Genomic DNA, 55,197 nt, shown 5'->3' on the forward strand with positions numbered 1-55,197 from the left:
CCCCCGCCCCGTCCCCCGCCTCCGCCCACGTCATCAAGCCCGGCTGGTTCACCGTCAACGTCTTCAACCGGTCCGTCGCCTGGCTGACCCGCCGGGGCATCAGCGTCTGGGGCTCCCGGGTCCTCGCCGTGAAGGGCCGCAAGAGCGGCGCCTGGCGGACCACCCCCGTCAACGTGCTCACCCTCGACGGCGAGCGCTACCTCGTCGCCCCCCGCGGCCACGTCCAGTGGACCCGCAACATGCGGGCGGTCGGCGGCGGCGAACTGCACCTCGGCAAGCACGTCGAGCCGTTCACCGCGACCGAGGTCGGCGACGACGCCAAGGTGGCCGTGCTGCGTGCCTACCTCAAGCGCTGGAAGGCCGAGGTCGGCGTCTTCTTCGCCGGCGTCGGCCCGGACTCCACCGACGACGAACTGCGCGCCATCGCGCCCAAGCACCCGGTCTTCCGCATCAACGCCGACGCCGACGGCGCCCGGAACGCGTGAGGGTGGGCACGGACCACCGGTCCGTGCCCACCCTCACGCTCCACTCTCCCGACCCCGGCCTCCCGGACGGCGCCCGGGTCAGGACGCCTCGGGCTCCCGCCGTCCGGTGGACACCCCGTCGCCGTCCGTCCCCTCCGGGACGACGTCCTCGTCCCTGCGGCTCACGCCCCGGCCCGCCGGGCCGACGCCCGACTCGGTGTCCATGCGCCGGTCGAGCACCTCGAGGGCGCGCCGGGCCAGACCGTTCGACCGGACCATGCCGGCCAGCGTCGCCGAGCCCCGGGTGATGTCCGCGAACGCCTTCCAGGCCGGCCGTACCCCGGTGATCACCGCGTGCAGCAGCCCCGGCCGGCGCTCGAAGACGGCGAGCATCCGTCGCCCGACCGCCATCTCCACCCCGAGGCCCGCCTTGATCGCGAAGGCGTAGTTCAGCGCCTGGCGCCGGGCGTCCACCGCGTCGCCGGCCTCCGCCACCCGCACCGCCCACTCGCCGGCGAGCCGGCCGGAGCGGAGCGCGTACGAGATGCCCTCGCGGGTCCACGGCTCCAGCAGGCCCGCCGCGTCGCCGCAGACCAGGACCCGGCCGCGGGAGAGCGGCGAGTCGTCGGTGCGGCAGCGGGTCAGATGGCCCGAGGAGATGCCGGGCTCGAAGCCGGCGAGGCCGAGCCGGGCGACGAAGTCCTCCAGGTAGCGCTTGGTCGCCGCGCCCTCGCCGCGCGCCGAGATGACGCCGACCGTGAGCGTGTCGCCCTTCGGGAAGACCCAGCCGTAACTGCCGGGCATCGGGCCCCAGTCGATGAGGATGCGGCCCTTCCAGTCCTCCGCCACCGACGGCGGCACCGGGATCTCCGCCTCCAGGCCCAGGTCGACCTGGCCCAGCTTCACCCCGACGTGCGCCCCTATCCGGCTGGCGCTGCCGTCCGCGCCGACCACGGCGCGCGCGAGCACCGTCTCGCCGTCGGCGAGCACCACCGCGACCGTGCGCCGGTCCGGCACGGCCGGTCCGTGCTGCTCCACCCTGGTCACGGTCGCGCCGGTGCGGAGCTGCGCGCCGGCCTTCTGCGCGTGCTCCACGAGCTGGGCGTCGAACTCGGGCCGGTTGATCAGCCCGAAGAGCATCCGGCGGGAGCGGCGGGTGCGGGCGAACCGGCCCTCGAGCGAGAAGGTGACCGCGTGCACCCGGTCCTGGAGCGGCAGTTCGAAGCCCGGCGGCAGCGCGTCCCGGGAGGGGCCGATGATGCCGCCGCCGCAGGTCTTGTACCGGGGCAGCTCGGACTTCTCCAGGAGCAGCACCCGGCGGCCGGCGACCGCCGCCGCGTACGCCGCCGACGCGCCCGCCGGACCGGCGCCGACGACCACCACGTCCCACACGTCCGGCCGTTCCGGGCCGGGTCCGGGGTCGAGGCCGGGCTCCGGACCGGTCTCCCCGAGCGGCTCGGTGTGCTCCGGACCGGCGTTCTCTGCGTGCTCGCTGCTCACGTGTGCTTCTGCTCCTGATCCGACCGGCGTCTGCTTCCCGCATCCTACGGCTCGGTAGGTCACAGCCCGGTCGTAGGATCGACGGTGCGAACGCCGTACCACCCGATACGCCGTTCGCTCTCTCTCGCACCAACGTCGCACCCACGAGGAGCGTGCCCATGACCCCGAATCCGATCGCCGAGACCGTCCGGTCCCTGATGCCCCGGGCCAAGTCCGAGCTGGCGGAACTGGTCGCCTTCGAGTCGGTCGCGGACGAGGCCGTGGCGCCCCGCAGCGAGTGCGAGGCGGCGGCGAACTGGGTCGCCGACGCGCTGCGCGCCGAGGACTTCCACGACGTGGCGCTGCTCGACACCCCGGACGGTTCCCAGGCCGTGTACGGCGTGCTGCCCGGCCCGGCCGGCGCGCCGACGGTCCTGCTCTACGCCCACTACGACGTCCAGCCGAAGCTGGACGAGTCGGCGTGGCTGACCCCGCCGTTCCAGCTCACCGAGCGCGAGGACGGCCGCTGGTACGGGCGCGGCGCCGCCGACTGCAAGGGCGGCTTCATCCTCCACCTGCTGGCGCTGCGGGCCCTCAAGGCCAACGGCGGCGTGCCGGTGACCGTCAAGATGATCGTCGAGGGCTCGGAGGAGCAGGGCACCGGCGGTCTGGAGCGGTACGCCGAGGAGCACCCCGAGCTGCTCATCGCGGACACCATCGTGATCGGCGACGCGGGCAACTTCCGGGTCGGCCTGCCGACGGTGACGGCGACCCTGCGCGGCATGACGATGATCCGGGTCCAGGTCGACACCCTGGAGGGCAACCTCCACTCGGGCCAGTTCGGCGGTGCCGCGCCCGACGCGCTCGCCGCGCTCATCCGGGTCCTGGACTCGCTGCGGGCCGAGGACGGCTCGACGGTGATCGACGGTCTGCCGGCCGACGCGGTGTGGGAGGGCCTGCAGTACCCGGAGGAGCAGTTCCGGGCCGACGCCAAGGTGCTGCCGGGTGTGGACCTGCCCGGCGCGGGCACGGTCGCCGACCGCATCTGGGCCCGTCCGGCCGTCACCGTCATCGGCATCGACTGCCACCCGGTGGCGGGGGCGACCCCGTCGATCCCGCGGACCGCCCGCGCGCAGATCAGCCTGCGGGTGCCGCCGGGCCAGGACGCGGCCGAGGCGACCAAGCTGCTCTTCGCCCACATCGAGAAGCACACGCCGTGGAACGCGCGCGTGACCCTGGAGCAGGTCGGCCAGGGCCAGCCGTTCCAGGCGGACACCGCCAGCCCGGCGTACGCGTCGATGGCGGAGGCGATGCGGATCGCGTACCCGGGCCAGGAGATGCAGGCGGCCGGCATGGGCGGCTCGATCCCGCTGTGCAACACGCTCGCCTCGCTCTACCCCCAGGCCGAGATCCTGCTCATCGGTCTGAGCGAGCCGGAGGCGCAGATCCACGCGGTCAACGAGTCGGTCTCGCCGGAGGAGCTGGAGCGGCTCTCCGTCGCCGAGGCGCTGTTCCTCGTCAACTACGCGGCGAGCCGCGGGGTCTGACGTCCGGACGACCGCCGGAGCCGGCCCCGGGCCCGCTCCGGCGGTTCAGCGTCGGGCGAACCTCGCGGAGAGCGTAGAACGCCCCGGCGGGGCCGTCCCGGCGCCTACGTTCGGCGCATGGAACCCCTGAGGATCACGCCCCGGCTGCACCTGCTCGACTATTCGATCGGGCAGGCGTACCTGTGGCGGGACGACACGGACCTGACCCTCGTGGACGCCGGCTGGGCCGGGGCGGCGGACCGCACGACGACGGCGATCCGGGCGGCCGGCCTGGACCCGGACCGGCTGGCCCGGATCGTCGTGACCCACGGCCACCGCGACCACGTGGGCGCGGCGCAGGAGCTGGCCGACCGGCACGGCGCCGAGATCGTCGCCCACCGGCTGGACGCCCCCTACGTCCGCGGCGGGCTGCCGATGCCCCTGCCCGACCTGCTGGAGTGGGAGCGCCCCCTCTGGGACCACGGCCTCACCTGCCCGGAGGCGCCGCCGACCCGGGTGGACCGGGAGGTCGGGGACGGCGACGACCTGGGCTTCGGGGACGGCGCGGTCGCCGTCCACACCCCCGGCCACACCCCCGGTTCGATGGCCGTCCACCTCCCCCGGCACGGGGTGCTCTTCGCCGGCGACACCGTGGCGTCGGTGCGCGGGGTGACCTTCGGCGTGTTCCACGTGGACCGCGCGCGGGCCCTGGAGTCGATGCGGCGGCTGGCGGAGCTGCGGCCGTCGGTGCTGTGCTGCGGGCACGGGCCCGTGGTGACCGAGGACACCGCGGAGCAGCTGTCGGCGGCCGCGGCGGCCGGGGCCGTGGTGCTCTGACGGGGGCGGTCAGCCGACCGGTACGCCGGCCTCCAGGTTGAGCACCGTGCCGCGTTCCCGCGCGCGCAGGGCCCAGCGGAGGCGGTCGTACCGGACCGGCGGGAGGAGGTCGGCGGCCTCCTCCTCGGTGACGAAGCGCCAGGCCCGCAGTTCGGCGCCGGGGAGCCGGAGCCGGGCGGTGTCGCGGGCGGCGAGCCGGCCGCCGTCGAAGAGCAGCCGGAGACCGCCGTAGCCGGGCGGCTGGGGCCGTTCCCAGTCGACGAGGAGCAGCCGGGGGACGGCGTCGAGCTCCAGACCGATCTCCTCGGCGACCTCGCGCATGCCGGCGCGGGCGGGCGGTTCGCCGGACTCGACGACGCCGCCGGGGAACTCCCAGCCGGGCTTGTAGGTGGGGTCGACGAGCAGGAAGCGGTCCTCCTCGTCGAAGAGGAGGACGCCGGCGGCCAGCGTCTCGCGGGTCGGTTCGGGCGTCTGGACGATGCCGCAGGGCGCGGCGTGCCCTCCCTGGACCGCGTCGGCGACGGCCCGGGCGGTCTCGGCGACGGTGAGCGCCGAGGTGTCGACGGTGTGGGCGTCGGCGCCGAGCCAGCCGGCGGCGGCCTCCCGGTAGGCGGGGACGTGGTCGTGGCACCAGCGGCGCACGTCGGCGTCGACGTCCGGGTCGCCGTACTCCGCGCGTCCGTCGATACGTCTCCGCAGGATCGTTTCCTCCGGTGCCAGGAGCACATGCCGGACGTCGATGCGGCGGGCGGCGAGGCCGCCGAAGATCTCGTCCCGGTACTCCTGCCGCAGCAGGGTCATCGGGACCACGAGCACCCCGCCGACCTCGGCGTGCAGGGCGGCGGCGGTGTCCACGACGAGCCGGCGCCAGATGGGCAGGTCCTGGTAGTCGTCCACCTCGGCGAGGCGCTTGGCGGGCAGCAGGCGGCGCAGCTGCGCGCCGGTCGCCTCGGGGTCGTACAGCGTGCTGTGCGGGATCAGGCCGACCAGTTCGCGCGCGGTGCTGGACTTCCCCGCGCCGAAAGCACCGTTGATCCAGACGATCACGTTTCCCCCCTCATCGACGGCCCCCTGTGGCTTGCCCGCAACACCCTGCCACGAAAACCACGAACACATGTCCGGGCCGAGGCGTAACGCTTCCGGCCCGGAGGTCGTTGAACATGCGAGCACGAGGGGGTGCGGAGATGGACCGTACGGTTCTGGAGCGGTTTCCGGCGGGCGGGCCCCGGGGGCACTGGCCCGCGGAGGAGTACGCGGGCGCGCGCCGCGAGGAGGGTGTGCCGGCCCGGGTGGTGATGGACCTGGCGTCCGACGCCTTCCTGGTCGTGGTGGAGCAGCGGACCCCACAGCGGGCGGAAGAGGAGGCGGCGGCGCCCGAGCGGGCTTCCCCGGTACGGGAGTGAGCGCGGCGCCCGGGGCCGCTCAGCCCCCGTCGGCGGTGGCGCGGGCCGCGGCGGCGGCGCCGAGGAGCCCCGCGTCCGTGCCGGTGGCGGCGGGGACGACCGTGAGACCCCGGGCGAAGGAGAGCGTGGCGTAGTCGCCGAGGGCGCGCCGGAGCGGGGCGAAGAGGACGTCGCCGGCTGCGGCCACTCCCCCGCCGACGACCGCGATGTCGACCTCCACCAGGTGCGCGGTGGCGGCGATGCCGGCCGCGAGGGCGCGGGCGGCCCGCTCGAAGGCGGCGACGGCGACCGGATGCCCGGCGCGCGCCGCCTCGGCCACCGCGACGGCGGAGGTGTCGCCGTCGGGGCCGGGCCGCCAGCCCTGGTCGAGGGCGTGGCGGGCGAGGTGCGGGCCGGCGGCGATGCGTTCGACACAGCCGCGGCCGCCGCAGGCACAGGGGTCGCCGTCGAGGTCCACGCTGAGGTGGCCGATGTGACCGGCGTTGCCGGTGGGGCCCGGGTGGAGACGGCCGTCGAGGACGAGGCCGCCGCCGACGCCGGTGGAGACGACCAGGCAGAGGGCGTTGGCGTGGCCGCGGGCGGCGCCGAGCCAGTGTTCGGCGGCGGTCATGGCGACGCCGTCGCCGACGAGGGTGACCGGTCGGCCGCCGGTGATCCGCCGGACCCGTTCGACCAGCGGGAAGTCGCGCCAGCCGGGGACGTTCACCGGGCTGACCGTGCCCCGGGCTGCGTCCACCGGCCCCGCGCTGCCGATGCCGACGGCCTGGGCGGCGTCCCAGAACGGGGAGGCGGCGAGGGCGTCGAGCACCTGAGCGACCGCCCCGAGCACCGTCTCCGCGTCCTCCCGCGCCGGGGTCTCCCGCCGGGACCTGGCCAGGATCCGTCCCCCGGCGTCGACCAGCGCCCCGGCGATCTTGGTGCCGCCGATGTCGAGCGCGACGACGGGGCCGGAGGCGGAGGCGGGCAGGGGGTGCGGGACGGAGGCCGGGACGGCGCCCGGACCGGTGGCGGCGGGGGTGGCGGCGGAGGGCATGCCCGTAGGCTCTCACGGGTCTGACAACGTTTTCCACGTTCTATGCTCGGTCGCGCGGGCGCACGATCCGCCGGTCGCGCCCCCCGGCACCCCTACGGAGGACTTCCGCACCGTGGCCGAGACCAGCCGCCCCCAGCCCCGCTACGGCAACAGGCCCACGATGAAGGACGTCGCCGCGCGGGCGGGCGTCGGCCTCAAGACCGTCTCGCGGGTGGTGAACGGCGAGCCGGGGGTCACGCCGGAGACCGAGCGGCGGGTGCGGGAGGCCGTCGACGCGCTCGGCTTCCGCCGCAACGACGGCGCGCGGGTGCTGCGGAAGGGGCGCACGGCGACCATCGGGCTCGTCCTGGAGGACCTGGCCGACCCGTTCTACGGGCAGCTCGGCCGGGCCGTCGAGGAGGTCGCCCGGGCGCACGGCACCCTGCTGATCAACGGCTCCAGCGCGGCGGACCCCGAGCGGGAGCGGGAGCTGGCGCTGGCGCTGTGCGCGCGCCGGGTGGACGGCCTGATCGTGATCCCGGCCGGGGACGACCACCGGTATCTGGAGCCGGAGATCCGGGCCGGCGTGGCCACCGTCTTCGCGGACCGGCCCGCGGGTCTCCTGGACGCGGACGCGGTCCTCTCGGACGGTTTCGGCGGGGCCCGGGAGGGGGTGGCGCATCTGATCGCCCACGGGCACCGGCGGATCGGCTTCGTCGGCGACCGGCCGCGAATCCACACCGCGGCGGAGCGGCTGCGCGGCTACCGGGCCGCGATGGAGGACGCGGCGCTGCCGGTCGACGAGCGGTGGGTGGCGCCGGGGCCGACGGATCCGGAGCGGGTGGCGGCGGCGCTCGCCGGGATGCTGTCCGGGCCGGAGCCGGTGACCGCGGTCTTCGCGGGCAACAACCGGGTCACCGTCACCGCCGTGCGGGTGCTCGCCGGGCGCACCGCCCGGGCGGGCGGACCGCCGGTGGCGCTGGTCGGCTTCGACGACGTCGAGCTGGGCGACGTCCTGGGCGTGACGGTGGTCGCGCAGGATCCGGCGGGGCTCGGCAGGGCGGCCGCCCAGCAGCTGTTCCGGCGTCTGGACGGGGCCGCCGAGGCGCCCCGCCGGACGGTCATCGGGACCCGGCTCCTCGCCCGGGGTTCGGGCGAGGTCCCTCCGCCGGCCGGCTGAGCGGGCGGCCTGCGGTCAGCGGCCGGCGCCGGCCGTGAGGTCGCCGCGGCGCGGGGCGGCGAACCGCTCCAGGGCCGCGCGGGTCATCCCGGTCAGGGCGTCGACCTCGGCGGTGTCGAGGGCGCCGCACTGGAGGCCGCGCAACAGGTAGGAGGAGAGGGCCTTGGCGGTGGCGGGCTCGTCCATGACGTCGCCGCCGGCGTGGTTGGCGTAGGCGGAGAGACGCTTGGCGGCGGTCTCGAAGCCCTCGCGGTAGAAGGCGAAGACGGCGGCGTAGCGGGTCGGGATGTGGCCCGGGTGCATGTCCCAGCCCTGGTAGTAGGCGCGGGCCAGGGCGCGGCGGGTGAGGCCGTAGTGCAGCTTCCACGCCTCGTGGACGTGGGCGGTGGAGCCGACCGGGAGGACGTTGGTGGAGCCGTCGGAGACGCGTACGCCGGTGCCGGCGGCGGCGACCTGCATGATCGCCTTGGCGTGGTCGGCGGCCGGGTGGTCGCTGGCCTGGTAGGCGGCGGAGACGCCGAGGCAGGCGCTGTAGTCGAAGGTGCCGTAGTGCAGGCCGGTGGCGCGGCCCTCGGCGGCGTCGATCATGCGGGCGACGGCGGCGGTGCCGTCGGCGGCGAGGATGGACTGGCTGGTCTCGATCTGGATCTCGAAGCCGAGCCGGCCGGCGTCGAGGCCGTGGGCCTTCTCGAAGGCTTCGAGAAGCCGGACGAAGGCGGTGACCTGCTCGGGGTAGGTGACCTTCGGGAGGGTGAGGACCAGGCCGTCGGGCAGGCCGCCGTGCTCCAGGAGGCCGGTGAGGAAGACGTCGGCGGTGCGGATGCCGCGGTCGCGGACGGCGGCCTCCATGCACTTCATCCGGATGCCCATGTACGGGGCGGCCGTACCGGTCGCGTACGCCTCCGAGATCAGGCGGGCGGCACGCGCCGCGTCCTGGTCCTCGTCGGCGCCCGCGTAGCCGTCCTCGAAGTCGACCCGCAGGTCCTCGATGGGCTCGCGCTCCAGCTTGGCGCGCACGCGCGCGTACACGTCCTCGGCGAGGTCGTCGGAGAGGCCGAGGACGGCGGCGAAGGAGGCGGCGTCCGGGGCGTGCTCGTCCAGGGCGGCGAGGGCCTGGTCGCCCCAGGAGCGGATGGTGCCGGCGTCGAAGACGTCGCCGGGGACGTAGACGGTGTGGACCGGCTGGCGGGTGCCGGGGTCGCCCGGGTAGCGGCGGTCGAGCTCCGCGTCCACCGCGGCGAGGGAGGAGCTGATGCCCTCGCTGACCGCGCCCGCGAGGCTCGTCGACACCTTCTCCTGCTGGCCCATCCCTGATCCTCCTGTTTTCCGCTGCACGGAATCAACAATCCGTATGGCGAAGTTAGTAGTCCGCTGGGACCTGCGTCAATGGTTGACCGAAACGGCCGGGGGCCGCACGGCGAGAATCGCCGTGCGGCCCCTGGACCTGCGAAAGCGGACCTGTGCAGGTGCCGGTGGTCAGCCCTTGCGGGCCTGGACCTCCTGGGTCAGGACGGGGACGACGTCGAAGAGGTCGCCGACCACGCCGTAGTCGACGAGGTCGAAGATCGGGGCCTCGGCGTCCTTGTTGATGGCGACGATGGTCTTCGAGGTCTGCATGCCGGCGCGGTGCTGGATCGCGCCGGAGATGCCCGCGGCGATGTACAGCTGCGGGGAGACCGACTTGCCGGTCTGGCCGACCTGGTTGGAGTGCGGGTACCAGCCGGCGTCCACCGCGGCGCGGGAGGCGCCGACGGCCGCGCCGAGCGAGTCGGCGAGGGCCTCGATGATCGCGAAGTTCTCGGCGCCGTTGACGCCGCGGCCGCCGGAGACCACGATCGCGGCCTCGGTCAGCTCCGGGCGACCGGTCGACTGGCGGGCGGTGCGGGAGGTGATCTTGGTGCCGTGGGCCTGCTCCAAGAAGGAGACGGCGAGCGCCTCGACGGCGCCGGCGGCCGGGGCGGCCTCGACCGGGGCCGAGTTCGGCTTGACCGTGATGACCGGGGTGCCCTTGGAGACGCGGGACTTGGTCGTGTACGAGGCGGCGAACGCCGACTGCGTGGCGACCGGGCCCTCGGCACCGGCCTCCAGGTCCACGGCGTCGGTGATGATGCCGGAGCCGATGCGGACCGCGAGGCGGGCCGCGATCTCCTTGTTCTCGGCGGAGGACGGGACGAGCACGGCGGCCGGGGAGACAGCCTCGTACGCGGCCTGGAGGGCGTCGACCTTCGGGACGACGAGGTACTCGGCGAACTCGGCGGCGTCGGCGGTGAGGACCTTCACGGCGCCGTGCTCGGCGAGCACGGCGGCGGTGTCGGCGGCGCCGTTGCCCAGCGCGACGGCGACCGGCTCGCCGATGCGGCGGGCGAGGGTCAGCAGCTCCAGGGTGGGCTTGCGGACGGCTCCGTCGACGTGGTCGACGTAGACGAGAATCTCAGCCATGGGACTTCAATCTCCTGCGAACGAAAGGGGGGCAGTCTGAGCGGCTCGCGGGAGCCTTAGATGAACTTCTGGCTCGCGAGGTACTCGGCGAGCTGCTTGCCGCCCTCGCCCTCGTCCTTGACGATCGTGCCCGCGGTGCGCGCCGGACGCTCGTCGGCGGAGTCGACGGCGGTCCAGGAACCGGCCAGGCCGACCTCGTCCTCGTCGATGTCCAGGTCGTCGAGCTCCAGCTCCTCGACCGGCTTCTTCTTGGCGGCCATGATGCCCTTGAAGGACGGGTAGCGCGCCTCGCCCGACTGGTCCGTCACGGAGACGACGGCCGGGAGGGAAGCCTCCAGCTGCTCGGAGGCGGTGTCGCCGTCGCGGCGGCCGGTGACCTTGCCGTCCTCGACCTTGACCTCGGAGAGCAGGGTGACCTGCGGGACGCCGAGGCGCTCGGCCAGGATCGCCGGGAGGACACCCATGGTGCCGTCGGTGGAGGCCATGCCGGCGATGACCAGGTCGTAGCCGGTCTTCTCGATCGCCTTGGCGAGCACCAGCGAGGTGGCCATGACGTCGGAGCCGTGGATGGACTCGTCGTCGACGTGGACGGCCTTGTCGGCGCCCATCGACAGCGCCTTGCGCAGCGCGTCGCGCGCGTCCTCGGGGCCGACGGTGAGGACGGTGACCTCGGCGTCGTCCGCCTCCTCGGCGATCTGCAGCGCCTGCTCGACCGCGTACTCGTCGAGCTCCGACAGCAGACCGTCGACGTCCTCGCGGTCGACCGTCAGGTCGTCGGCGAACTTCCGGTCGCCAGTGGCGTCCGGCACGTACTTCACACAGACAACGATCCTCAAGCTCACGCCGGCTCTCCTACTGCATCGTCATAACTGGGCTGCCTTGTTGCTCGCAGCATAGGCGCCTGAAGGGCGGGTTTCCGGTCGGGGCGCCGGACGCCCCGACCAGATATTACTCGTCAGTACACCCAGTTCGTGACCATTAAGCAAGCGCTCAGCAATGTGATCTGCCCAACCCTTCCGGGAGGGCCGCCACGGGAACCCTCAGTCGCGCAGCGCGTTGAAGCGTCCGTGGTGGTAGAGGAGCGGACGGCCCGCGCCGTCGGGGTCGCCGGCGACCGCCTGGGCTATCACGATCCGGTGGTCCCCCGCGGGCACCAGGGCCACCACCCGGCACACCAGCCAGGCCAGGACGCCGTCGAGCACGGGCACGCCCTCGGGGCCCCGGCTCCAGCGGGTCGGCTCGGCGAACCGGTCGGCGCCGCTGCGCGCGAAGGTGGCCGCCAGCTCCTCCTGGTGCTCGCCGAGTATGTGGACGCCGATGTGCTCGGCCTCGGCGAGCACGGGCCAGCTGGAGGAGCCGGTGCCCACGCCGAAGGAGATCAGCGGCGGGTCGGCGGCGACGGAGTTGAGCGAGGTGGCGGTGAAGCCGACGGGGCGCTCCCCGTGGGCGGTGATCACCGCGACGCCGGCGGCGTGGCGGCGGAAGACGGAGCGGAGCAGGTCGGGTGAGGCGGACCTGGGCGCGTCGATCGCGGGAACGGTACGGAGCTCGGGCGAAACCGTCATGGAGTTGTCCTTCGTGCGGGGCGGCATGGAGCGGGGTCCGGGGGCGTCAGAGGCCCGGACAGCGCGCGCTCGCATGACGGCCCAGGTCCACATGGGCCCGGCCGTAGAGAAGGAGTTCACCGGTCACTCCGTCAGGGTGACGAGGAGTGACGGCCCGGGTCAAGTGCGTACCGGGATGTGGGAGATGTGTCACCGCGTCAGGGGCCCGCGGCGGGGCGGCCTCAGAGCGCGCGGCCGAGGGCGGCGATGACGTCGGCCCGGCGGGGCTGCCCGGCGGCCCGGCGGACGACCCGGCCGTCCGCGTCGAGGACGAGGACCGTGGGGGTACGGGTCACCCCGAGCGCGCGGACCAGGTCGAGGTGCTCCTCGGCGTCGATCTCCACGTGGGCGACGCCCGGCACCATCGCGGCGACCTCGGCGAGGGTGCGGCGGGTGGCGCGGCAGGGCTGGCAGAAGGCGCTGGAGAACTGCACGAGGGTGGCCCGCTCTCCCGGTTCCGCGCCGCCCAGCTGCGCCGGCCCGAGCCGTTCGGTGGTGTCCGCCGTCATCCCTGTCCCCTCGTTCCGCGTCCTTCTCTCCGTGCAGCGTCGCACGGCGCCGCGGGATTCCCGTCACGACCACCGCGAGTGACGAGAATCTCCCCCTACGAAGCCGCCTGGACTGGTCACAGCGGCCCACATGCGGCACGATCTGCCCAAAGCCGAAAACCTACGGCCGCGTAACTTCGCCGGGAGAGCCCTCCCGAAGGCAACAGACGAAGGGGTACTTCCTCCCATGGCAGAACTCGTGTACCGACCGGTGGTCGGCGCCGCGCTCACCATGTTCAAGGCGCTCGACCTCAAGATCGACACACAGGGTTCGGAGCACATCCCGCGGACCGGCGGCGCCGTCCTGGTGAGCAATCACATCAGCTACCTGGACTTCATCTTCAACGGTCTGGCCGCGCTGCCGCAGAAGCGACTGGTGCGCTTCATGGCGAAGGAGTCGGTCTTCCGGCACAAGGTCTCCGGGCCGCTGATGCGGGCCATGAAGCACATCCCGGTGGACCGGGCGCAGGGCGAGCACGCGTACCAGCACGCCCTGGAGGCGCTGCGGGCGGGCGAGATCGTCGGCGTCTTCCCCGAGGCGACCATCTCGGAGTCCTTCACCCTGAAGAGCTTCAAGTCGGGCGCGGCCCGGCTCGCCCAGGAGGCCGGGGTGCCGCTGATCCCGATGGCCCTGTGGGGCACGCAGCGGATCTGGACGAAGGGCAGGCCCCGCAACTTCAAGCGGGCCCACATCCCGGTGACGATCCGGGTCGGGGAGCCGGTCGAGGCCCCCGCCGACCAGTACGCGGGTGCCATCACCCGGCGGCTGCGCGAGCGCGTCCAGGAGCTCCTGGAGGCCGCCCAGCGCGCCTACCCGGTGCGCCCGAAGGACGCCACGGACACCTGGTGGATCCCGGCGCACCTGGGCGGCACGGCGCCCACCCCGGAGCAGCTGAAGGCGGCCGGGAAGTAGTCCCGGCCGGAGCCGGTTCTCCGGACCTCACAGCTCCGTGGGGAGCGTGCGCCAGAGGCAGGGCCGGTCGGGGGCGGCGCGGAGAGCGCGGAGGACCACCGGATGGGGTTCCTCGTGGAGCTCCGGATAGTCCACCTCGCCGAGCTCCGGCCGTACGGTCCAGGCCAGCCGCTCCTCGCCCACCGAGAACTGGGCGTCGACGCCCGGGGGCACGTTTCCGCGCACGTCCTGTCGGGCCCACCGCCGCTCGCCCGGCAGCCTCACCGCGACGAGGCCGTGGATCGCCGGGTTCGAGCCGTCGTCGTCCGTGAGCCGCTGGTAGCAGAGGGCGGCGGGGATGCCGCGCGCCCGCAGGAGCGCGGCGTACGCGATCGACTTGGCGTAGCAGATGCCGGTGCCCTGCTGCAGCACGTCGGAGGCGCGCCAGGTGACGCGCATGTCGCCGGTGTCCTGGGAGTGCGGGATGGTGTCGCGGACGAGGACATAGGCCGCTTCGGCGTATGCGTGGGCGTCCGGGTGATCGGCGGCGAGGCGCTCCGCAGTGGCCCGGACGATCGGGTGGGCGTGATCGACGGCTTCGCCGACCGCCAGATACGCGTCGAGGTCCGGGTTCCGCTGCCTCAGCTGCACGATCGCGAGCATAGGCAGGCGGCCGAGCGGAGTCAATCATCTTCCACTCGACCGCATACCTATTCAGCTTGGACTAGCGCGCCAGCTCTTCCTTCAGGGCCTGGAGGAAGGCGTCGACGTCGTCCTCCGTGGTGTCGAAGGAGCACATCCAGCGCACGTCGCCGGCCTGCTCGTCCCAGAAGTAGAAGCGGAAGCGCTTCTGGAGCCGGCGGCTGACCTCGTGCGGGAGCCGCGCGAAGACCGCGTTGGCCTGCACCGGGTAGAGGATCTCGACCCCGTCCAGGGCGCGCACGCCGTCCGCGAGGCGCCGGGCCATCGCGTTGGCGTGGCGGGCGTTGCGCAGCCACAGGTCCTTGGCGAGCAGCGCCTCCAGCTGCACCGACAGGAAGCGCATCTTGGACGCGAGCTGCATCGACAGCTTGCGCAGGTGCTTCATGTGGCTGACCGCGTCCGGGTTGAGGACGATCACGGCCTCGCCGAAGAGCATGCCGTTCTTGGTGCCGCCGTACGAGATGACGTCGACGCCCACCGCGTTGGTGAAGGCGCGCATCGGCACGTCGAGGGAGGCGGCCGCGTTGGCTATCCGGGCGCCGTCGAGGTGCACCTTCATGCCCTTGGAGTGGGCGTGCTCGACGATGGCACGGATCTCGTCCACGGTGTAGACGGTGCCCAGCTCGGTGTTCTGGGTGATCGAGACGACCTGCGGCATCGCCCGGTGCTCGTCCTCCCAGCCCCACGCCTGCCGGTCGATCAGCTCGGGGGTGAGCTTGCCGTCCGGGGTCGGCACGGTGAGCAGCTTGAGGCCGCCCATGCGCTCCGGCGCGCCGCCCTCGTCCACGTTGATGTGGGCGGACTCGGCGCAGATCACGGCGCCCCAGCGGTCGGTGAGCGCCTGGAGGGCGGTCACGTTCGCTCCGGTGCCGTTGAAGACCGGGAACGCCTCCGCGAGCGGACCGAAGTGGCTGTGGATGATCCGCTGGAGGTGGTCGGTGTACTCGTCCTCGCCGTAGGCGACCTGGTGGCCGTCGTTGGCGAGGGCGATGGCGGCGAGCACCTCGGGGTGGACGCCGGCGTAGTTGTCGCTCGCGAAGCCCCGGACCGACGGGTCGTGGTGACGACGGGCGTCGGTCCGGTGCCCGAGGGCGGCGGTCACGGTGCGGGGGTCAGCCACAGGCGCTGTCCATTCACTTCCTGGGCGGGCCGGTCCCACAGGCCGGCGATCTCGTCGGCCAGGTCCTTCACGTCGGTGAAGCCCGCGAACTTCGCGTTGGGGCGTTCGGCGCGCATGGCGTCGTGCACCAATGCCTTGATCACCAGGATCGCAGCCGCCGCCTGCGGGCCGTCCTCGCCCCCCAGCTTGCGGAACGAGTCCGCCATCGCCAGGGTCCACGCCTCGGCGGCGGCCTTGCCCGCGTTGTACGCGGCGTTGTTGGCCTGCGGCTTGTGGGCGCCGACCTGGCTGACCAGGGCGTAGCGGCCGCGGCCGCCGCTGCGGATCAGGGCGTCGTGGAAGGCGAGCGAGGTGTGCTGGACCGTGCGGACCAGGAGCTTCTCCAGGAAGTCCCAGTCCTTGAGGTCGGTCTCGGTGAAGGAGGAGCTGCCGCGCCAGCCGCCCACGAGGTGGACGAGTCCGTCGACGCGCCCGAACTCCTTCTCCGTCTTCTCGGCCCACGCGCGCGTGGCGCCGAGGTCGAGGAGGTCGACGGTCTCGCCGACGACCTTGGCGCCCTGGGTCTCGCGGGCGGCCTCGACCGCCTCGGCGAGCCGGGCCGGGTCGGCGTCGGCGGCGACCACGGTCGCGCCGGCGCCGGCGAGGCGGAGCAGCGCCGCCCGTCCGGCGGGGCCGGCCGCGCCGGCCACCGCGATGACGGCCCCGTCGAGGGGTCCGCCGTTCGATTCGGCGTTCATCGGTGCCGCCTCCTCCGTGTCCTGGCGGGCCTCGCTCACGCGGCGACCCGCTCGGTGCCCGTCATGTCCGCGGCCGTGATGCCCTTGGTCCCGGCGATCACGCCCTTCATCTTCTTGGCGAGGGCCTCGAAGAACATGCTGAGCGGAAACTCGTCGGGAAGCACGTCGTCGACGAGCTTGCGCGGCGGGAGGGAGAGGTCCAGGGCGTCGGGGCCCTTGGCCCACTTGGAGCCCGGGTGCGGGGCGAGGTAGCCGGAGACGAACTCGTACGCCTTGAACCAGTGGACCAGCTTCGGGCGGTCGATGCCGTCGCGGTAGAGGGTCTCGATGTCGGCGCAGAGGCGGTTGGTGACCTCGGGGGCGCGCTCCCAGTCGATGGTGAGGACGTTGTCCGTCCAGCGCACCACGTCGTTCTTGTGGAGGTACGCGAAGAGGAGCTGGCCGCCCAGACCGTCGTAGTTGCGGTTGCGGTCGCCGGTGAGCGGGAAGCGGAACATCCGGTCGAAGAGCACCGCGTACTGCACGTCGCGGCCGTGCTCGTTGCCCTCGGCCTCCAGCTTCACGGCCTCCTTGAAGGCGGTGAGGTCGCAGCGGAGCTCCTCCAGGCCGTACATCCAGAACGGCTGGCGCTGCTTGATCATGAAGGGGTCGAAGGGCAGGTCGCCGCGGCTGTGGGCGCGGTCGTGGACCAGGTCCCAGAGGACGAACGCCTGCTCGCAGCGGCTCTGGTCGTCGAGCATCGCGGCGATGTCCGCGGGCAGCTTGAGGCCCAGGGTGTCGACGGCGGCCTCGGTGACCTTGCGGAAGCGGGCGGCCTCGCGGTCGCAGAAGATGCCGCCCCAGGTGAAGCGCTCGGGGACCTCGCGGACGGCGACGGTCTCCGGGAAGAGGACGGCCGAGTTGGTGTCGTACCCGGCGGTGAAGTCCTCGAAGGTGATGCCGCAGAAGCCCGGGTTGTCGTAGCGGGTGGCCTCCAGCTCGGAGAGCCACTCGGGCCAGACCATGCGGAGCACGACGGCCTCGAAGTTGCGGTCCGGGTTGCCGTTCTGCGTGTACATCGGGAAGAGCACGAGGTGCTGGAGCCCGTCCGCGCGGCCGGCGGCCGGGTGGAAGACCATCAGCGAGTCCAGGAAGTCCGGCACGCCGAAGCCGCCCTCGGACCACTTGCGCAGGTCGGCGACGAGCGCGCGGTGGTACTCGGCGTCGTGCGGCACGAGCGGGGAGAGCTGCTCGACGGCGGCCACCATGCGGTCCACCGTCAGCTCGACGAGGGCGCGGGCGGGCGCGCCCTCGGCCTCGAGGTCCACGGATCCGTCGGCGTTCTGCCAGACCCGGATCTCCTCCACGGCGTTCTTGAGCTCCGGCCAGGCAGGGTGGTCGATCACGCGGGCATCGGTGGCTATCCCCCCACCGGTCACGTCCTGCACAAGAATTTCCGTCATGCCTCTTCCTCCACAGGAGAACCTTGCGTAAAGGAACCGTATCCGCGCATGACGCGTCCCCGCAAGAGGGGTCAAGAGAAATTCTTTCGCGCGACACCCTTCCGACCGCATTTTTTCCTGTCGATCGGGGGGTGAGCGCGTGCTTCCGCCGAAAGGATCAGACCAGGGGCTTCACCAGGAGCTCGAAGCGGAGGTCATCCCTCCGGGGGAGGCCGAAGCGCTCGTCGCCGTACGGGAAGGGGCTCGTCTCGCCGGTGCGCCGGTAGCCGCGCCGCTCGTACCAGGCGATCAGCTCCTCCCGGGCGGTGATCACGGTCATGTGCATCTCTCGGGCGTCCCACAGCGCGCGGACCCGCCGCTCGGCCTCCGCGATGATCTGCTTGCCGAGACCGGCGCCCTGGAGCTCGGGCCGGACCGCGAACATGCCGAAGTAGGCGGTCTCGCCGCGGTGCTCCAGCTGGCAGCAGGCGACGGTCTCGCCGTCCCGCTCCACCAGCAGCAGCACGCTGCCCGGGGCGGAGATCACGGCGGCCACGCCCTCCGGGTCGGTCCGCTGCCCGTCCAGCAGGTCCGCCTCGGTGGTCCAGCCCGCCCGGCTCGCGTCGCCCCGGTAGGCCGACTCGACCAGCGGCACCACGACGGGGACGTCGTCGAGCACCGCCTGCCGGTACGTGACGGTGCCGGGCCGCCGGCTCTCGGCGGTCTCGGGAACGGGTGTGGCGGTGTCCATCCTGCGGGGCTCCCCTCGGGCGCGGTGGATCGGCGTACGCGATCGTTCCGAGCCTAACGCGCGCCTCCGCACTCCCCTTTCGTACACCCGTGCGCGCCCGTGCGCCCGCGTGGCCGCCCGGCGCCCCGGGCATCCCCCTCGGTGGGGGTACGAGTCGAGGGGGAGGTGTGCCGTGCACGGACCGGCCCTGTCCGGGTGGCTGCTCGTCGCGCTCTGCGCGGCCAGCGGGGCCTACTGCCTGCTGCGGATGCGGGCGTGCGCCGGCGAGGAGCGCCGGGCCGCGCGCGCCGAGGCGGTGATGGGCTTCGGGATGGCCGCCATGGCGCTGCCCGCGGCGGTCGTCGGCCCGCCGTCCTGGAGCTGGGCGGTGTACGCGGCGCTGTTCGGCGCGGTGGCGGTGGGCGACCTGCTCGCGGCCCGCCGCGACGCCCACCGGCTGCACCACGCGGTCGGCTCGCTCGCCATGCTCTACATGGCGCTCGCGATGGCCCCGGCGGCCGGCGGCGCGCCGGGGGTGCACGGGGCGCACGGCGCGGGCACGGTGGGCGGCATCCCCCTCCTCACCGGCGGGCTGCTCCTCTACTACGGGGTGTACGTGCTCCGCACCGGCACCCGGCTGGTCCCGGTCGCGCCGCACGCGCGCGCCGCGGGCGCGGCGGGGGCCGGAGGGGCCGGTGCGTGGGCGACCCGGCCGGAGCTCACGGTGGTATGCCGGCTGTCGATGGGGCTCGCCATGCTGGCGATGCTCTGCACCCTCTGAGTGCCTTGCCCCGCACGGGCGTTCGCCCCCGGGCGGGCCGAAACCGTGGCGTGCGTCACTTGGCCGGTCAGCCCATACCCCCGGGGAGCACCCGCTCATAGGCTGACGTCATGTCGGTCTCCCTCGCACTGCTGCTGCTCGGCGTCCTGACCGCTCTCACCGCTCCCCGGATGCTGGCCCGGGCGGAGTGGGTGGAGCGGGAACCGGTCGTGGCGCTCTGGGTGTGGCAGTGCGTGGTGGCCGCGGTGCTGGTCAGCTTCGCCCTGTCGATGACGTTCAGCGCGGCCGCCGCCTGGCAGGCCGTGCGCGGGCAGGTGTTCGCGCCCGCGCCGCGCGCGGTGGTCGACGCGTACGAGCTCTCCACCGGCGACGGCCCCTGGTCGGCGGTGATCGCCGTGGTCCTCGCGGCCGGCGGGCTGTGGTCGGGCGCCATGCTCGGGCGGGAGATCGGGCTGGCCCGGGCCCGCCGCCGGCAGCGCCGTGCCGACCTGCTGGTCCGCGCCCCGCAGCTGCCCGGGGAGGAGGAGGCCGCCGGACGGCTGGTCGTCCTGGAGGGCGAGCGCCCCGACGCCTGGTGGCTGCCGGGGACCACACCCCGGCTGGTCGTCACCACCGCGGCCCTGCGCCGGCTGAAGGGCCGCCAGCTCGACGCGCTCCTCGCCCACGAGCAGGGCCACGCCCGGGCCCGCCACGACTGGCTGCGGCACTGCTCCGGCGCGCTGGCCGCCGGCTTCCCCGGCGTCCCGGTCTTCACCGCCTTCCGCGAGGAGATGCACCGGCTGGTGGAGCTGGCCGCCGACGACGTGGCCTCACGGCGCTTCGGACGGCTCACCATCGCGCTGGCACTGGTGGAACTGAACGAGGAGCGGGGGGTGTTCGGCGCCGCGCCCGGCAGCGGCCCGCTCGCCGGGCTCCCCCAGCGGGTCGACCGGCTGCTCGCCGCCGCGCCGCGGCTGCCCGCCGCCCGGCGGCTGGGACTCACGGCGACCGCCGCGCTGGTCCCGGTCGTCCCGCTGCTCGTCGCCTTCTATCCGGGCCTGGCCGCGCTGGGGTAGCGGGTGTCCCCCACGACGGTCCGCGCGCGTCCCGGTGTTGCGCGTGGCGTGTCGCCGCGACCGGTCCGGCAGGATCGTGGAATGCGTACTTCCGCCGTGGTGTCCGGGGGCCTCGCCCTGCTGCTGCTCGTGCTCGTGGTGGCCGGCTGGCCCCCGCTGCTCTCCTTCGACCGCGCGGTCGACGAGGCCCTGCACCGCAGCGCCGTCGCCCACCCGGGCTTCACCCGGGTCAACCGGGTGTTCAGCGACTGGGTGTGGGACCCGTGGACGCTGCGGGCGCTGGCCTTCGCCGTCGTCGTGGTGCTCGCCCGGTCCGGGCACCGGCGGCTCGCCTGGTGGGTGGCCGGGACGGTGGTGGCGGCGGCCGGGGTGCAGCAGGCGGTGAAGGCGCTGGTCGGCCGGGACCGGCCGGAGTGGCGCGACCCGGTGGACTCGGCGGCGTTCTCCGCCTTCCCGTCCGGGCACGCGATGACCGCGGCGGTGGTCTGCGGGCTGCTGCTGTGGGTGGTCGCCCTGGTGGGACGGGAGCCGTGGCGGGGCTGGGGAACGCTGGCCGGGCTCGCGGTCGTCTCGGTGCTCGGGGTCGGCTGGACCCGGCTCTACCTGGGGGTGCACTGGCCGTCGGACGTGCTGGCCGGCTGGCTCCTCGGCTGGTCCTGCGTGGCCGTCGCGGTGCTGTCGTACCGCCGGAGCCTCGACCACCGGCCCCTCCCGGCGGGCACCGGCCCGGACGCGGAGGAGCAGACATGACGAGGCCGCCCGTCCTGGACGATCCCCCGTGTCGCCCAGGGCAGGCGGCCGCCCCGCCGTCGCGCCACGAGGGCGGGCCGGCGAGCCACGCTGAGTATATTGGCCGAGAGCCAGTCAACGCAGGAGCCCAGCATGACGCCGCGTAGCCCGTCGGTCAACGAAGAGCTTCGACGGCGTTCCCGGGAGCGGATCCTGGCGGCCACCGTCGAGCTGGTCGGACGGCACGGATACGAGGCCACCACCCTCGGCGACATCGCGGAACGGGCCGGGGTGGCCCGCGGCCTGGTCTCGTACTACTTCCCCGGCAAGCGCCAGCTGCTCCAGTCCGCCGTGCACCGGCTGATGCACCTCACGCTGGAGGAGGCGCTGGAGCGCGAGCCGCGCACCGAGGACGGTGCCGAGCGGCTGGCCCGTGCGATCGACGCGATCCTGGGGCTCGCGGTGGACCGGCCGACGCTGATGCGGACCCACATGGCCGGGATCCTCCAGGCCGAGGGCTTCGTGCGGTGCGAGGAGCAGCAGCGGCTGGCGTTCCTGCTGCGGGACACGGTGGAGCGGTACGGCTCCGCGGACGTGGACCGGGACTATCCGCTGCTGCGGGCGCTGCTGATGGGCGCGGTGGTGGCGGTGCTGCTGCCGGGGGCGCCGATGCCGATGGCGCGGCTGCGCGCGGAGCTGTTCCACCGGTACGGCCTGGCCTGGGAGAGCGGCATGCCGCCGGACGGGGGCCCGCCCGACGGCATGCTCTGAGGCGTCCGGGGTCAGTCCAGGTCGCCGAAGTCCTCGAAGTAGTCCGGCTGGGTCTGGACGTTGAGCTCGTCCATCCGGATCTTCTCCGCGGGGTCGGTGCGGGGGTCGGAGATCTTCAGGACGTCGAGGCCCCGGGCGATCTCGTTCGAGTAGACGTGGCCGTTGTAGTAGTAGGCGGACCAGGAGCCGCCGGTGGTGAGGGCGGTGGCGGAGACCGGGCCGCGGTCGAAGTACCCGATCTCCTTCGGGTGGGCGGAGTCGGTGAAGTCCCAGACGGAGACACCGCCCTGGTACCACGCCTGGACCATGAGGTCCTTGCCCTTGACCGGGATCAGCGAGCCGTTGTGGGCGACGCAGTTCTCGGTGTTCGCCTGGTGGCGCGGGATCTTGAAGTAGCTGCGGAAGACGAGCTTGCGGTTCTTGCCCTTGCCGGTGATGTCGTAGACGCCGTTGGCGCCGCGGTTCGGGCCGACGGCCGCGTTGCAGGTGGCGCCGCCGCCACCGCCGAGCTCGTCGGTGAAGACGACCTTGTTCGCCTTCTGGTTGAAGGTGGCGGAGTGCCAGAAGGCGAAGTTGACGTTGTCCTGGACCTGGTCGAGCACCCGGGGGTGCTCGGGGTCGGAGACGTCGAAGAGGATGCCGTCGCCCATGCAGGCGCCGGCGGCGAGGTCCTTGCCGGGCAGCACGGTGATGTCGTGGCAGCCGGTGGTCTTGGAGACGCCCGGGTTGGTCGGGCCGCCGGGGTTGCCGCCGCCGTCGGGGCCCTCACCGGGGAAGAGGACGGGGAAGTTGACGACGCGGGCCTGCTCCGGCGCCTCGCGGGGCACCTTGATGACCGAGATGCCGTCGTGCGGCGGCCGGCAGTCGGGGAAGGCCGCGTTGGGCGAGTAGGAGGAGACGTACACGTACACGTCCTTGCGCTGCGGCAGGAGCGTGTGGGTGTGGGAGCCGCAGGCGGTCTCGACGGAGGCGACGTACCTCGGGTTCGTGACGTCGCTGATGTCGAAGATCTTCATGCCCTCCCAGGACTCCTTGACGGAGGCGGGCTGCGTCGTGCTGGCGCACGAGTCGTCGCTGCGGGAGGAGTCGGTGGAGAGGAAGAGGAGGTCTCCGGAGACGGAGATGTCGTTCTGGGAGCCGGGGCAGAGGACCTGGGCGACGGTCTTCGGGGCCTTCGGGTCGCTGATGTCGAAGATCCGGAAGCCGTCGTAGTTGCCCGCGAAGGCGTACCGGCCCTGGAAGGCCAGGTCGGTGTTGAGGCTCTTGAGCGCGTCCTTGGGGATGTTCGCCAGGAGCTCGATGTTGTCGGTCTTCACGATCTCGTCGACGCCGGGTATCTCGCCGCTCTGGATCGCGGCCCGCGCCTCGGCGGCCTGCTCCGCCGAGACCGGCGCCTGGACCGGCGCGTCTCCGGGGTCGGGGGTGGCGACCGCCGTTCCGGCGGCGAGCAGCGCCGCCAGGAGGCCGGCCGCGGCGGTGGCCGCGCCGAGGCGTCTGATCCGGGAGCGTGGACTGTGCGGGGTATGCAACGAAGTCACTCCGTCCTCCGTGTTTTCCGTTCAAAGCTGAACGGTGCTGGACCCCGGCAGTATGTTCCTTGGCGTGCTCATCCCAACAGATGGCAACACGAATGTCATCGACGAATCCGGGCGACCCCCCGGAAAGACCTGCTAGGAACGGCCCCTGTACCGCAAAACCCCCTGGAGGTACCGTTGCTGATCCGCCACCACCACCGGCGTGCCGCCGTCGCCGTGACCGTCGCCGCGCTGGCCGTACTCGCCCTGGGCGCCTGCGAGCCGGACTCCGGCGCCGGCGACCCGCAGCCCACCTCGACCGGCGCCGCCGCGGCGGTCGTCGTACCGGGCAGACCCGGCGAGCCGGCCCGGCGGGTCTCCCCGGAGGAGGCGGCGAGCCTGCTCCCCGACGAGCGGCCGAACGGCGCCGACTTCCGGTACGTGCAGATGATGGTCGTCCACCACCGGCAGGCCCTGACGATGACCGCACTGGCTCCCGAGCGGGCGGGATCGCAGGCGGTCAGGAAGGTGGCGGAGCGGATCGCGGCGGCCCAGCAGCCCGAGATCGGCGCCATGGAGGGGTGGTTGACGACCCACGGCGGCCCCCGGGACCAGGGCGCGCACGCCCATCACGCGATGCCGGGCATGGCGACCGAGGCGCAGCTCGCGGAGTTGCGGGCGGCGAAGGGCGCGGCCTTCGACGAGCTGTTCCTGAGGCTGATGGTGACGCACCACGAGGGCGCCGTGACCATGGCGGCCGAGGTGCTCGGCCAAGGCAACAACGTCCAGGTGGAGGAGATGGCGAACGACGTGATCGCGCAGCAGACGGCCGAGATCGGCCGGATGCGGTCGCTGTGACCGCGCGGGCCGCTCAGGCCCCCGCCGCCGGGCCGCCGTCCGCGTCCTGACGGGCGGACTGCGCGTCGGCCGCCGTGAGGACGGTGTCGAGGAGGCCGGGGAAGAGCGCGTCGAGGTCGGCGCGGCGGAGTCCGTTGAGCTTCGCCGTGCCGCGGTAGTCCTGCCGGATGACGCCGGCCTCGCGCAGCACCCGGAAGTGGTGGGTGGTGGTCGACTTGGTGACCGGGAGGACGAAGTACGAGCAGCTCAACTCGGTCTCCGCGGCGGCAAGTTCGCGGACGATCCGCAGCCGCACGGCGTCCGAGAAGGCGTGGAGCACCGCCTCCAGGCGGATCTCCTCGCGCGCCGGGTGCTCCAGGAGGCGGGGGCTGGCGGCGGTCGTCATGGCGGCGGCTCCGATTTCTCCCGAGGGTCGGTCCGGGACGCTCCTCATTGTACGAGAGTCCTCGTAGTTTGACAGGCGCCGTACTACGATGGGTATCGTACGAGCGTCCCGCCGGGCCGCCCCGCGACCGGCGACCCCGCCGTCCCGAAACGGAGTCCGCGATGAGCACCGCCCTCTTCGAGCCCTACACCCTCCGCTCGCTGACCGTCCCGAACCGCGTCTGGATGGCTCCGATGTGCCAGTACTCGGCGGAGGTCTTCGGCCCGAACGCCGGGGTCGCCCACGACTGGCACCTCGCCCACTACGGGTCCCGCGCGACCGGCGGTGCCGGCCTGATCCTGGTCGAGGCCACCGCCGTCGCCCCCGAGGGCCGGATCAGCCCCGCCGACCTCGGCCTGTGGAACGACACCCAGGCCGAGGCCCTGCGCCGGATCGCCTCCTTCGTGAAGGCCCAGGGCTCCGTCCCCGGCATCCAGATCGCCCACGCCGGCCGCAAGGCCGCCACCGAGCGCCCCTGGCTCGGCCGCGGCCCCGCCGCCGCCGAGGAGGCGTGGCAGCCCGTCGCCCCGAGCCCGCTCGCCTTCGACGAGGGCTACACGGTGCCGGCCGAGCTCACCGAGGACGGCATCCGGGAGGTCGTCGGGCAGTTCGCCGCCGCGGCCCGCCGCGCCCGGGAGGCCGGCTTCGAGGTCGTCGAGGTGCACGGCGCCCACGGTTACCTCATCGGCGAGTTCCTCTCCCCGCACAGCAACCACCGCACCGACTCCTACGGCGGCTCCTTCGAGAACCGGACCCGGCTCGCCCTGGAGGTCGTGGACGCCGTCCGCGCCGTCTGGCCCGAGGAACTGCCCGTGTTCTTCCGCATCTCCGCCACCGACTGGCTGGAGGACGCGGGCTGGACCCCGGACGAGACCGTCCGCTTCGCCGCGCTGCTGCGCGAGCACGGCGTCGACCTGCTCGACGTCTCCAGCGGCGGCAACGGCGGCCCCGCGAAGATCCCGGTCGGGCCCGGCTACCAGGTGCCGTTCGCCGCCCGGGTCAAGGCCGAGACGGGGCTGCCCGTCGCCGCCGTCGGCCTCATCACCGAGCCCGAGCAGGCCGAGAAGATCCTCGCCAACGGCGAGGCCGACGCCGTCCTGCTCGGCCGCGAGCTGCTCCGCGACGCCTCCTGGCCGCGCCGGGCCGCGCGCGAACTCGGCGGCTCCGCCTTCGCGCCGCCGCAGTACGCCTGGGCGATCTGACGCCGCCGCCCTCCGGAGACGCCCCGCAACCGCACGGTCACGGGGTGTCTCCGGGCGCCGTTGTCAGTGGCCGGGTGCAGACTGGCCCGTATCCGTGACAACGGCGTCCTGGAGGTGGGCACCCATGCCCGACGTACTTCTCACCGTAGGCACCCGCAAGGGACTCTTCATCGGCCGCAGGCACGACGGGCGCTGGGAGTTCGACGATCCCCACTTCCCGGCCCAGGCCGTCTACTCGGTGGCCATCGACACCCGGCCGGACACCCCGCGGCTGCTGGTCGGCGGCGACAGCTCCCACTGGGGACCCTCCGTCTTCCACTCCGACGACCTGGGCCGGACCTGGACCGAACCGCCCGCGCCGGCCGTGAAGTTCCCCCCGGACACCGGCGCCTCCCTGGAGCGCGTCTGGCAGCTCCACCCGGCCCCCGCCCACTCCCCCGGCGTCGTCTACGCGGGCACCGAACCGGCCGCGCTCTTCCGCTCGGACGACGGCGGCGCCTCCTTCTCGCTGGTCCGGCCGCTGTGGGAGCACCCGACCCGCTCCCGGTGGGTGCCCGGCGGGGGCGGCGAGGCGGTGCACACGGTCGTCACCGACCGGCGCGACCCCGACTCCGTCACCGTCGCCGTCTCCACCGCCGGCGTCTTCCGCAGCCGGGACGGCGGCGCCTCCTGGGCCCCGGCCAACCAGGGCGTCTCCGCGGTCTTCCTGCCCGACCCCGACCCGGAGTTCGGCCAGTGCGTCCACAAGATCGCGCAGGACGCGGGCGACCTGGACCGGCTCTACCTCCAGAACCACTGGGGCGTCTACCGCAGCGACGACGCCGGCGGCCGCTGGACCGACATCGGCGGGCCGCTCCCCTCCGACTTCGGCTTCGCCGTCGCCGCCCACCCGCACCGGCCCGGCACCGCCTACGTCTTCCCCATCACGGCCGACTCCGACCGGGTCCCGGCGGACCGCCGCTGCCGGGTCTACCGCACCACGGACGCCGGGACGAGCTGGGAACCCCTCGACCAGGGCCTGCCGCAGGGCGACCACTACGGCACGGTCCTCCGCGACGCGCTCTGCACGGACGACGCCGACCCGGCGGGCGTCTACTTCGGCAACCGCAACGGCGAGGTGTACGCCAGCGCCGACGACGGCGACACCTGGCGACTCCTCGCCGAGCACCTGCCGGACGTCCTCTGCGTCCGGGCGGCGGTGATCTGAACTCCCCGCCGCCTCCGGCCCGTCGGCGACCCGCTCAGGGCAGCAGCCAGTCCACCGGCTCGGCGCCCTGGGCGACCAGCATCTCGTTGGCCCGGCTGAACGGCCGGGAGCCGAAGAAGCCCCGGTCCGCGGAGCGCGGCGACGGGTGCGCGGATTCGACGGCGGGCAGACTCCCCAGCAGCGGACGGGCGTTGCGGGCGTCGCGGCCCCAGAGGATGGAGACCAGCGGCTTGCCGCGGGCGGCGAGGGCGCGGATGGCCTGCTCGGTGACCTCCTCCCAGCCCTTGTTGCGGTGGGCGCCCGCGTTGCGCGGGGAGGTGGTCAGCGTCCTGTTGAGCAGCAGCACGCCCTGCCGGGTCCACGGCGTCAGGTCGCCGTTGGAGGGACGGGGGTGACCCAGGTCGGTGTGCATCTCCCAGAAGATGTTCAGAAGACTGGCCGGCAGCTGCTTGACCTCCGGGGCCACCGCGAAGCTCAGGCCGATCGCCATCCCCGGGGTGGGATAGGGGTCCTGACCCACGATCAGGACCCGCACGTCGTCGAAGGGCTGCTGGAAGGCGCGCAGGACGTTCGGTCCCGACGGCAGATAGGTCCGGCCCGCCGCGATCTCCTGCCGCAGGAAGTCGCCCATCTCGGCCACCCGGCCCGCGACGGGCTCCAGGGCCTTCGCCCAACCGGGCTCCACCAGTTCGTTCAACGGTCTCGCAGTCACAGTCCGTCACTCTAGCGGCCTACACCGACAACGCCCTCCGCCCTAGACTGCGGGCCCCAGACCCCCATCCGGTGAGGACGGTTGCGAGCGTGGAGACCCGGAGCGAGCACGCCGGAGACACGGCGGACGCGGTCGTCGTCGGGATCGACTCGGGAGGCTCGGGGCTGCGGATCGCCCTCGCCCGGGCCGCCGACGGCACGGTCCTCGACCGGGCGGCCGCGCCCGGGCCCGTGCGGACCGGACCGGGCGGGATCTCCGCCGCCCACTTCCTGGAGTCGGTGCTGCCGGCCGTCGCCGCGCTGCGGGCCCGCGCCGGGGAGAAGCGCCCGGTGCGCGCCGCCGCCGTCGGCGCCGCCGGCATGGCCACGCTCGGCGAGGAGCTGCGGGCGGTCCTCCCGGGGGCGTTCGCCGACGCCTGGGGGGTGCGCGCGACCGCGCTCGCCGCCGACGCCGTCACCGCCTACGCCGGGGCGCTCGGCGCGCGGCCCGGCGCGGTCGTCGCCGGCGGCACCGGTCTGATCGCCCTCGGCACCGACCTGACCGGCTGGCGCCGGGCCGACGGCTGGGGCCACCTGCTGGGCGACTGCGGCGGCGGCGCCTGGATCGGCCGGGCGGGCCTGGAGGCGGCACTGCGCGCGTACGACGGGCGGCGCGGCGGTTCGGCGGCGCTGCTGGCCCGGGCCGAGAGGCTGCACGGTCCGGCGGCGCGGCTGCCCGGCGCGCTCTACCCGCGCACCGACCGGCCCGCCGTGCTCGCCGCCTTCGCCCCGGAGGTCGCCGCCTGCGCGGCGGACGACCCGGTCGCCGCGGCGATCCTGGAGCGGGCCGCGGAGCACATCGCCGACGCCGCCGGGGCGGCCTGCCCGCCGGGCCCGGAGTCCGTGGTGGCGCTGACCGGCGGTCTGTTCCGGCTGGGCGAGCCGCTGCTCGTACCGGTGCGGACGGCGCTCGCGGAGCGGCTGCCCGGGGTGCGGACCGTCGCTCCCGCGGGGGACCCGCTCGACGGTGCGGTGACGCTGGCCGCGGGGCTCGCCGGCGGCGGGATCCGGCTCCCCGAGGACCCCGCGCTGCTCCGGACCGGCTGACCGGGACGCCCCGGCCGGAAAGGCATCGCCGCTGGTGGAAGGCGTGCCGAAGGTCCGGGCGGCGGTCCGGGCGCGATCCGGCACGCCTCGGACCGGACATACAGGGGCAGAAGGCGCGGGGTCCTACCTCACCGAACGCCCTCGTCCGCAAAACCAGTAGCATGCGGCGCCATGAGCACCCCCACTGGGCCCGCCAACGGCCTGCCTGTACGAATGCCGCGCCCCCGCCCGTCCGGGCGGCACCGCCGCCCCGACCCGGCGGCGGCGCCCGAGGGCGCTCCCGCCCTGGTGCTCGCCGTCCCCGGCGCGCCCTCGGCCGCCATACGCTCGCTGGCCGACGAGCTGGTGAGCATCGCCCGGTCCGAGCTGCCCGGCCTGGAGGCCGCGATCGGCTTCGTGGACGGCGACGGCGAGGAGTACCCGACGCTCGCCGGCGTGCTGACCTCCGCCGCGGAGCTGCGCGAGGAGCGGTACCGGATCGCCGTGGCGGCCGGCCGTGAGGTCGGTGCCCCGGAGGGCCCCGCCGCGATCGTCGTCCCGCTGCTCGCGGGCCCGGACAGCGCCGTGATGCGCCAGATCCGCCAGGCCGTCATGGACAGCGGCAACACCGCCGAGCTGACCGACGTGCTCGGTCCGCACCCGCTGCTCGCCGAGGCGCTGCACGTGCGCCTGTCGGAGGCGGGGCTGGCCCGCGCCGACCGCGCCCGGCTCTTCACCGTCGCCACGGCCGCGGACGGCATCGTCCTGGCCACCGTGGGCGGCGAGGAGGCCGTGCAGGCCGCCGGCATCACGGGCATGCTGCTCGCGGCCCGGCTCGCCGTGCCGGTGATGGCCGCCGCCCTCGACCAGGAGGGCTCCATCGCCTCCGTGGCCGAGCAGCTGCGCGAGGCGGGCGCGGTGCAGCTGGCGCTGGCCCCGTACCTGATCGGCCCGGAGCTGGCCGAGGGCCTGCTCGACGAGGCGTCGAAGGAGGCCGGCTGTCCGGCGGCCGAGGCGCTGGGCGCGTACCCGGCCATCGGCAAGCTGGTGCTGTCGCAGTACGCGGCCGTGCTCGGCCTCCCGCAGCAGGGCGCGGCCCCCGCGCACTGACGCCCGGAACCGCACGAAGGGCCCGCACCGGAACCGTCCGGCGCGGGCCCTTCCGCGTGTCCGGGGAACCCCGGGGCGTGGGTCAGCCGAAGACGACGCAGGTGACCGCGGGGGCCTCGACGGAGCCGGCGCGGACCGGGGTGCCGGTCCCGGGGTCGACGTCGAACCAGGTCACGTCGCCGGAGCGCTCGTTCGCCGCGTACAGCCGCCGCCCGGTCGGGTCGAGGGCGAGGTCGCGGGGCCAGGTGCCGGCGCAGGAGACGGTGGCCGAGCGGATCGCCTCGTCGCCCGCCGGGGAGAGGACGAGGACGGCGATGGTGTCGGTGCCGCGCACGGCCACCCACAGGAACCGCCCGTCGGGCGCCACGACGACGGCGGAGGGGTACGCCGGCCCCGCGGTGTCCGCGTCGACGAGCGGGATCTCGGCGAGCGGCGTCAGCTCGCCGCGCCGGTCGTCCCAGCGGCAGACGGTCACGGCGGGCTCCAGTTCACCGACGACGTAGGCGTGCCCGCCGTCCGGGTGGAAGGCCAGGTGGCGGGGGCCGTAGCCGGGGCGGAGGGCGGTCTCCCGGTGCAGGCGGAGGGCGCCGGTGGCCGGGTCGAGGGCGCAGACGCGCACGGAGTCCGTGCCGAGGTCCACGCTGACCGTCCAGCGGCCGCTGGGGTCGGCCTGGACCTGGTGGGCGTGCGGCCCGGCCTGCCGGTCGGCGACCGGGCCGCCGCCCTCGTGGCGCAGGACGGCGGTGGCGGGGCCGGGGAGGCCGTCCGCGGCGAGGGGCAGGACGGAGACGCTGCCCGAGGTGTAGTTGGCGGTGAGGAGGTGGCCGGCGGCGACGGCGAGGTGGGTGGGGCCGGAGCCGTCGACGGGCACGGGGGCGCCGAGCGGGCGCGGCGCGGGCCCTTCGGGGGCGAGGGCGGCGACGGCGCCCTCGTCGGTCTCGGAGACGGCGTAGAGGACGCCGTCGGCGAGGGCGAGGTACGAGGGGTCGGCCACGGCGTCGGTGGCGCCGGTGACGGTGAGCGCGCCGGTCGCCGGATCGACGTCGGCGGCGAGCACGCCGAGGCCGCCGGCCGAGGTGAAGGAGCCGAGGTAGGCGCGCGCCCGCACCGCCGTCCGCTCAGGTGTCTCGTCGGTCCCGCCCACGGCGCCTCCCTGCCCCGGGGCCGGTCGCTCCGACCGGCCGTCTCGGGGCCGACGTTAGCAGGCGGTCTAGACCAAGTTCGATCAGCCGGTGGTGGAGCCCGTCAGGAGCGGACGAGGAGGGAGCCGGGCGGGGTCCGCAGCGGTTCGTCGAGCGCGGCGAGCAGCCGCTCCAGACCGCTGACGTGACCGAGGGCGGCGGGGGCCGGATGGGCGGCGGGCTCCGGCTCGGCGGCCGGGGCGGGCCGGGTCCCACCGGGCGAGGTGAGCCGTTCGACGGCCGTCTCGACGCGCCAGCAGGCTGCGGCGAGCCGGGCGTCGTGGCTGGCGTCCGGGTCGGCGGCGACGGAGGCGAGGCCGCGCACCTCGGCCGCGCACTCGTCGAGCAGCGCGAGGACCCGGCGGGCGCGGCCCTTGCGCTCGCGGAACGGGCTGAGCGGGTGGACGAGCGGGGCGACCGAGAGCCGCACCCGGCCGAGGAGCAGGTCGAGCTCGGCGACGTGCGGGGTCGGGTCGGCGGTCTCGTCGCCGGCGAGCCGGCGCTCGGAGGCGGCCGTCGCGGCGTGCACGGCCCGCAGGGCGCGCTGGATCCAGGCGTCGTTGATGGCGTGGGTGGTGACCGGGAGGATCAGCAGGACCGCGAGGGCGGCGCAGACCGCGCCGACGACGGTCTCCTCCAGGCGCAGCACGAGCAGCGCCGGGTCGAGGACGCCGAGGAGCCCGTAGAGCAGTCCGGCCATCACGGTGACCGCGAGCATCATCCAGCTGTAGGAGAGCGGCGCGGTGTAGAAGATCCCGAAGACGCAGACCGCCACCAGGAGGGCGGTGGGCAGCGGGGCGCCGTGCAGCGGGATGGCGACGACCATCCCGACGGCGATGCCGAGCAGGGTGCCGAGGAAGCGGCGGAAGCCGCGGACCAGGGTCTCGCCGCGGGAGACCGTGTTCACGAAGATCCACCAGGTGGTGCCGACGGCCCAGTACCAGCGCTCCTCGGAGAGCACCTGGCCGATGCCGAGCGCCACGGCGCAGGCGGCGGTGGCCTGGATGGCCTGCCGGGTGGTGATCCGGGCCAGGCCCTTGCCGGGGAGCGGGGCGGGGGCGGCGGGCGGCGGGGTGCGCCGCTCGATCGGCCAGAGCACGAACCGTACGGTCCCGGCCGCCGCGAGGGCGATGGCCACGGCCGCGTACAGCTCGGGGAGCTGGCCGGGCAGCGCGTGCAGGAACTGGGTGCTGAAGAAGTTCATGAAGGCGAAGATGCCGAGGGCGTGGCCGCGCGGGCCCCAGCGCCGGGCGTACACGCCGCACAGCACGACGAGCAGGAAGGCCCCGTCCCGCAGGAGCGTGTGGTCGTGCAGCAGGGTGGCCAGCGCGAGGACCGGGAAGCCGGCGAGCGGCAGCAGCAGGGTGGTGACGGCCTGGCCGCGGACGGTGGCGTCGGTGACGGTGAACAGGGCGAGCAGCGCCGCCAGTCCGCCGGTGATCGACGCGGTCAGCGAGAAACCGGCCAGCTCGGCCACGGTCACCGCGAGCGCGATGCCGAGCACGGCACGCATACCGGTCCTGAGCCGGAGGAGCCCCGGGTCCGGAGCCACGAACATCCTCTTCACGACGGTCGGCCGCCCCCTCGTCTTGCCGCTCGCCCGCCGTGCGACCTGTCCCGGGGATGGGGGGACGCGCACGGACACGACGAAGGCGCCGCCGTCCGGGCGGCCTCGTCGCCGTCCCGGCGCGCGGCGCCGAAAGTACCTGGTGGACACAAGGAGAACACCGACCGGGCGCATGGCTCAAATCGCCGCCGAAAGACTGAGCCATTGGCCCGGTCTTCGCGCGTCACACTGGCCCATCTGCGGGCCAGTGGACCAGCTCAGGCCGGCGTGGCCGGAGCGGGCGAGGGGGCGGGGGTACGCCGCAGCAGGGCGGCGAGCGCGGTGTGGCCGCGCCGCTCGGCGTGCTCCAGGGCGGTGACGCCGTGGGCGTCGCCCCGTGCGGGGTCGGCGCCGGCGGCGAGCAGCAGCGCGACGACCTTCTGGTGGGCCGGGCCGCCGTCGCCGAGGATGACCGCCTGCAGGAGGGCGGTCCAGCCGAGGTCGTCGACGTGGTCCACGTCGATCGGGGTGTCGCGCAGGACGGCCCGGACGTACGGCACGTGGCCGCGCTCGGCGGCGGGGATGAGGCTGGTGGCGCCGAAGCGGTCGGTCATCCGGAAGTCGGGGGCGGGGTCGGCGGTGAGCAGCACCCGCAGCATGGCGACGCTGCCGGTGGCGCCGGTGGCGAGCCAGGGGCTGTCGTGCCGGGCGTCCCGGGCGTCGACGTCGGCGCCGGCGGCGACGAGCACGCGGGCGGTCTCGACGTGGTCGCCGAGGACGGCGAGGAGCAGCGGGGAGCGCAGTTCCTCGTCGCGGGTCCCGGTCCGGGCGCCGTCGGCGAGCGCGGCCCGCACGGCGTCGGCGTCGCCCCGGCGGGCGGCGGCGAGGAGCCGCTGGTGGGGTGTGGCGGTCACGGCGGTCTCCTCGGTGTCGGGGGCCGGGGTGGTGCGGGTCACGGGGCCGACGGCGTCCGGCCGGGCGTGGCCGGACGCCGTCGGGACCTGGCCGGGTCCCCGGTGTTACTTGGCGAGGGCGTCGACGCCGGCCTGGGCGAACTTCTGGTCGAGGTCGCCCGAGGGGGCGCCGGCCACGCCGATGCCGGCGATGGGGGCGTTCTTCGAGGTGACCGGGGCGCCGCCGCCGAGGAAGAGGGTGCCGGGGATGTCCTTGAGGTTGGGGGCCTGCTCCAGGCGCTTGACCAGCTCGGTGGTGGGGGCGTTCCAGGAGACGGCGGTGTACGCCTTCTTCTCGGCGGACTCGTAGGACTGCGGGCCGGCGCCGTCGCCGCGGAGGGTGACGAGGGTGTTGCCGTTGCGGTCGACGACGGCCACGGAGACGCGCTGGTTCTCCTTCTCGGCGGCGTCGAGCGCGGCCTGCGCGGCCTTGGTGGCGGCGTCGATCGTCAGGTGGGTGCTGGTGGTGGTGTTCTTGTTCTTCGCGTCGGCCTTGGCGACGGCGGCGGGGGCGGCGGCCGGGGTGGCGGCGTTCGCGGAGACCGCGCCGAAGGCGCCGGCGCCGAGGGCGACCAGGGCCGCACCGCCGGTCAGGACACGGGCACGCTTCGAGATCTGCTTCATGGTCGGTCACTCCTCGTGGTGAACGGGCGGGGACGGCGGGCCCGGCGGTCGCCGGGGTCCGGGAGACCGGGAGGCCGTCTCGCCGTCCCGCTCCGCACTCCATCCTGGGCGCGGCCGGGGCCCCGCCCGGTCGGCCCGGCGGATGGTCGTCGGGCCCCGCCCGGCGGACCGGGGGGTCGGCCGATCGGACGACCCCGCCCCGGGCCGACGTGCGGTACGCGCGCGGGGAGAGCGGGGTACGGGGGCTGAGGGCGGGGACGGGGAGGAACGCGCCCCTCCGGAAGGGCCGGCCGCCCGGTGGGTACAGTCGGGACCATTCCGGCGGATCGGCCCGCCGGGCGGACCAGCAGGCCGGGGACCCGCCCCGGCGGGCACGGGGAGGCCGGCACGTCATGGCGGTGGACGAACTCGACACCCGCATCCTGCGGCTCCTGATCGAGCAGCCGCGCACCAGCGTGCGGGAGTACGCGCGGATCCTGGGCATCGCCCGGGGCACCGTGCAGGCCCGGATCGACCGGCTCGAACGGGACGGGGTGATCACGGCCACCGGCCCGGTCCTCTCCCCCGCCGCGCTCGGGCATCCGGTGCTGGCCTTCGTGCACGTGGAGGTCACGCAGGGGCACCTCGACGAGGTCGGGGACGCGCTCGCCGCCGTACCGGAGATCGTCGAGGCGTTCTCCATCACCGGCGGGGGCGATCTGCTGACCCGGGTGGTGGCCCGGGACGCGGGTCATCTGGAGGACGTGATCCAGCGGCTCATCCAGCTGCCGGGGGTGGTTCGCACCCGCACGGAGATCGCGCTGCGCGAGCGGGTCGCCCACCGGATGCTGCCGCTGGTGGAGTCGGTGGGCCGGGGCGGCGCGGAGCGGCGTCCGGGGGGCCGGTAACCCGGGTGCGGGCGCGGGCGGCGGCGTGTAAGGGTACGGGCGTCCCGTCCCCGCGCAACGGAGCCCTCTCATGGCGATACCCGCCCGACTCTCGCCCCTGCTCGCCGAGTTCGACTTCGCCCGCAAGCGGCTGACGGACCGTCTGGCCGGGCCGGTGGTGGACAGCGGCAACGGCACGGACGTGCCGGTCGGCCCGCTGACCGACGCCGAGTACCTGTGGGAGCCGGCGCCGGGCTGCTGGTCGGTACGCCGGTTCGCCGACGGTCCCGGTCCGGCGGCCGCGCTGCTGACCGGTACCGGCGACTGGGGCCGGGAGACCGCCCCGTACCCGCATCCCGTGCCGCCGCCCTTCACCACCCTCGCCTGGCGGCTGACGCACCTGAGCGAACTGCTGGAGCTCCGCGCCGACCACACCAACGGCACCCGTTCGCTGACCCGCGACGACTACCGCTCGGCCGGCGACGCCGCCACGGCGACGGCCGACTTCGACCGGGCCGCCGGGGCGTGGCGGGAGGCCCTGCTGTCCGTCGGCGACAAGGAGCTGGACACCGTCGGGCACTGCTCCTACCCGCACGGCGGCGACGCGGAGGAGCCGTTCCTGGAGATCGTGTGGTGGGTCAACCAGGAACTCCTGCACCACGGCGCCGAGATCGCCCTCCTCCGCGACCTGCACCGGACCCTGGGCGCCTGACGTTCAGCCGGTGGTGCGGGCCAGGACGAGCGCCACGTCGTCCTGGGCCGGGTCCACGAGGAGCCGGCCCAGGACCCCGTCGCAGACCTCCTCCAGCGGGCCGTCCGCCCGGCCGAGGGCGAGGCCCAGCTGGCGCATCCCCTCGTCGAGGTCGCGGTCCCTGGCCTCGATCAGCCCGTCCGTGTAGAGCACGAGCAACCCGCCGGGGCTCAGCGGGAGTTCCTCGGTGCCGAAGTCGTGCGCGCCGGTGCCGAGCGGGGTGCCGGGCGGTCCCTGGAGGAAGGACACGGCCCCCTCGGGGGTGACCACGGCGGGCGGCAGGTGGCCGGCGCGGGCGATCGTCCAGGTGCCGGTGGCCGGGGCGTGCACGGCGTACAGGCAGGTGGCCATGGTGTCCTCGCCGAGGTCGGCGACGACGGCGTCGAGGGAGCGCAGCATCTCGGTGGGCGGGATGTCGTGGCGGGCCAGGGTCCGGACGGCGGTGCGGAGCTGCCCCATGACCGCGGCGGCGTGGATGCCGTGGCCCATGACGTCGCCGATGACGAGGCCGGTGCGGCCGCCGGGCAGCTCGATCACGTCGAACCAGTCGCCGCCGACGTCGTGCGCGCTGGCGGGGAGGTAGCGGCCGGTGAGTTCGAGGCCGGTGACGGCGGGCAGGGCGCTGTTGGTGAGGCTGCGCTGGAGGGCGAGGGCGGCGGCGCGCTGGGTGGTGTAGAGCCGGGCGTTGTCGATGTTGAGCGCGGCGCGGGCGACGACCTCGTCGATGAGCACCGCGTCCTGGTCGTCGAAGGGTTCGCGGCTCTTGAGCCGGGTGACGGTGACGGCGCCGAGGACCTGGCCGCGGGCGACGAGCGGCACGGTACGGGCGGAGCCGATGCGGGTCGACAGGTACGTGCGCAGCGGCTCGGCGGCCTTGCCGGGGAAGAGGACCGGGATGTCGGCGGCGGTGAGGAAGGTGGGCCGGCCGTCGAGGAGGAGCCGCTCGTACGCCGATCCGGGGGGCAGCTGGAACGTCTGGCCGGGGCTGAGGAGCGGGATCGGCGGCACCGGTTCGGGGAAGACGGCGGCGATCCGGCGCAGCACGCCGCGGGAGGAGACGGCCGGGTCGTCGGGCTCCAGCACGGATTCCAGCATCTGCACGTCGGCGGAGTCGGAGAGCTGCGGCACGAGGAAGCGGACGACCTCCTCGCCGGTCTGCCGCAGGTCGAGGGTGGTGCCGATGCGCGCCCCGGCCTCGGAGAGCAGCGCGAAGCGGTGCCGGGCCCGTTCGACCTCCAGGTGGGCCTCCTGGCTCTCGGTGATGTCGACGAGGGAGGCGATGAGCCCGAGCGGGCGCCCGGACCGCCCGGTGTCGGCGGCGCCGTCGGCGTGGGCGGCTCCGTCCGGGTGGTGGGTGTGGGTGTTGCGGGAGGTCACGGTGCCGGGGACGGCGGTGCCGGTCTGGCCGAAGCGGGTGCCGCGGTCGACGAGGGGCGCGTAGGAGCAGGACCAGATGTGGTCGCGGCCGGGGTCGGCGGGGGTGCGGCCGACCCGGCGGGCGTCGATGACGGGCGTACGGGAGTCGAGGACCTGCCGCATCAGGGACTCCAGCGAGGCCGCGTTGACGCCGGGCACCACCTCGGTGAGGCGGCGGCCGACGTGTTCGGCGGCGCTGACGCCGTTCATCCGGGCGAGGGCGTCGTTGACCCGCAGGAAGCGCAGGTCGGGGCCGAGCAGGGCGAGCCCTATCGGCGACTGGGTGAAGAGGCTCTCCATCGCGGCGAGGTTCTCCCGCATCCGCAGGACCTCGGAGGTCTCCACGGCGATGAGCATGGCGCCGGGCCGGCCGGTGGGGTCGGCGGCGGGCACGATCCACATCTCCATGGGGACCGTGTGCCCGTCGCGGTGGCGCACCGGCAGGGTGCCGACCATGGTCTCGCCGGCCTGGACGCGGCGGGTGAGCCGGTGGGCGAGCTCCCGGTTGGCGTCGGGCACCAGGAGGGGGGTGGCGGGCAGGCCGAGGACGTGCTCGGGGCGGTGGCCCAGGAGGTCCTGGGCGGCGAGCGACCACTCGACGATCCGCCCCTCGGCGTCCTCCCGCCACAGGGCGATCGGCAGCAGTTCCCGGAGCACGCCCGCGTCCCCGACGGCCGCTCGCGGCGGCTGCGGAACCCTGCTCGGCGACGACTGATGAGCGTCCACGCATCGACCTACGCATCGGCCTGGCCCCGGGGGGCGATCCCTACCGAATCACCCTAGCCGAGGTGCCGTCGGGGAGCTTGCGTGGCGCATCCGTCCGGCCCGGCCCCGCGCGGTCAGAAGGCGAAGACGGCGCCGGTGCGGGCGTTCAGCTCGCAGGTGTTGCCGTACTGGCGGGCGAAGGAGACCGGCCGGCCGTGCCAGACGCCCTCGGCGCGGACCTCGACGGGGTCGTAGAGGAGGGTGCACGCGGTGTCGGAGTCACGCTCGACCCGCCCCCTGGTGGCGTCCAGGTCGGCGCAGGCGGCCTCCGCCCGGGGGTGGTCGCCGCCGGCCGGGTCGCAGTGGAGGGTGACGGTGCGCGCGGACGGCGCCGCCGGGGCGGTGCCGTCCGGCGACAGGGCCGTGGTGGCGGGGACGGGGCCGGTGACGGTGAGCCGGACGGACGTGGCGGCCGGTACGACGGACGGGGCGGCCGGCGCGTTCGCTCGGTCGGGGGCGCCGGGCTGGGCGGCTCCGGGCGCGGCGGCTCCGGAGGTGGCGGCTCCCGCTGTGGGGGCGGCGAGGAAGAGGGCGGCCAGCAGGGCGGCCGGGAGGTGTGTGTTCATGCCCGGCCAACGATCCGCGGGGACCAACGGTCACCGTCGGGGACCCGGGGCGCGGGTGGCGGGGCGGGCCGGGGCGGTGGCGAGGACTCGCCGCGTGCGGGGTGTCCTCGCGACGTGAAGTCGCCGCGGGCGGTACCAGGCGGGCGGGTGGTGCGGGGCGGCAGAGTGGCCGGTTCCGGCAGGTCGCCGGGGGCTGGACGTTGATCCGTACGGGTTCCACGGGTTCCCGGCGGAGTCCGGACGGCTGGATTCCGTCGATGGTCACGCAAACAGGCCATCGGTTGCACAGGGAGTGATCGTCGCTGGTGGCGTGCGTCTGGCACCCTCCCGCACGCCCTGGTGACGGTGATCTTTGGAGCGCACCCTGGTCCACGGGAACGCGAACGGGAGGGGCGGCGGGTGGGGCGCGACAGGGGCGGGGTGACGGACGGGACCGGCGGCGGCGCCGACGTCTGTGTGGTGGGACCGGGCCGGTCGGGCTGAGCCTGGCGATCGGGCTGCGCCGGCTCGGCACGGCGGTGCCCCGACCTGGAGCCCGGTGCGGCGGCGCCCCTCGAGCACGGAGACCGCCCGCATGCCCGGCCTGCGGCTCGCCCCGCGCCGTCGCGCCGGCTCAACCGCGCCCGGTTCAGCGACCGGCTCGCCGCCCGGCTGCCGCTGCTCCGGCCGGGCGCCCGCCCGCTCGTCGAGGGGGAGTACGCCCCGGACCGGGTCTTCCACGGCCCGTCCCGGCTGGTGCCGCGCGCCCGGGACGCGCGGGCCGCGTGACGGCCGCCGAGGTGCCGGGAACGATCTCCACCCCCTCCGCGTTATACCCCCCACGGGTATGACGAGGAGGAGCCATGACCACGACCACGACCAGCGCCGCCGCCCGCCGCCTGCCGGCGCTCACCCCCGACCAGGCCCAGGGGCGGGCCCGGGAACTGCTCGCGGACATCGTCGAACGGCACGGCTCGGCCGGTGAGATGGTGTCGACGATGGCCAACTCGCCCGCGGTGATCGAGGGTTACCTCAGCCTGTCGCGGGCGATGAAGCGGGTGAAGATCCCGCGCGCGCTGAGCGAGAAGCTGTCGCTGGCGGTCCAGGAGTGGATCGGCTGCGGCACCTGCCGCGAGGCGCACGAGGCCGCGGGCCGGGCGGCCGGGCTGAGCGAGTCGGACATCGCCCTGGCCCGGCAGGGCACCTCCGTCGACCCGCGCGAGGCCGCCCTCATCGGGCTCGCCCTGAAGGTCCTCGCCGAGCCGAGCGCGCTCGGCGACGCGGACGTCGCCGAGGTGCGGGCCCACGGCTGGAGCGACCGGGTCGTCGCCGAGGTGGTCGGGGTCGTCAGCCTCAACCTGCTCACGGGGGCCTTCAACCTCCTCGCCGGCATCCAGCCGGACGCCGCCGAGGAGGGCGGGACGGCGGAGGGCTGACTAGACCGGGGGCCGCAGGTCCTTCTCCATCAGCGTGAAGGACTTCGGCGGGCCGCCGGGCTGCGGCTTGCCGTCCTTCCGGCCGACGGTGCGGTAACCGGCCCGCTCGTAGTAGGCGGTGAGCTTCGCGTTGGCCGTCAGGCAGTCCAGCCGCAGGCGGGTCCGGCCCGCCTCGGCAGCCCGCCGCTCCGCGGCGGCCAGCAGCAGCCGTCCGGTGCCGGGCGGGGCGGCCCGGTCCACCATGAGCCGGTGGACGTATCCGGCGACCGGCGGCTGCGGGCCCCAGGCGGCCTCGTCGTCCCACCACAGCTCCCAGGCGCCGGCGACCCGCCCGCCGCTCTCCGCGAGCCAGACCTCGCCGTGCGCCATGATCCGGCGGAAGTGGTCCTCGTCCAGCTCGCCGGGGCGCCACTGGCCGGTGATGCCCCGGGAGAGCATCCAGCGGGCCGCGTCGTCGCGGAGACGTACCAGGGTGGCGAGGTCGGCCTCGCCGGCGGGGCGATGACGGAGCGCGGTCATGCGCCCGATCCTCGCACGGCGTTCGCGGGGGCCCGCGGCGCGGTGAAGGCGACGGCGGCGGCCGGGACGGTGACCTCGGCGTCGGAGCCGAGGGAGTAGGCGGCGACCCGGGAGACCACCGCCGCGGGGACGGCGTCGGCGACGCCGGGGACGGCAGGGCAGTCCTGGGTGGCGTGGGCGTCGTACGGGACCACGACCCGGTAGCCGAGGGCCAGCGCCGTGCGGGCGGTGGCCTGGACGCACATCTCCGACATCACCCCGCAGACGGCGACGGCCCGGCTGCCGTGCCCGGTCAGCAGGGCGCCGAGGCCGGTCTCCTCGAAGCCGTCGTCGTACGGCTTGCGGATGACCGCCTCGGCCGGGCCGGGCACCACCGGGTGGTACAACTCCCAGCCGGGGGTGTGGGGTTCGTCCTCCGCGCCGGGCGGCCCGTCGTTCTGGAGGTGCACGACGAGCGCCCCGGCGGCGCGGGCCCGGGCGAGCAGCGCGGCGGTGCGGTCGACGAGCCGGGCGGCGTCGGGCACGGCGCCGTCGCCGGTGACGAAGGCGGACTGGACGTCGACGACGACGAGCGTGTCCACGGGCGGGAGGGTCTGCGCGGTCATCCGGGCATCATCACGCGCCCGCGGCCGACCGTTCCACGGGGTTTCCGGCCGCCGCTCCCGGCGTCACCACCGACCACCCGCCGAGACCGCGCGAAGGGGGGCGCCCCGCGGCACTCGTGGTGCCGGGGCGCCCCCCTTCCGCGTCGGGGTCAGCCGGTGTACGTGGCGGTGATGGCGAGGTTGCCGGGGGCGGCGGGGATCCCCACGAGGGGCGCCGGTGCCGGGGTGGTCCAGGTGCGGTCGGTGTGGCGGGTGGTGTGGAGGAGCTTGCCGTCGGTGGTGGTGACGGCGAGCTGGAGCTCGCCGTTGACGGCGGCCGCGGAGACGGACTTGGTGGTCACCGTGCCCAGGACGCCCTTGAGGTCGCCCCAGCCGGCCCAGCTCCCGGTGGCGTTGCGGATGGTGTGGTACTGGCGGGTGCCGTTGTCGGCGGCGATGACGAGGTGGGTCTCGTCGCCGGTGCCCGCCATGCTCAGGGAGGTGACCGGTCCGGTGGCGCCGACGGCCTGCGCGACATCGCCCCAGGCGGTCCAGGTCCCGGTCGTCTGGCGGATGGCGTGGTACGCCTTGCCGCCGCTGACGATGCCGACCTGGAGCTCGCCGCGGACGCTGGCGGTCGCCGCCGCGGTCACGCCGGTGAGGGAGCCGTTGATCTGGCGGAACGGCGTCCAGCTGCCCGCGCCGTTGCGGACGGTGTGGAACGCCTTGCCGTCGGCGACGGCGACGACGTGGAGGTCGTGGCCGATGGAGACGGCGGAGACCTGGGTGAGGTTGCCGAGGGTGTTGGCCACGGCGAACACGTTCCCGAAGGCGCTCCAGGTGCCGTCCTGCTTGCGGACCGTGTGGAAGAGTCCGCCGCCGGTGCTGACGGCCAGGACGTGGGTGTCGCCGTTGATGCCGGCGGCGGCGGTGCTGCGGATCCCGCCCAGGTCGCCGACCTTGGCCTGGAGGTCGGTGTATCCGGTCCAGGAGCCGTCGGACAGCCGGACGGCCTGGTAGAGGCCGGTGCCGGCCTGCACGAGGGCCTTGGTCTGCCAGCCCGGCGTGGTCGCCCGGACCCCGTCGATCCACTCGCGCAGCCCGTCGGTACGGGCCGCGACGGCGCCGGTCCGGGTCTCCGCCGGGTCGCCGCCCAGGCAACCACCCTGGTAGGAGCGGCTGTTGACGCCGACCAGCTCGCCGGCCGCGTTCAGGAGCGGCCCGCCGGTGTCGCCCTTGCAGACGGCGTCGGTGCCCTTCCCCGTGATGGTCAGGGTGGTGGCGTCGGAGGCGTTCAGGGTGAACGCTCCGGTGTGGGCCTTGCCCGGCACCCACTCGGTCCTGGTCCGGCCGAGGCCGACGGCGGTCAGCTCGGCGTCCGCCGCCGGGGCGGCGCTCGCCGTCACGATGCCCGCGGGGCCGGTGGCCGGGGTCTTGAGACGGGCCAGGACGAGGTCCCGGTCGTCGCGCGGGACCAGCTCGGCGACCTCGATCCGCTTGCCGTCGCCGAGGGTCACGGTGGACTTCAGCGCGGGCGCACCCGCCGGCAGGGTGGTGCCGGGCGTCGCGGCGAAGCAGCTGGAGGCGGTCAGGACCCACGAGGCGTCGACGAGGGAGCCGGTGCACCCGCGGCCGGTCGCCTCGTCGCCGACGTCCAGCTTGACGACGGAGGTGTGCTGGCCGGCCACGGCCTCGGGGCCGGAGACGGCGTGGGCGGCGCCGGCGGGGACGAGGCCCGCGGCGACGGCGGTCGTGGTGACGAGCAGACCCGAGATGCGGGCGGTGCCCGGACGGAGTGCAGACATGTGCGGTTTCCTTCAGGAACGGGATTCGGAGAGCGGATGCGGCGGAGTTCGGTCGTACGGCGACGGGACCGGTGGTCCGCCGGTGTCACGGGGCACGACGGGGCCCGGGAGAGCCCCGCGGTCGGTGCGGTCTACTTGGAGACGCGGATCTCGACCAGGACGTGCTCCCGGCCGTCCACGGACTCGCCGACGCCTTCCCAGGTCTTCGCGGGGATGTCGTACTCGACACGGTCGCCCTCGGCGGTCATGGCCAGGTGGGTGTTGACGGAGTCGTCGGTCCGCACGCCGTGCACCGACGGGATCTCCAGGGTCAGGTAGCCCGTGTCGGCCGTGACCTTGAAGCACACGTCGGCCCGGTCGCGGGCGAGGAACCTGAGGAGGTTCACGTCGCTCCCGCAGTCGGCGAGCACGATGTGGCCGTCGCCCCGCTTCAGGACGAGTCCCTGCTCGGCCAGGATCCTGTCGGCGTCGGGGTAGTTGTAGTCCTCGATGGCGTACCCGGGTCCGGTCTCGGCGACGGGCTCGCTGTGGGGGGCGGCGGCGGGCCGGCCGGCCACCACGGCCCAGGCCAGCGCACCGGCCACGGTCACGGTTCCCATCGTGCGCATCCATGCCTTGCGGGAGTTCATCACAGTTCTGGAGTTCCTCGAAGTCGGATTCGACGGGGCGGGGAGGGTTCTCCACCGCCCCTTCTGGTCAAAGGGGTTGGTCAAGAGGGAGTTGGAGAAGGACTCGCCGTACGGTGGCGGCGGGCGGCCGCTACGGCGCGGCCGCTCTGGTGAGCCTCGGGGAAGGCGGCCCGTCCGGATCCGGACGGAACTCCACGGCGTTCCCCCCGGTCGGGTAGAGCTGGATGCCGGCGATCCGGCCCAGCCCGCCGCCGTCGACCGACAGGTAGACGAAGTCGCTGCCCGCCCGGTCGCCGAGCCACTCCCACCGGCCGCTGAAGTCGGCGGGGCCGGAGGATCCGTCCGTCACCACGTCCACGGCGGAGAACGTCCCGTCGGAGTCGAGCCGCAGCTCGGCGCCCGTCCCGTCGTCGCGGTACACGCCGGGCAGCGAGTCGGGGTCGACGGTGCCCGCGCATCCCGCGACGAGCGCCCCGACGGCGGCGAGGAGGGTGCCGAGCCGCCCGGCACCCGTCCTTGCGGGTGTCACGGACCCAGCGTGACGTCGAACTCGATGACCTGGGTCTTGGGCGACATCGGGCCGGAGTCGCCGACGATCCGGTCGACGAGCGAACCGACGTTGTTGCTCCACCAGTCCGTGTAGCCGACGACCGGGGGGTGGGTCGCGGACTCGATGTCCGACTCGTTGAAGGCGGTGTACCGCCACACCACGGAGCCGTCCGCGTTCTTCCGGATGGGCGTCATCCGGACCTGGTGGGAACCCAGGAAGGTGTACGCGAGGTTTCCCGTGAGGCCGGCCGTGGTGAGCGTCCCGTAGTCCTGGAGGTACTTCCACGCGCCGTCGAACCCGCCGAGGGAGTAGTCGTACTTGAGCGTGTGGCCCAGCTCGTAGTTGCCCGCACGCGTGCGGTCGGCGAAGAAGGCGAGCGCCTCCCGGGTGTGCTCGTGGTCGCGGTAGATGCGGGTGAAGTCGTCGTTCGGGCCGAAGCACTGCGACGTGGGGCCGGTGCCGGTGAGCCAGTGCCAGCCCAGCTCCCACGGGGTGGTGCCGTTGCCGGACTCGATGGGGCGGCCGAACGGCGTCAGGCAGCTCTCGGCGCCCTGGGGCAGGCCGTTCGTGCCCGGCTTGATGGGGGTCGTCGCGTTATCCAGCGCCTTCTGGATCGCCTCCTGCCGGGCGGCGTCGAGGACGAGTTCCTTGGCCTTCAGCGCCGACTGGGCGGCGGCGGCGGCGCTCGCTCCCGCCGCGAGCGCCGCCTGGCGGGCCGCCGCGGCCGAGGCCGCGGCGTTCGCGGCGTGGGAGGCGGCCTCGGTGGCGGACCGTACGGCGCGCGTCGCCGCGCTCCGGGCGACGCTGCTCGCCTGCCGTGCCGCGGCGGCCGCCTGACGGGCGGTCTCGGCGGAGCGGGCGGCCGCGGCCGCGGACCCCTCGGCGGCTTCGGCGTTCCTGCGCGCCTCCTCGGCGGACAGCTTCGCGGCCGCGGCGTACCCCTTGGCGAGCTCGGCCCACTCGGTCGCCTTCTGGGCGGCGTCGCGTGCGAGGGCGGCCGCCTCGGAGGCCCGTGCCGCGTTCTCCTGCGCCTCCTGGGCCGTCTTGGCGGCGCCCGCGATCATCGCCCGGACCGCGCTGATGTGCGTGGCGTGGTCGTGGTCGATGCGCGCGAACTCGTACTGCGTGGTGGCGACGAACTGGCGCAGCATGTGCGTGTCGCCCTCGAGGGCGATCGCGGCGGCCGCCTGGACGTAGGGGCCTCCGTTCGCCAGCAGGGTGGTGGCCGCCACCTCGTCGTCCTCGCGTACGGCCTTGGCGCGCTCGACGTGCAGGAAGTCGTGCAGGGCCCGGGCGGTGCCCGCCTCCAGCGCGGCGACGGCCGCACGCCGCACGGCGGTACCGGTGGTCTCGTCGGCCAGGACCGTGGTCACCTCGACCCGGTTGTCCTCCTTGGCCGCCTCGATCGCCCCGCTCTCCAGGAACGTCCTGATCCTCGCGTGGTCCTCGGTCTTGAGGGCGTCCACCGCGGCCAGCGCCACGTTCTTCGTGGAGATCGCGGCCATGGCCACGACGTTCTCGATGTTGTCCTGCCGCAGGGCGATGAGGCGGTCGACCTCGATCCAGTGCGCGACGTCCTCGTCCGAGCCGGCCAGCGCGAACTCCGCGGCCTGCCGGGTCCACGTGCCCGAGCGGTCGACGAGCTGGATCGCGGCTCTGCGCCCGGCCGCCACGGCCTCGGCGGTCCGGCCGCCCGCCAGCGCGGACTCCGCGGAGGCGATGAGCGCGAGCAGTTCCGCGGACAGTCGCGCCTCCTGCGTCCGCTCCCGGTTGTACCGTGCGAGCTGGTCCGTCTCCGCGGCCTTCGCCAGTTTCGCCTGCTCGATCGCCTCGGCGGTCTCCTCGGCCAGCCGGGCGGTCTCGGCGGCGCGGGCCGCCTGCTCCACCTCGCGCGCCTTGTCGACCGCCGCGGCCGCCTTGTTGGCCGCTTCGACGGCCGCGTTGGCGGCCTCCGTCGACCGGTTGGCGTAGTCGACGGCCTGGCCGGCGTGGTTCGCCGCGTCCAGAGCCCGCGCGGCCGCCTTCTCGGCGTGATCGGCGGCGCTCTCGGCCGCTTCGCGCGCCACGTGGGCGGCGGCGGCCGCCTGCCCGGCCAGTGAGCGGGCCTTGGCCGCGGCCTGCGTCGCCCTGGCGGCGGCGGCCTCCGCCACGGCGGCTTCCCGCTGGGCGACGGCGGCCTCGGACTGCGCGGCGCCGGAGGCCACGGCCGCGTCGGCCGACGCCCTGGCGGCCGCGGCCGCGTTGAGCGCCGATCCGGCGGCGGCCGCGCCCGCGGCGTCGGCGGCCTCCGCGGCCATGGCCGCGATGCCCGCCTTCTGGGCGACCGTGCGGACGTACTGCACCATGGCCGTCGCGGCCTGGGCCGCCGTGCGGGCGGCCTCCGCCATCGAGGCGTCCTTGGAGGCCGCGATCGCCGCGTGGTAGGCCCGAGCCGCGGCGCGTCCCGCCGCGGCGGCAGCCGCGGCCGCGGCCTGCGCGGCGGCCACGCAGCGCTGCGAGGCGGCCTGCGCGGTCTGCGAGGCCGACACCGCGGTGCCCGCGGCGGCCGCGGCGCCCCTGGCGGCCTGAGCCGCCTTGTTCGCGGCCGCGGCGGAGCGCTGGACGTCGGCTCCTGCGGCTTCGGCCTCGGCCTTCGCCTCCAGCGCCGCCTTCTTCGCGTTCTCCGCGGACTTGACCGCCTGCTCGGACAGTTCGACGGCCTCGTCCGTCTTCCGGCCGGCGCGCTGCCCTTCCGCTTCGACGACCTTGACCAGCTGCTGGATCGTGGCCGTCTCCTCGTCCCGGGCCCGGGCGATGTACTGGCCCGTCTCCAGGAACCACCGGATCGCCCGCGGCGACCCGTCGTCCAGCGCCCGCTCCGCGTACAGCCGCACCTGCGGCGACGCCGTCACCAGGATGGACGTCACCCGCACCCGCTCGTCCTCCTCCTGAGCGGTGAACTGTCCTCCGCTCAGGAAGGCGCGGAGCGCGAAGTCCGAGCCGGCGTCCAGCGCGGCGGAGCCCTCTCGCTTCACGGCGCGGGCACCGTGCGCCATGACCGTGGTCACGGCCACCCGCAGGTCCTCGCGCACCGCGGTCCGGAACCCGTCCACGAGGTACGCCTCCACCGCGGCCGAACCGCCGGACAGCGCCACACCGATGCTTTCGCGGGTCGCCCTGCCCGCCTTCACCAGGGACCGCGTGAGCGTGACCCTGTTGTCCTCCGCCCGGGCCACGGGCAGTTTCTCGCTGAGGAACGTCGTCACGTCCGCGGCGCTCCCCACCAGGGCCGCGGCAGCCGCGGCGCGGACGGCGCGGCCGCCCGTCCGGTACGCCCACACGACCCGGCCCCGCTCGGTGTCCGGCAGACCGGAGCCCGCGGGCAGGGGGGCGGCTCCGAGCCCCTCCGCCGCATACGCGGGGCGGGTGAGCACGGTGCACTCCGGGAGTGCGCAAGCCGCTGCCACCCCCGCGAAGGCGGCGAGCATCTGGCGTCTGCTGAACTGTCGTGAACGCTGAGCCATCACGACTCCCTTCTGCTGCGGTGTGATCCCTGCCAGGACGTGCTCCCGGCCCGACGGACCTCGTGGTCGGCGGCCGCACCCGGTGTCGCGTCGGACCCCACTCACGGGTCCCGCGACGACGTGTCCTGCGGCGTGCCCGCCGGGTCACGCTTCGCTCCCTGGCGGCGATCACACTTTCGGCGTGCGGGCAGCACCGGGGGAAGGGGTGGGGGATGGCCGGAAGCGTCCCTGGCCCGATCGGGCCGGACGGGCTTCCCGTCCACACGCGCACCAGCTCCGGAGGGGGAGGCCGGCCGTCGGCCTGGACGCTTGCGGTCCAGGCCCCTTCAGGCCAGCGGGCCCGGCTTCCGCGGACGGGGTGACGCGGAAAGACTGGGGTGCGCCCGGTGGCACCGACGACACGGCTCACCGCCGGACCCGCACGCCACGAACCGCTTGCTCAGCCATACCCTTCCGGGATCACCATGCCTGTTCACCCCGCGGCGGACCGCCCGCCGCACCCCACGGCCGGCCGGGGCGATCCCGCCGAGCGGGCGGCCTCAGCCCTCGCGCGCGGGCAGCCATCCGTGCTGCACCGCCCGGACACCCGCCTCGAACCGGCTGCGCGCGCCGAGGCGTTCCATGAGGTCGCTGGCGATCCGCCGGGCGGTACGCGTGGACACCCCGAGCCGCTTGCCGATCGTCTCGTCCGTGTGCCCCTCGGAGAGCAGGGAGATGAGGGCGGCCTCCTGCGCGGTCAGGCCGTGGACGTCACGGACCGGGGTCTCCCCGAGCGGGAGCGCCGCGGCCCACACGCTCTCGTACAGCGCGCACAGCGCGGTCAGCGTTCCCTGCCCGGTCAGCACGACGGCACCGCCCGCGGTGTCCTCACTGCTCACGGGGATCACCGCGGTCGACCGGTCCACGATGATCAGACGGGTGGCCAGCGAGGCCGCGGTGCGGACCTCTCCGCCCAGCGAGGCCGTCCAGCGCGCGTACTCCACGGTCGGCCGATGGTGGCGGACGCTGTCCAGGTACACGACCCTGGTCCGCACCCCGCGCCCCAGCAGCTCGGCGTCCAGGGGGCGCGACGCGGCGATGTTCTCCTCCGTCTGCGGGCCTCCGGGGGCGAAGGTCATGACCTCGTGGCGGACTTCACGGGTCAGCCGGGCGAGGCGGTCCCGGATCTGGTCCAGGCCGATCAGCTGCTCGACTCCGGGGCTGGCGCCGGCCGGCCGCAGGTCGGCGTACTCGGAGATCAACTGGGCGGCCGCGGCGCGGGATGCCTCCAGCCGCTGCTGCTGGGCGGCGATCTGGGCCTGCTGGCGGGCCATCAGGACTTCCATCCCGAGATCGGGGGAGACCGCGCGCAGGCCGCCGCTGTCGGCGGAGGGCCGGACGAGGGCGAGCTCGCTGAGGACGTCGAGTCCGTCACGTACCTGCTGTTCCGTCGCGCCGACGCGGGCGGCCAGCGCCGCCACCCCGCCCCGCGGATCGGCCAGCATCGCCCGGTAGACGGCTTCCGCCATCGTGTCGAGACCCAGCGCAGACAGCATGTGTTTCCCCCGGACGTGCTCGTCTCCCACCCAAAAGGATCATCATATGCCCGCAGCGGGAGGGCGGAAGGAAGGGGTCATGTACCTCGTTCACGCGCACTTGCGACCGCCGGACCGGGGTGGCGAACTCCCGCCCGACGTGCGCGCCCTCGTCTACGGGTGCGCCCGGCCCGAGGACGGCGTGGAGCACGTCAGCGTGCACGGTGCGCCGTCCTCGGCACCGGTCATCGGCCTCTTCCTCCTGGCCGACTCGCTGGCCCGGGCGGAAGCGAGCACGGCGGCCGTCTGCGCCCGGCTGCTGGAGAGCCGCCCCGAGTTGTCGGGCTGGACCCTGCTGCGCGCGGAAGCCCCGCTCATCCCCATCGACGGACAGCTCGACGAACAGATCGACGGGCAGATCGACGGACAGCTCGACGGACAGCTCGACGAACAGTGAGAGCCGCCCCCGCGTCGGGTGGACACAAACGGCCGCTGCCGTTTCCGTCCACGCGCCGGCTCTTCCGCCCCCGCCGGCCCGCGGCGAGAGTGGTTCCCGCCGGGACGGAGAGCACTCCCGAAGGCACCGGACCGGATCGTGCCACCGCGGGGCGCGACCGGTGCCGGACACCCTCCGACCCACCGTCGACACCCAGGAAACGGAAGAACCCATGTCTCTCCTGCGCATCACCGCCCAGGCCGCCGCGGTCCTCGCCCTCGCCCTCGCCGCCCCGCTGTGCGCCGCCTCGACGGCGGCCGCCGCGCCCGTCCCGTCCGTCCCCGTCACCACGGCTCAGGACAACATGGGCTGGCAGTAGGACGGACGAGGACGGGGCCGACCGCGTCGCGGGCCGTCAGACGGGGTGCTCCGCGCGGGCGCGGGGACCGGAGAGCAGCGGCGGGGCGGGCAGCGGGCGCAGCGCGGGCTCGGGACGCAGCAGGTCGTCGAGGCCGGTGAGCCGGACCAGGCGGAGGATCCACGGCTGGTCGCAGACGAGCTGCCAGTGCGCCCCGCGGTCGCGGGCGCCGCGGGCGCAGTGGGCGAGCAGGCCGAGGCCGGTGGCGTCGCAGAAGGCGAGCGGGCGGATGTCGACGGCGAGCGCGTCGGCCTCGCGGACGAGGGCATCGAGTTCGGGCCGCAGGTGGCGGACGAGGACGAGGTCCAGTTCGCCGCTGAGGACGGCGACGGTCAGGGCGCCGGCCGAGCGGACGGTGAGGTACGGGTCGTGACGGGGGATCAGCTGCATCGGACGCTCCCCAGGTGGGTCCAGGTGTCAGGTCGAGCGTGGCCGGAGCTTCGGCGGGAGGGACGTTTCGCCTCGACCTCAGTCACCTGATCCGGTGAATACGCGTCCAAAGGTTTGTCGGACGACCGTACGGAGGGGTCAGGGGCCCTGCTCGCGGAGGAGCGTCCGGGTGCGCGGGGCGAGCAGGGCCTCGAACCGGAAGGCGGGATCGGCCGGCCGCTCGCCGAGCGGCGCGTCCGGCCGGCGGAGCCGGCGGCGGACGGTCTGCCGAACGGGGACGGCCCGCCCCCTCGTGGGAGGGGGCGGGCCGTCCCGCCCGGTCAGCTCGCGGCCGGCGCCCCGAACCAGCGCTCCAGCCGCTCGCGCAGTTCCCCCGGGTCGTCGCCCGCCCAGACGACGTGTCCGTCCGGCCGCAGCAGCGCGGCGGGCACGCCGGGCTCGTCGCCGGCGGGCGCGACGACCTCCACCCGGTCCTCCCAGCCCGCCGCCGAGAGCGTCCCCGTCCGGTCGAGCAGCAGGCCGCGTCCGGCGCGTGCCGCCTCGTAGAGGCGCCCCTCCTTCAGCGGCACGTCGCGCAGCCGGCGGCCGACCAGCGCCGGTTCGCCCTCCGCCGCGTAGCCGTAGCGGATGTCGATCGCGGTGAGCTTCCCGATCAGGTGCCGGTTGACCTCGTCGAAGTCCATCAGCTCCGCGAGCAGCCGGCGCACCGCGCGCGCCCCCGGCTCCTCGGACATCAGCTCCATCTGGGCGCGGGTGTTGTCGAGCACGGCGGCGGCGACCGGGTGGCGCTCGGAGTGGTACGTGTCGAGCAGCCCCTCGGGCGCCCAGCCCAGCACCTCGGCAGCCAGCTTCCAGCCGAGGTTGAAGGCGTCCTGCACGCCGAGGTTGAGGCCCTGGCCGCCGGTCGGCGGGTGGATGTGGGCGGCGTCGCCGGCGAGCAGCACCCGGCCCTCGCGGTACCGCTCCGCCTGCCGGGTGCCGTCGCCGAAGCGGGACATCCAGCGCGGCTCGTGGACCCCGAAGTCGGTCCCGCCCACGGCGACCAGACGCTCCCTCAGCTCGTCGAGGGTGGGCGCCGCGCGGTCCTCGGAGAGCCCGGCGGCGGGCACGACGACCCGGAAGAGCCCGTCGCCGAGCGGCATCACGCCGTACCGCATCTGCGTCTTGCGGACCTCGGCCACCACCGGGACCACCTCCTCCCACGGGACCCCGATCCGCACCTCGGCGATCAGCGTCTCGTGCCGGGCGGGCAGTCCGGGGAAGCCGATCCCGGTCAGGGCGCGCACGGTGCTGCGGCTGCCGTCGCAGCCGACCAGCCAGCGGGCCCGCAGCCGGGTCCCGTCGGCCAGTTCCGCCGTCACGCCCTCCGCGTCCTGGTCGAGCCCGACGAGCTCCTGGCCGCGCCGCAGCTCGACGCCCAGCTCGCGGGCGTGCTCACCGAGCAGTTCCTCGGTGACGTTCTGCGGGATGCCGAGGACGTAGGAGTGGGCGGTGTCCAGGCCCTCGGGCCAGCTGGTGCCGAGCCCGGCGAAGAAGCCGCCGACCCGGTACTGCTGCCCGCGGGCGAGGAAGCGGTCGAGGAGCCCGCGCTGGTCCATCACCTCGATGCTGCGGACGTGCAGCCCGAGCGCCTTGCTGTGGCCGCTGGGCTCCGCCGCCTTCTCCAGGACGAGCGGCCGCAGGCCCCACAGGCGCAGCTCGGACGCGAGCACGAGCCCGGTCGGCCCGCCGCCGATCACGAGGACATCGGCATCGAACATGGCTGTTCCCCCATCTGTTCGCGCTGTTCAGCCGCCGATTCTGCGTCATCCGGGGGGCCTTGCCGCAAGGCCCCCCGTGCGCTATACGTTGAAGAGGGCGAGGGAACGCCGGATCGCCGCTCAGCGCAGGTCGAGCCGCATGAGGATCCGGGGGTGTCCGGCGAGCACCGAGGTGGTGTCGGCGGCCTTCACGAAGCCGGCCCGTTCGAAGTTCTTCCGCAGCCCCGCGTACGCCATCGTCATGTCCACCCGGGCGTCGCCGTTGTCCAGCGGGTACGCCTCCACCGCCGGCGCCCCGTGCGCGCGGGCGAACTCGACGGCGCCCGCGATGAGGGCGTGGCTGACGCCCTGCTTGCGGTGGCCCGGGCGGACCCGGATGCACCAGAGCGACCAGACCGGCAGCTCGTCGACGTGCGGGATCTTCCGGTTGCGGGCGAAGGTGGTCTCCGCGCGCGGGGCCACGGCCGCCCAGCCGGCCGGTTCTCCGTCGTCGTAGGCGAGGACGCCCGGAGGGGGCTCCTGGGCGCACAGGCCGGCCACGTACTCGCCCCTGGCCGGTTCGCGCAGTTCGTTGTTGAGCTTGGACGGGATCCGGTAGCTCAGGCAGAAACACACGTTGGCGGTGGGCGACTTGGGGCCGATCACCGCACGGACGTCCTCGTAGACGGAGGCCGGACGCACTTCGATGGTCATGCCTCCACCCTGACACGGGCGGCGCCCGCCGCGCACGGTCGCGGCGCACTGCTCCGTACGGGGGACGGGCCCGCGGCTCAGACGCGCAGTTCCCGCGCCTCGAAGCGGCCCTCGCCGAGGGCCAGGACGAAGGTGACCTGTTGTCCCTCGGAGAGGGCGCGGACGCCGTCCTCGACGTCCGCCGCCCGGAAGTAGACGGGTTCCTCGGACCCGACGGGCAGCACGAACCCGTAGCCGGCGCGGCGGTTGAAGGACTGCACGAATCCGGTGGTGCGGTTGTCCACGGCGACCTCCTTCGCTCCGGGCGCGCAGGGCGCCCCACCGGATCTGTACCCCGTGCGAAACGCCCCCGCCAGCCGGGACGGGCCCGGAGGACCGCCTCGGAAGACGTCCTCGGACGACGGCCTCGGACGACGGCCTCAGAAGACGGAGAGGCCGGTGATGGTGGTGAAGCGGTCGAGGGCGGCGACCCCGGCGACCGAGTTGCCCCGCTCGTCGAGGCCCGGGCTCCACACGCACAGGGTGCAGCGGCCGGGCACGACGGCGATGATGCCGCCGCCGACCCCGCTCTTGCCGGGGAGGCCCACCCGGTAGGCGAAGTCGCCGGCGGCGTCGTAGGTGCCGCAGGTGAGCATGACGGCGTTGATCTGCTTGGCCTGGCTGCGGGTGAGCAGCCGGCTGCCGTCGGCGCGGATGCCGTGCCGGGCGAGGAAGCCGGTGGCGACGGCGAGGTCGGCGCAGGACGCCTCGACCGAGCACTGCCGGAAGTACTCGCGCAGCAGCGTGGGAACGGGCGTGGTGATGTTGCCGTACGAGGCCATGAAGTGGGCGAGGGCCGCGTTGCGGTCGCCGTGCTCGGTCTCGGAGGCGGCCACGTCCCGGTCGAAGTCGAGGTCGTGGTTGCCGCTCTCGGCGCGCAGGAGGTCGCGCAGCGCCCCGGAGGCGTCGCCGGTGAGCCGGTGCAGCCGGTCGGTGACGACGAGCGCGCCGGCGTTGATGAACGGGTTGCGGGGGATGCCCCGCTCGTACTCCAGCTGCACGAGGGAGTTGAAGGGGTTGCCGGAGGGTTCGCGGCCCACGTGCTCCCACAGCTCGTCGCCCTCCTTGGCGAGGGCGAGCGCGAGGCTGAAGACCTTGGTGACGGACTGGGTGGAGAAGGGGCGCTGCCACTCCCCCACGCCGTACACGCTGCCGTCCAGCTCGGCGACGGCCATCCCGAAGCGGTGCGGGTCGCCGGCGGCGAGCGCCGGGATGTAGTCGGCCGGGCGACCCCGGCCGACGAGGCCCTCGATCTCCTCGGCGACGCGTTCGAGGACGGGCAGGAACGACTGCATCATGATCGTATTGTGCCGCTTCCGGCGGGGAGTCGTCCGGCGGCCCGGTCGTGGTCGCCGCCGGCCCGGGGTGTCATGATCATCGGATCGCCCCACCGGCCCCGGTCCAGCAGCAGGGAGAGAACGCCGTGCCCGAGAGTCCCGTGTCCGAGCGTCCCGTGCCCGACACCGCCGCCTCCCCCTTCCGGCTCCACCCGGGGGCCGCCGACTCGCCGGTCCTCCTCCACGTCCCGCACTCCGCGCGGGAGATACCGGCCGCGGTGCGGGCCGGCATCGTCCTCGACGACCCCGCGCTCGGCCGCGAGCTGGACCACATCACCGACGCCCACACCGCGGAGATCGCCGCCCGCGCCGCCACGGCGGCGGGCCGGACGCCCTGGCGGTTCGTGAACGGCCTCTCCCGGCTCGTGGTGGACCCCGAGCGGTTCCCCGACGAGCGGGAGGAGATGCTCGCCGTCGGCATGGGCGCGGTGTACACGCGGACCACCCACGGCGAGGAGCTGCGGCCGGTGGGGTTCGACGGACGGCCGCTGGTCGAGCGCTACTTCGAGCCGTACGCGCGGGCCATGACCGAGGCGGTCGACGGCCGGCTCGCCGCGACCGGACGGGCGGTGGTCGTCGACGTCCACTCGTACCCGACCCGGGCCCTGCCGTACGAGCTGCACGGCGAGGGCCCGCGGCCGCCCGTCTGCCTGGGCACGGATCCCTTCCACACCCCGGGGTGGCTCCTGGACGCGGCCCGGGAGGCGTTCGCAGGGTTCGGCGGCACGGGGATCGACAGCCCCTTCGCGGGGACCTACGTGCCGCTGCGGCACTACGGGCGGGACCCGGAGGTCGGCGCCCTGATGGTGGAGATCCGCCGGGACGTGTACATGGCCGAGCCGGGCGGCGCGGCCGGTCCCGGGCTCGGCGCCCTCGCGGACGCCCTGGCCGTGCTCGTCGACCGGGTGTCCGCGCGGGTCGCGTGAGGTCCGCCGTGGGGTCTCAGCCGGCGACGCGGGCCATCCACTCCTCCACCTCGGCGGAGGTGCGCGGCAGGGCGGCGGAGAGGTTCTCGTGGCCGTCCTCGGTGACCAGCAGGTCGTCCTCGATACGGACGCCGATGCCGCGCCACTCCTCGGGGACGGTCAGGTCGTCGGGCTGGAAGTAGAGGCCCGGCTCGACCGTGAGGACCATGCCCGGCGCGAGGAAGCCGTCGACGTACTCCTCGTTCCGCGCGGACGCGCAGTCGTGCACGTCCAGGCCGAGCATGTGGCCGGTGCCGGCCATGGTGAAGCGGCGCTGGAGGCCGAGCTCGTACGCGCGGTCCACCGGGCCCTCGATGAAGCCCCACTCGACCAGCCGGGCCGCCAGGTGCCGCTGGGCGGCCTCGTGGAAGGCGCGGTAGGGGGCGCCGGGCTTGACGGCGTCGAAACCGGCCTGCTGGGCCTCGTACACGGCGTCGTAGACCTGCCGCTG

At 74.6% G+C, this 55,197-nt stretch carries 56 protein-coding genes (1 of these 56 only partly in view); 21 read left to right on the forward strand and 35 right to left on the reverse strand.

Going from position 1 to position 55,197, the window contains the following annotated elements; all coding sequences use genetic code 11:
* Positions 1-32: 32 nt before the first annotated feature.
* The gene (locus IF73_RS0119830) at positions 33-485 is read left to right on the forward strand and encodes a nitroreductase family deazaflavin-dependent oxidoreductase (RefSeq protein ID WP_031009845.1); all 453 of its coding nucleotides are present in this window, start codon (positions 33-35) and stop codon (positions 483-485) included.
* A 78-nt stretch (positions 486-563) separates the two neighbouring features.
* Here the strand turns inward: IF73_RS0119830 and IF73_RS0119835 are convergent, their stop codons facing one another.
* Positions 564-1,856 carry a geranylgeranyl reductase family protein gene (locus IF73_RS0119835; protein WP_051717051.1) on the reverse strand — a complete coding sequence of 431 codons (1,293 nt, stop codon included), beginning with the start codon at positions 1,854-1,856 and terminating at the stop codon, positions 564-566.
* A gap of 266 nt (positions 1,857-2,122) precedes the next feature.
* Here IF73_RS0119835 and IF73_RS0119840 point away from each other — a divergent pair, with 266 nt between their 5' ends.
* Both IF73_RS0119840 and IF73_RS0119845 read left to right on the forward strand, forming a co-directional pair.
* The gene (locus tag IF73_RS0119840) at positions 2,123-3,490 is read left to right on the forward strand and encodes a dipeptidase (protein ID WP_031009850.1); all 1,368 of its coding nucleotides are present in this window, start codon (positions 2,123-2,125) and stop codon (positions 3,488-3,490) included.
* A 117-nt stretch (positions 3,491-3,607) separates the two neighbouring features.
* Positions 3,608-4,306 carry an MBL fold metallo-hydrolase gene (locus tag IF73_RS0119845; protein WP_031009852.1) on the forward strand — a complete coding sequence of 233 codons (699 nt, stop codon included), beginning with the start codon at positions 3,608-3,610 and terminating at the stop codon, positions 4,304-4,306.
* A 9-nt stretch (positions 4,307-4,315) separates the two neighbouring features.
* On the opposite strand, the gene IF73_RS0119850 is transcribed toward IF73_RS0119845, so the two are convergent.
* Positions 4,316-5,353: an NUDIX hydrolase gene (locus IF73_RS0119850; protein WP_031009855.1), complete on the reverse strand. Its 1,038-nt coding sequence runs from the start codon at positions 5,351-5,353 to the stop codon at positions 4,316-4,318.
* Positions 5,354-5,490: 137 nt separating this feature from the next.
* On the opposite strand from IF73_RS0119850, the gene IF73_RS0119855 reads away from it, so the two are divergent.
* Entirely contained in the window at positions 5,491-5,709 is a 219-nt protein-coding gene (locus IF73_RS0119855) for a hypothetical protein (RefSeq protein ID WP_031009857.1), read from the forward strand.
* A gap of 19 nt (positions 5,710-5,728) precedes the next feature.
* On the opposite strand, the gene IF73_RS0119860 is transcribed toward IF73_RS0119855, so the two are convergent.
* Positions 5,729-6,742, reverse strand: a complete 1,014-nt coding sequence (locus IF73_RS0119860; protein WP_078868154.1) for an ROK family protein — start codon at positions 6,740-6,742, stop codon at positions 5,729-5,731.
* A 112-nt stretch (positions 6,743-6,854) separates the two neighbouring features.
* Here IF73_RS0119860 and IF73_RS0119865 point away from each other — a divergent pair, with 112 nt between their 5' ends.
* The gene (locus tag IF73_RS0119865) at positions 6,855-7,901 is read left to right on the forward strand and encodes a LacI family DNA-binding transcriptional regulator (RefSeq protein ID WP_031009860.1); all 1,047 of its coding nucleotides are present in this window, start codon (positions 6,855-6,857) and stop codon (positions 7,899-7,901) included.
* Between the two features lie 15 nt (positions 7,902-7,916).
* Here IF73_RS0119865 and IF73_RS0119870 read toward each other — a convergent pair whose 3' ends face one another.
* The 5 genes from IF73_RS0119870 to IF73_RS0119895 form a co-directional block, all read right to left on the reverse strand.
* Positions 7,917-9,209: a DUF6986 family protein gene (locus tag IF73_RS0119870; protein ID WP_031009863.1), complete on the reverse strand. Its 1,293-nt coding sequence runs from the start codon at positions 9,207-9,209 to the stop codon at positions 7,917-7,919.
* 168 nt (positions 9,210-9,377) lie between these two features.
* The gene (locus tag IF73_RS0119875) at positions 9,378-10,340 is read right to left on the reverse strand and encodes an electron transfer flavoprotein subunit alpha/FixB family protein (RefSeq protein ID WP_031009865.1); all 963 of its coding nucleotides are present in this window, start codon (positions 10,338-10,340) and stop codon (positions 9,378-9,380) included.
* A 56-nt stretch (positions 10,341-10,396) separates the two neighbouring features.
* Entirely contained in the window at positions 10,397-11,182 is a 786-nt protein-coding gene (locus IF73_RS0119880) for an electron transfer flavoprotein subunit beta/FixA family protein (protein WP_031009867.1), read from the reverse strand.
* 198 nt (positions 11,183-11,380) lie between these two features.
* Complete coding sequence (locus IF73_RS0119885) at positions 11,381-11,905, reverse strand: flavin reductase family protein (RefSeq protein ID WP_031009869.1); 525 nt, start codon at positions 11,903-11,905, stop codon at positions 11,381-11,383.
* Positions 11,906-12,126: 221 nt separating this feature from the next.
* Positions 12,127-12,453, reverse strand: a complete 327-nt coding sequence (locus tag IF73_RS0119895) for a TlpA family protein disulfide reductase (RefSeq protein ID WP_031009873.1) — start codon at positions 12,451-12,453, stop codon at positions 12,127-12,129.
* A 226-nt stretch (positions 12,454-12,679) separates the two neighbouring features.
* Here IF73_RS0119895 and IF73_RS0119900 point away from each other — a divergent pair, with 226 nt between their 5' ends.
* Positions 12,680-13,405: a lysophospholipid acyltransferase family protein gene (locus IF73_RS0119900; protein ID WP_031009874.1), complete on the forward strand. Its 726-nt coding sequence runs from the start codon at positions 12,680-12,682 to the stop codon at positions 13,403-13,405.
* Between the two features lie 27 nt (positions 13,406-13,432).
* Here IF73_RS0119900 and IF73_RS0119905 read toward each other — a convergent pair whose 3' ends face one another.
* The 5 genes from IF73_RS0119905 to IF73_RS0119925 form a co-directional block, all read right to left on the reverse strand.
* Positions 13,433-14,047, reverse strand: a complete 615-nt coding sequence (locus IF73_RS0119905) for a transglutaminase-like domain-containing protein (protein WP_420706568.1) — start codon at positions 14,045-14,047, stop codon at positions 13,433-13,435.
* A gap of 61 nt (positions 14,048-14,108) precedes the next feature.
* Positions 14,109-15,206 (reverse strand): threonine aldolase family protein, encoded by a 1,098-nt coding sequence (locus IF73_RS0119910; RefSeq protein WP_051717036.1) that lies wholly within the window; start codon positions 15,204-15,206, stop codon positions 14,109-14,111.
* A complete protein-coding gene (locus tag IF73_RS0119915; RefSeq protein ID WP_031009881.1) occupies positions 15,185-15,943 on the reverse strand; it encodes an SDR family NAD(P)-dependent oxidoreductase in 759 nt (252 codons plus the stop codon). Before IF73_RS0119915 ends, IF73_RS0119910 begins: the two co-directional genes overlap by 22 nt.
* A gap of 35 nt (positions 15,944-15,978) precedes the next feature.
* Positions 15,979-17,385, reverse strand: coding sequence for a DUF6421 family protein (locus IF73_RS0119920; RefSeq protein ID WP_031009883.1), 1,407 nt, complete (start codon positions 17,383-17,385; stop codon positions 15,979-15,981).
* Between the two features lie 157 nt (positions 17,386-17,542).
* Complete coding sequence (locus IF73_RS0119925; RefSeq protein WP_031009885.1) at positions 17,543-18,115, reverse strand: GNAT family N-acetyltransferase; 573 nt, start codon at positions 18,113-18,115, stop codon at positions 17,543-17,545.
* Between the two features lie 172 nt (positions 18,116-18,287).
* Between IF73_RS0119925 and IF73_RS0119930 the strand changes: the two genes are divergently transcribed.
* The 4 genes from IF73_RS0119930 (at position 18,288) to IF73_RS0119945 (ending at position 21,430) form a co-directional block, all read left to right on the forward strand.
* A complete protein-coding gene (locus IF73_RS0119930) occupies positions 18,288-18,875 on the forward strand; it encodes a DUF5134 domain-containing protein (protein WP_031009889.1) in 588 nt (195 codons plus the stop codon).
* A gap of 110 nt (positions 18,876-18,985) precedes the next feature.
* Positions 18,986-19,930, forward strand: a complete 945-nt coding sequence (locus IF73_RS0119935; RefSeq protein ID WP_031009891.1) for a M56 family metallopeptidase — start codon at positions 18,986-18,988, stop codon at positions 19,928-19,930.
* An 81-nt stretch (positions 19,931-20,011) separates the two neighbouring features.
* On the forward strand, positions 20,012-20,680 hold the full coding sequence (locus IF73_RS0119940) for a phosphatase PAP2 family protein (protein ID WP_078868155.1): 669 nt from the start codon (positions 20,012-20,014) through the stop codon (positions 20,678-20,680).
* A 132-nt stretch (positions 20,681-20,812) separates the two neighbouring features.
* Positions 20,813-21,430, forward strand: coding sequence for a TetR/AcrR family transcriptional regulator (locus IF73_RS0119945; RefSeq protein ID WP_031009894.1), 618 nt, complete (start codon positions 20,813-20,815; stop codon positions 21,428-21,430).
* A gap of 11 nt (positions 21,431-21,441) precedes the next feature.
* Here the strand turns inward: IF73_RS0119945 and IF73_RS0119950 are convergent, their stop codons facing one another.
* Positions 21,442-22,968: an LVIVD repeat-containing protein gene (locus IF73_RS0119950; protein ID WP_031009897.1), complete on the reverse strand. Its 1,527-nt coding sequence runs from the start codon at positions 22,966-22,968 to the stop codon at positions 21,442-21,444.
* A 174-nt stretch (positions 22,969-23,142) separates the two neighbouring features.
* On the opposite strand from IF73_RS0119950, the gene IF73_RS0119955 reads away from it, so the two are divergent.
* Entirely contained in the window at positions 23,143-23,802 is a 660-nt protein-coding gene (locus IF73_RS0119955) for a DUF305 domain-containing protein (RefSeq protein ID WP_051717045.1), read from the forward strand.
* 13 nt (positions 23,803-23,815) lie between these two features.
* Here the strand turns inward: IF73_RS0119955 and IF73_RS0119960 are convergent, their stop codons facing one another.
* Positions 23,816-24,187 (reverse strand): ArsR/SmtB family transcription factor, encoded by a 372-nt coding sequence (locus IF73_RS0119960; protein ID WP_031009901.1) that lies wholly within the window; start codon positions 24,185-24,187, stop codon positions 23,816-23,818.
* A 161-nt stretch (positions 24,188-24,348) separates the two neighbouring features.
* Here IF73_RS0119960 and IF73_RS0119965 point away from each other — a divergent pair, with 161 nt between their 5' ends.
* Positions 24,349-25,428, forward strand: coding sequence for an NADH:flavin oxidoreductase/NADH oxidase (locus IF73_RS0119965; protein WP_031009904.1), 1,080 nt, complete (start codon positions 24,349-24,351; stop codon positions 25,426-25,428).
* Between the two features lie 124 nt (positions 25,429-25,552).
* Positions 25,553-26,635, forward strand: a complete 1,083-nt coding sequence (locus tag IF73_RS0119970; RefSeq protein ID WP_031009906.1) for a WD40/YVTN/BNR-like repeat-containing protein — start codon at positions 25,553-25,555, stop codon at positions 26,633-26,635.
* Positions 26,636-26,669: 34 nt separating this feature from the next.
* On the opposite strand, the gene IF73_RS0119975 is transcribed toward IF73_RS0119970, so the two are convergent.
* Positions 26,670-27,347, reverse strand: a complete 678-nt coding sequence (locus tag IF73_RS0119975; RefSeq protein WP_031009907.1) for a uracil-DNA glycosylase — start codon at positions 27,345-27,347, stop codon at positions 26,670-26,672.
* 89 nt (positions 27,348-27,436) lie between these two features.
* On the opposite strand from IF73_RS0119975, the gene IF73_RS0119980 reads away from it, so the two are divergent.
* Positions 27,437-28,432, forward strand: a complete 996-nt coding sequence (locus IF73_RS0119980; protein WP_031009908.1) for an N-acetylglucosamine kinase — start codon at positions 27,437-27,439, stop codon at positions 28,430-28,432.
* Between the two features lie 171 nt (positions 28,433-28,603).
* Positions 28,604-29,521 (forward strand): sirohydrochlorin chelatase, encoded by a 918-nt coding sequence (locus IF73_RS0119985; protein WP_031009909.1) that lies wholly within the window; start codon positions 28,604-28,606, stop codon positions 29,519-29,521.
* Between the two features lie 82 nt (positions 29,522-29,603).
* Here IF73_RS0119985 and IF73_RS0119990 read toward each other — a convergent pair whose 3' ends face one another.
* From IF73_RS0119990 to IF73_RS0120005, 4 genes are all read right to left on the reverse strand, one after another.
* Positions 29,604-30,665, reverse strand: coding sequence for a lactonase family protein (locus IF73_RS0119990; RefSeq protein ID WP_078868157.1), 1,062 nt, complete (start codon positions 30,663-30,665; stop codon positions 29,604-29,606).
* A gap of 101 nt (positions 30,666-30,766) precedes the next feature.
* Positions 30,767-32,260: an FUSC family protein gene (locus IF73_RS0119995; protein WP_031009914.1), complete on the reverse strand. Its 1,494-nt coding sequence runs from the start codon at positions 32,258-32,260 to the stop codon at positions 30,767-30,769.
* Positions 32,261-32,526: 266 nt separating this feature from the next.
* A complete protein-coding gene (locus IF73_RS0120000; RefSeq protein ID WP_031009915.1) occupies positions 32,527-33,162 on the reverse strand; it encodes an ankyrin repeat domain-containing protein in 636 nt (211 codons plus the stop codon).
* 105 nt (positions 33,163-33,267) lie between these two features.
* Positions 33,268-33,825, reverse strand: coding sequence for a GlcG/HbpS family heme-binding protein (locus tag IF73_RS0120005; RefSeq protein ID WP_031009917.1), 558 nt, complete (start codon positions 33,823-33,825; stop codon positions 33,268-33,270).
* 392 nt (positions 33,826-34,217) lie between these two features.
* On the opposite strand from IF73_RS0120005, the gene IF73_RS0120010 reads away from it, so the two are divergent.
* Positions 34,218-34,712 (forward strand): Lrp/AsnC family transcriptional regulator, encoded by a 495-nt coding sequence (locus IF73_RS0120010; protein WP_031009919.1) that lies wholly within the window; start codon positions 34,218-34,220, stop codon positions 34,710-34,712.
* A 70-nt stretch (positions 34,713-34,782) separates the two neighbouring features.
* Entirely contained in the window at positions 34,783-35,403 is a 621-nt protein-coding gene (locus IF73_RS0120015; protein WP_031009923.1) for a DinB family protein, read from the forward strand.
* A 3-nt stretch (positions 35,404-35,406) separates the two neighbouring features.
* Here the strand turns inward: IF73_RS0120015 and IF73_RS39110 are convergent, their stop codons facing one another.
* Both IF73_RS39110 and IF73_RS42055 read right to left on the reverse strand, forming a co-directional pair.
* Positions 35,407-37,584 (reverse strand): SpoIIE family protein phosphatase, encoded by a 2,178-nt coding sequence (locus IF73_RS39110; RefSeq protein WP_037879778.1) that lies wholly within the window; start codon positions 37,582-37,584, stop codon positions 35,407-35,409.
* A gap of 113 nt (positions 37,585-37,697) precedes the next feature.
* Positions 37,698-38,189: an SSI family serine proteinase inhibitor gene (locus IF73_RS42055; protein ID WP_078868158.1), complete on the reverse strand. Its 492-nt coding sequence runs from the start codon at positions 38,187-38,189 to the stop codon at positions 37,698-37,700.
* Positions 38,190-39,031: 842 nt separating this feature from the next.
* On the opposite strand from IF73_RS42055, the gene IF73_RS0120030 reads away from it, so the two are divergent.
* Positions 39,032-39,604 carry a carboxymuconolactone decarboxylase family protein gene (locus tag IF73_RS0120030; RefSeq protein WP_031009928.1) on the forward strand — a complete coding sequence of 191 codons (573 nt, stop codon included), beginning with the start codon at positions 39,032-39,034 and terminating at the stop codon, positions 39,602-39,604.
* Here IF73_RS0120030 and IF73_RS0120035 read toward each other — a convergent pair whose 3' ends face one another.
* From IF73_RS0120035 to IF73_RS0120065, 7 genes are all read right to left on the reverse strand, one after another.
* Complete coding sequence (locus IF73_RS0120035) at positions 39,605-40,123, reverse strand: GNAT family N-acetyltransferase (protein WP_031009930.1); 519 nt, start codon at positions 40,121-40,123, stop codon at positions 39,605-39,607.
* Positions 40,120-40,728 (reverse strand): isochorismatase family protein, encoded by a 609-nt coding sequence (locus IF73_RS0120040; protein WP_051717047.1) that lies wholly within the window; start codon positions 40,726-40,728, stop codon positions 40,120-40,122. The genes IF73_RS0120035 and IF73_RS0120040 overlap by 4 nt, the downstream gene beginning before the upstream one ends.
* Before the next feature lie 149 nt (positions 40,729-40,877).
* A complete protein-coding gene (locus tag IF73_RS38725; protein ID WP_051717048.1) occupies positions 40,878-42,512 on the reverse strand; it encodes a trypsin-like serine protease in 1,635 nt (544 codons plus the stop codon).
* Between the two features lie 131 nt (positions 42,513-42,643).
* Positions 42,644-43,111 carry a hypothetical protein gene (locus tag IF73_RS0120050; protein ID WP_234338283.1) on the reverse strand — a complete coding sequence of 156 codons (468 nt, stop codon included), beginning with the start codon at positions 43,109-43,111 and terminating at the stop codon, positions 42,644-42,646.
* 160 nt (positions 43,112-43,271) lie between these two features.
* Complete coding sequence (locus IF73_RS37790; RefSeq protein ID WP_037879781.1) at positions 43,272-43,670, reverse strand: hypothetical protein; 399 nt, start codon at positions 43,668-43,670, stop codon at positions 43,272-43,274.
* Complete coding sequence (locus tag IF73_RS0120060) at positions 43,667-47,194, reverse strand: ALF repeat-containing protein (RefSeq protein WP_267883590.1); 3,528 nt, start codon at positions 47,192-47,194, stop codon at positions 43,667-43,669. The genes IF73_RS37790 and IF73_RS0120060 overlap by 4 nt, the downstream gene beginning before the upstream one ends.
* A gap of 539 nt (positions 47,195-47,733) precedes the next feature.
* Entirely contained in the window at positions 47,734-48,729 is a 996-nt protein-coding gene (locus IF73_RS0120065; protein ID WP_031009943.1) for a helix-turn-helix domain-containing protein, read from the reverse strand.
* 79 nt (positions 48,730-48,808) lie between these two features.
* Between IF73_RS0120065 and IF73_RS0120070 the strand changes: the two genes are divergently transcribed.
* Together IF73_RS0120070 and IF73_RS41070 are read left to right on the forward strand one after the other, a co-directional pair.
* The gene (locus IF73_RS0120070; protein ID WP_063833455.1) at positions 48,809-49,165 is read left to right on the forward strand and encodes a hypothetical protein; all 357 of its coding nucleotides are present in this window, start codon (positions 48,809-48,811) and stop codon (positions 49,163-49,165) included.
* Between the two features lie 211 nt (positions 49,166-49,376).
* Positions 49,377-49,523 (forward strand): hypothetical protein, encoded by a 147-nt coding sequence (locus IF73_RS41070; RefSeq protein ID WP_158822060.1) that lies wholly within the window; start codon positions 49,377-49,379, stop codon positions 49,521-49,523.
* Positions 49,524-49,559: 36 nt separating this feature from the next.
* Here IF73_RS41070 and IF73_RS0120080 read toward each other — a convergent pair whose 3' ends face one another.
* The 5 genes from IF73_RS0120080 to IF73_RS0120100 all read right to left on the reverse strand — a co-directional run bounded on the left by IF73_RS0120080 (position 49,560) and on the right by IF73_RS0120100 (position 53,742).
* Complete coding sequence (locus tag IF73_RS0120080; protein WP_031009948.1) at positions 49,560-49,952, reverse strand: STAS domain-containing protein; 393 nt, start codon at positions 49,950-49,952, stop codon at positions 49,560-49,562.
* A 320-nt stretch (positions 49,953-50,272) separates the two neighbouring features.
* Positions 50,273-51,712: a rifampin monooxygenase gene (rox, locus tag IF73_RS0120085; RefSeq protein WP_031009949.1), complete on the reverse strand. Its 1,440-nt coding sequence runs from the start codon at positions 51,710-51,712 to the stop codon at positions 50,273-50,275.
* Between the two features lie 120 nt (positions 51,713-51,832).
* Positions 51,833-52,405, reverse strand: a complete 573-nt coding sequence (locus IF73_RS0120090) for a GNAT family N-acetyltransferase (protein WP_031009951.1) — start codon at positions 52,403-52,405, stop codon at positions 51,833-51,835.
* Between the two features lie 77 nt (positions 52,406-52,482).
* Positions 52,483-52,689: a cold-shock protein gene (locus IF73_RS0120095; protein ID WP_031009954.1), complete on the reverse strand. Its 207-nt coding sequence runs from the start codon at positions 52,687-52,689 to the stop codon at positions 52,483-52,485.
* A 135-nt stretch (positions 52,690-52,824) separates the two neighbouring features.
* A complete protein-coding gene (locus IF73_RS0120100; protein WP_031009957.1) occupies positions 52,825-53,742 on the reverse strand; it encodes a glutaminase in 918 nt (305 codons plus the stop codon).
* 125 nt (positions 53,743-53,867) lie between these two features.
* Between IF73_RS0120100 and IF73_RS0120105 the strand changes: the two genes are divergently transcribed.
* Positions 53,868-54,707 (forward strand): N-formylglutamate amidohydrolase, encoded by an 840-nt coding sequence (locus IF73_RS0120105; protein WP_402312245.1) that lies wholly within the window; start codon positions 53,868-53,870, stop codon positions 54,705-54,707.
* 16 nt (positions 54,708-54,723) lie between these two features.
* Here IF73_RS0120105 and IF73_RS0120110 read toward each other — a convergent pair whose 3' ends face one another.
* Positions 54,724-55,197, reverse strand: partial view of an aminopeptidase P family protein gene (locus IF73_RS0120110; RefSeq protein ID WP_031009961.1) — the end only. Its footprint extends 939 nt past the window's final position; the window shows 474 of its 1,413 coding nt (coding positions 940-1,413); its start codon lies beyond the right edge, outside the window; it ends in the stop codon at positions 54,724-54,726.

Origin of the sequence: Streptomyces sp. NRRL F-5727, from assembly GCF_000719555.1 — a bacterium.
Lineage (GTDB): Bacteria > Actinomycetota > Actinomycetes > Streptomycetales > Streptomycetaceae > Streptomyces.

Coding starts and splice junctions, on each gene's coding strand:
- IF73_RS0119840 (WP_031009850.1), top strand. CDS start 2,123: ATGACCCCGAATCCGATCGCCGAGACCGTCCGGTCCCTGATGCCCCGG.
- IF73_RS0119845 (WP_031009852.1), top strand. CDS start 3,608: ATGGAACCCCTGAGGATCACGCCCCGGCTGCACCTGCTCGACTATTCG.
- IF73_RS0119855 (WP_031009857.1), top strand. CDS start 5,491: ATGGACCGTACGGTTCTGGAGCGGTTTCCGGCGGGCGGGCCCCGGGGG.
- IF73_RS0119860 (WP_078868154.1), bottom strand. CDS start 6,742: ATGCCCTCCGCCGCCACCCCCGCCGCCACCGGTCCGGGCGCCGTCCCG.
- IF73_RS0119870 (WP_031009863.1), bottom strand. CDS start 9,209: ATGGGCCAGCAGGAGAAGGTGTCGACGAGCCTCGCGGGCGCGGTCAGC.
- IF73_RS0119875 (WP_031009865.1), bottom strand. CDS start 10,340: ATGGCTGAGATTCTCGTCTACGTCGACCACGTCGACGGAGCCGTCCGC.
- IF73_RS0119885 (WP_031009869.1), bottom strand. CDS start 11,905: ATGACGGTTTCGCCCGAGCTCCGTACCGTTCCCGCGATCGACGCGCCC.
- IF73_RS0119895 (WP_031009873.1), bottom strand. CDS start 12,453: ATGACGGCGGACACCACCGAACGGCTCGGGCCGGCGCAGCTGGGCGGC.
- IF73_RS0119900 (WP_031009874.1), top strand. CDS start 12,680: ATGGCAGAACTCGTGTACCGACCGGTGGTCGGCGCCGCGCTCACCATG.
- IF73_RS0119905 (WP_420706568.1), bottom strand. CDS start 14,047: ATGCTCGCGATCGTGCAGCTGAGGCAGCGGAACCCGGACCTCGACGCG.
- IF73_RS0119915 (WP_031009881.1), bottom strand. CDS start 15,943: ATGAACGCCGAATCGAACGGCGGACCCCTCGACGGGGCCGTCATCGCG.
- IF73_RS0119920 (WP_031009883.1), bottom strand. CDS start 17,385: ATGACGGAAATTCTTGTGCAGGACGTGACCGGTGGGGGGATAGCCACC.
- IF73_RS0119925 (WP_031009885.1), bottom strand. CDS start 18,115: ATGGACACCGCCACACCCGTTCCCGAGACCGCCGAGAGCCGGCGGCCC.
- IF73_RS0119935 (WP_031009891.1), top strand. CDS start 18,986: ATGTCGGTCTCCCTCGCACTGCTGCTGCTCGGCGTCCTGACCGCTCTC.
- IF73_RS0119940 (WP_078868155.1), top strand. CDS start 20,012: ATGCGTACTTCCGCCGTGGTGTCCGGGGGCCTCGCCCTGCTGCTGCTC.
- IF73_RS0119945 (WP_031009894.1), top strand. CDS start 20,813: ATGACGCCGCGTAGCCCGTCGGTCAACGAAGAGCTTCGACGGCGTTCC.
- IF73_RS0119960 (WP_031009901.1), bottom strand. CDS start 24,187: ATGACGACCGCCGCCAGCCCCCGCCTCCTGGAGCACCCGGCGCGCGAG.
- IF73_RS0119965 (WP_031009904.1), top strand. CDS start 24,349: ATGAGCACCGCCCTCTTCGAGCCCTACACCCTCCGCTCGCTGACCGTC.
- IF73_RS0119970 (WP_031009906.1), top strand. CDS start 25,553: ATGCCCGACGTACTTCTCACCGTAGGCACCCGCAAGGGACTCTTCATC.
- IF73_RS0119985 (WP_031009909.1), top strand. CDS start 28,604: ATGAGCACCCCCACTGGGCCCGCCAACGGCCTGCCTGTACGAATGCCG.
- IF73_RS0119995 (WP_031009914.1), bottom strand. CDS start 32,260: ATGTTCGTGGCTCCGGACCCGGGGCTCCTCCGGCTCAGGACCGGTATG.
- IF73_RS0120005 (WP_031009917.1), bottom strand. CDS start 33,825: ATGAAGCAGATCTCGAAGCGTGCCCGTGTCCTGACCGGCGGTGCGGCC.
- IF73_RS0120010 (WP_031009919.1), top strand. CDS start 34,218: ATGGCGGTGGACGAACTCGACACCCGCATCCTGCGGCTCCTGATCGAG.
- IF73_RS0120015 (WP_031009923.1), top strand. CDS start 34,783: ATGGCGATACCCGCCCGACTCTCGCCCCTGCTCGCCGAGTTCGACTTC.
- IF73_RS42055 (WP_078868158.1), bottom strand. CDS start 38,189: ATGAACACACACCTCCCGGCCGCCCTGCTGGCCGCCCTCTTCCTCGCC.
- IF73_RS0120030 (WP_031009928.1), top strand. CDS start 39,032: ATGACCACGACCACGACCAGCGCCGCCGCCCGCCGCCTGCCGGCGCTC.
- IF73_RS0120035 (WP_031009930.1), bottom strand. CDS start 40,123: ATGACCGCGCTCCGTCATCGCCCCGCCGGCGAGGCCGACCTCGCCACC.
- IF73_RS0120040 (WP_051717047.1), bottom strand. CDS start 40,728: ATGACCGCGCAGACCCTCCCGCCCGTGGACACGCTCGTCGTCGTCGAC.
- IF73_RS38725 (WP_051717048.1), bottom strand. CDS start 42,512: ATGTCTGCACTCCGTCCGGGCACCGCCCGCATCTCGGGTCTGCTCGTC.
- IF73_RS0120050 (WP_234338283.1), bottom strand. CDS start 43,111: ATGGGAACCGTGACCGTGGCCGGTGCGCTGGCCTGGGCCGTGGTGGCC.
- IF73_RS0120060 (WP_267883590.1), bottom strand. CDS start 47,194: ATGGCTCAGCGTTCACGACAGTTCAGCAGACGCCAGATGCTCGCCGCC.
- IF73_RS0120065 (WP_031009943.1), bottom strand. CDS start 48,729: ATGCTGTCTGCGCTGGGTCTCGACACGATGGCGGAAGCCGTCTACCGG.
- IF73_RS0120070 (WP_063833455.1), top strand. CDS start 48,809: ATGTACCTCGTTCACGCGCACTTGCGACCGCCGGACCGGGGTGGCGAA.
- IF73_RS41070 (WP_158822060.1), top strand. CDS start 49,377: ATGTCTCTCCTGCGCATCACCGCCCAGGCCGCCGCGGTCCTCGCCCTC.
- IF73_RS0120080 (WP_031009948.1), bottom strand. CDS start 49,952: ATGCAGCTGATCCCCCGTCACGACCCGTACCTCACCGTCCGCTCGGCC.
- rox (WP_031009949.1), bottom strand. CDS start 51,712: ATGTTCGATGCCGATGTCCTCGTGATCGGCGGCGGGCCGACCGGGCTC.
- IF73_RS0120090 (WP_031009951.1), bottom strand. CDS start 52,405: ATGACCATCGAAGTGCGTCCGGCCTCCGTCTACGAGGACGTCCGTGCG.
- IF73_RS0120100 (WP_031009957.1), bottom strand. CDS start 53,742: ATGATGCAGTCGTTCCTGCCCGTCCTCGAACGCGTCGCCGAGGAGATC.